Source organism: Rhizobium sp. 01N447_2 (assembly GCF_056399245.1).
The window spans coordinates 1-57,671 of sequence record NZ_JBFTQY010000035.1 but is presented as its reverse complement, the minus strand read 5'-3'; the positions used below and the strand labels follow the sequence as shown (position 1 = coordinate 57,671).

Annotated in this window: 48 protein-coding genes and 2 pseudogenes (1 of these 50 running past the window's edge); 25 read left to right on the top strand and 25 right to left on the bottom strand. The window is 62.1% G+C overall.

Annotation, left to right across the window (positions count from 1 at the left end; translation table 11 throughout):
* On the bottom strand, window positions 1-299 hold the 5' end (the start) of the coding sequence (locus AC1ECN_RS22395; protein WP_130661686.1) for a D-alanyl-D-alanine carboxypeptidase family protein. The gene continues 577 nt to the left of window position 1, outside the view; the window shows 299 of its 876 coding nt (coding positions 1-299); the start codon lies at window positions 297-299; its stop codon lies off the left edge, out of view.
* A 386-nt stretch (window positions 300-685) separates the two neighbouring features.
* Between AC1ECN_RS22395 and AC1ECN_RS22390 the strand changes: the two genes are divergently transcribed.
* Complete coding sequence (locus tag AC1ECN_RS22390; RefSeq protein WP_024321846.1) at window positions 686-1,435, top strand: aminoacyl--tRNA ligase-related protein; 750 nt, start codon at window positions 686-688, stop codon at window positions 1,433-1,435.
* A gap of 288 nt (window positions 1,436-1,723) precedes the next feature.
* Complete coding sequence (locus tag AC1ECN_RS22385; protein WP_024321845.1) at window positions 1,724-2,254, top strand: hypothetical protein; 531 nt, start codon at window positions 1,724-1,726, stop codon at window positions 2,252-2,254.
* 181 nt (window positions 2,255-2,435) lie between these two features.
* Here the strand turns inward: AC1ECN_RS22385 and AC1ECN_RS22380 are convergent, their stop codons facing one another.
* Window positions 2,436-9,422, bottom strand: a complete 6,987-nt coding sequence (locus AC1ECN_RS22380; protein WP_477954126.1) for an apolipoprotein A-IV repeat region-like domain-containing protein — start codon at window positions 9,420-9,422, stop codon at window positions 2,436-2,438.
* Window positions 9,423-9,884: 462 nt separating this feature from the next.
* Between AC1ECN_RS22380 and AC1ECN_RS22375 the strand changes: the two genes are divergently transcribed.
* Window positions 9,885-10,268 (top strand): Hpt domain-containing protein, encoded by a 384-nt coding sequence (locus AC1ECN_RS22375; protein WP_477954125.1) that lies wholly within the window; start codon window positions 9,885-9,887, stop codon window positions 10,266-10,268.
* Between the two features lie 262 nt (window positions 10,269-10,530).
* Complete coding sequence (locus AC1ECN_RS22370; protein WP_024321843.1) at window positions 10,531-10,851, top strand: 2Fe-2S iron-sulfur cluster-binding protein; 321 nt, start codon at window positions 10,531-10,533, stop codon at window positions 10,849-10,851.
* Window positions 10,852-11,167: 316 nt separating this feature from the next.
* Here the strand turns inward: AC1ECN_RS22370 and AC1ECN_RS22365 are convergent, their stop codons facing one another.
* Window positions 11,168-11,794, bottom strand: coding sequence for a DUF922 domain-containing Zn-dependent protease (locus tag AC1ECN_RS22365; RefSeq protein ID WP_024321842.1), 627 nt, complete (start codon window positions 11,792-11,794; stop codon window positions 11,168-11,170).
* Window positions 11,795-11,895: 101 nt separating this feature from the next.
* Here AC1ECN_RS22365 and folP point away from each other — a divergent pair, with 101 nt between their 5' ends.
* The 3 genes from folP to folK are packed head-to-tail and all read left to right on the top strand — an operon-like array spanning window position 11,896 to window position 13,653.
* A complete protein-coding gene (gene folP, locus AC1ECN_RS22360; RefSeq protein ID WP_477954123.1) occupies window positions 11,896-12,765 on the top strand; it encodes a dihydropteroate synthase in 870 nt (289 codons plus the stop codon).
* Window positions 12,762-13,127: a dihydroneopterin aldolase gene (folB, locus tag AC1ECN_RS22355; RefSeq protein WP_017964523.1), complete on the top strand. Its 366-nt coding sequence runs from the start codon at window positions 12,762-12,764 to the stop codon at window positions 13,125-13,127. Before folP ends, folB begins: the two co-directional genes overlap by 4 nt.
* Window positions 13,120-13,653 (top strand): 2-amino-4-hydroxy-6-hydroxymethyldihydropteridine diphosphokinase, encoded by a 534-nt coding sequence (gene folK, locus AC1ECN_RS22350; RefSeq protein WP_130673529.1) that lies wholly within the window; start codon window positions 13,120-13,122, stop codon window positions 13,651-13,653. The genes folB and folK overlap by 8 nt, the downstream gene beginning before the upstream one ends.
* A 54-nt stretch (window positions 13,654-13,707) precedes the next feature.
* Here folK and AC1ECN_RS22345 read toward each other — a convergent pair whose 3' ends face one another.
* From AC1ECN_RS22345 to AC1ECN_RS22330, 4 genes are all read right to left on the bottom strand, one after another.
* Window positions 13,708-14,259, bottom strand: coding sequence for a hypothetical protein (locus AC1ECN_RS22345; RefSeq protein WP_130672663.1), 552 nt, complete (start codon window positions 14,257-14,259; stop codon window positions 13,708-13,710).
* Between the two features lie 210 nt (window positions 14,260-14,469).
* Window positions 14,470-15,549, bottom strand: coding sequence for a YcjF family protein (locus AC1ECN_RS22340; RefSeq protein ID WP_130661684.1), 1,080 nt, complete (start codon window positions 15,547-15,549; stop codon window positions 14,470-14,472).
* A complete protein-coding gene (locus AC1ECN_RS22335) occupies window positions 15,546-17,021 on the bottom strand; it encodes a YcjX family GTP-binding protein (RefSeq protein WP_130672662.1) in 1,476 nt (491 codons plus the stop codon). The genes AC1ECN_RS22340 and AC1ECN_RS22335 overlap by 4 nt, the downstream gene beginning before the upstream one ends.
* A gap of 76 nt (window positions 17,022-17,097) precedes the next feature.
* Window positions 17,098-17,592 (bottom strand): SixA phosphatase family protein, encoded by a 495-nt coding sequence (locus tag AC1ECN_RS22330; RefSeq protein WP_130655646.1) that lies wholly within the window; start codon window positions 17,590-17,592, stop codon window positions 17,098-17,100.
* Window positions 17,593-17,868: 276 nt separating this feature from the next.
* On the opposite strand from AC1ECN_RS22330, the gene dksA reads away from it, so the two are divergent.
* On the top strand, window positions 17,869-18,288 hold the full coding sequence (gene dksA, locus AC1ECN_RS22325; protein WP_017964517.1) for an RNA polymerase-binding protein DksA: 420 nt from the start codon (window positions 17,869-17,871) through the stop codon (window positions 18,286-18,288).
* Window positions 18,289-18,429: 141 nt separating this feature from the next.
* Here dksA and AC1ECN_RS22320 read toward each other — a convergent pair whose 3' ends face one another.
* Window positions 18,430-19,065 (bottom strand): DUF1062 domain-containing protein, encoded by a 636-nt coding sequence (locus AC1ECN_RS22320; protein ID WP_018072295.1) that lies wholly within the window; start codon window positions 19,063-19,065, stop codon window positions 18,430-18,432.
* 411 nt (window positions 19,066-19,476) lie between these two features.
* A complete protein-coding gene (locus AC1ECN_RS22315) occupies window positions 19,477-20,559 on the bottom strand; it encodes a flagellar biosynthetic protein FliO (protein ID WP_130672661.1) in 1,083 nt (360 codons plus the stop codon).
* Window positions 20,560-20,858: 299 nt separating this feature from the next.
* Here AC1ECN_RS22315 and cckA point away from each other — a divergent pair, with 299 nt between their 5' ends.
* Window positions 20,859-23,462, top strand: a complete 2,604-nt coding sequence (gene cckA / locus AC1ECN_RS22310; RefSeq protein WP_018072293.1) for a cell cycle histidine kinase CckA — start codon at window positions 20,859-20,861, stop codon at window positions 23,460-23,462.
* 236 nt (window positions 23,463-23,698) lie between these two features.
* Here cckA and AC1ECN_RS22305 read toward each other — a convergent pair whose 3' ends face one another.
* Entirely contained in the window at window positions 23,699-24,625 is a 927-nt protein-coding gene (locus AC1ECN_RS22305; RefSeq protein WP_026170914.1) for a pseudouridine-5'-phosphate glycosidase, read from the bottom strand.
* Window positions 24,626-24,713: 88 nt separating this feature from the next.
* Window positions 24,714-25,661, bottom strand: coding sequence for a carbohydrate kinase family protein (locus tag AC1ECN_RS22300; protein WP_018483693.1), 948 nt, complete (start codon window positions 25,659-25,661; stop codon window positions 24,714-24,716).
* A gap of 229 nt (window positions 25,662-25,890) precedes the next feature.
* Between AC1ECN_RS22300 and recA the strand changes: the two genes are divergently transcribed.
* Together recA and alaS are read left to right on the top strand one after the other, a co-directional pair.
* Entirely contained in the window at window positions 25,891-26,985 is a 1,095-nt protein-coding gene (recA, locus tag AC1ECN_RS22295) for a recombinase RecA (protein ID WP_003540131.1), read from the top strand.
* A gap of 154 nt (window positions 26,986-27,139) precedes the next feature.
* A complete protein-coding gene (gene alaS / locus AC1ECN_RS22290) occupies window positions 27,140-29,794 on the top strand; it encodes an alanine--tRNA ligase (RefSeq protein ID WP_018072289.1) in 2,655 nt (884 codons plus the stop codon).
* 83 nt (window positions 29,795-29,877) lie between these two features.
* Here alaS and AC1ECN_RS22285 read toward each other — a convergent pair whose 3' ends face one another.
* On the bottom strand, window positions 29,878-30,519 hold the full coding sequence (locus AC1ECN_RS22285; RefSeq protein ID WP_130661681.1) for a LysE family translocator: 642 nt from the start codon (window positions 30,517-30,519) through the stop codon (window positions 29,878-29,880).
* Between the two features lie 127 nt (window positions 30,520-30,646).
* On the opposite strand from AC1ECN_RS22285, the gene AC1ECN_RS22280 reads away from it, so the two are divergent.
* Complete coding sequence (locus tag AC1ECN_RS22280) at window positions 30,647-31,498, top strand: AraC family transcriptional regulator (RefSeq protein WP_477954118.1); 852 nt, start codon at window positions 30,647-30,649, stop codon at window positions 31,496-31,498.
* Between the two features lie 70 nt (window positions 31,499-31,568).
* On the opposite strand, the gene AC1ECN_RS22275 is transcribed toward AC1ECN_RS22280, so the two are convergent.
* The 3 genes from AC1ECN_RS22275 to AC1ECN_RS22265 all read right to left on the bottom strand — a co-directional run bounded on the left by AC1ECN_RS22275 (window position 31,569) and on the right by AC1ECN_RS22265 (window position 34,013).
* Complete coding sequence (locus AC1ECN_RS22275) at window positions 31,569-32,195, bottom strand: glutathione S-transferase family protein (protein WP_130672660.1); 627 nt, start codon at window positions 32,193-32,195, stop codon at window positions 31,569-31,571.
* 88 nt (window positions 32,196-32,283) lie between these two features.
* Complete coding sequence (locus AC1ECN_RS22270; protein WP_130672659.1) at window positions 32,284-32,730, bottom strand: GNAT family N-acetyltransferase; 447 nt, start codon at window positions 32,728-32,730, stop codon at window positions 32,284-32,286.
* A 71-nt stretch (window positions 32,731-32,801) separates the two neighbouring features.
* Window positions 32,802-34,013: an NADP-dependent isocitrate dehydrogenase gene (locus AC1ECN_RS22265; protein ID WP_064246881.1), complete on the bottom strand. Its 1,212-nt coding sequence runs from the start codon at window positions 34,011-34,013 to the stop codon at window positions 32,802-32,804.
* A gap of 187 nt (window positions 34,014-34,200) precedes the next feature.
* Here AC1ECN_RS22265 and AC1ECN_RS22260 point away from each other — a divergent pair, with 187 nt between their 5' ends.
* From AC1ECN_RS22260 to AC1ECN_RS22210, 11 genes are all read left to right on the top strand, one after another.
* A complete protein-coding gene (locus tag AC1ECN_RS22260; protein ID WP_130661678.1) occupies window positions 34,201-34,728 on the top strand; it encodes a hypothetical protein in 528 nt (175 codons plus the stop codon).
* 97 nt (window positions 34,729-34,825) lie between these two features.
* Window positions 34,826-36,865, top strand: a complete 2,040-nt coding sequence (locus tag AC1ECN_RS22255; protein WP_477954115.1) for an FUSC family protein — start codon at window positions 34,826-34,828, stop codon at window positions 36,863-36,865.
* Window positions 36,866-36,869: 4 nt separating this feature from the next.
* Window positions 36,870-37,700, top strand: coding sequence for an RNA methyltransferase (locus AC1ECN_RS22250; RefSeq protein ID WP_477954113.1), 831 nt, complete (start codon window positions 36,870-36,872; stop codon window positions 37,698-37,700).
* Window positions 37,681-38,484 (top strand): glutamate racemase, encoded by an 804-nt coding sequence (murI, locus tag AC1ECN_RS22245; RefSeq protein ID WP_018492939.1) that lies wholly within the window; start codon window positions 37,681-37,683, stop codon window positions 38,482-38,484. The genes AC1ECN_RS22250 and murI overlap by 20 nt, the downstream gene beginning before the upstream one ends.
* A gap of 96 nt (window positions 38,485-38,580) precedes the next feature.
* Complete coding sequence (locus AC1ECN_RS22240) at window positions 38,581-39,756, top strand: MFS transporter (RefSeq protein WP_130661676.1); 1,176 nt, start codon at window positions 38,581-38,583, stop codon at window positions 39,754-39,756.
* 209 nt (window positions 39,757-39,965) lie between these two features.
* The gene (locus AC1ECN_RS22235) at window positions 39,966-41,480 is read left to right on the top strand and encodes a helicase HerA domain-containing protein (RefSeq protein WP_130661675.1); all 1,515 of its coding nucleotides are present in this window, start codon (window positions 39,966-39,968) and stop codon (window positions 41,478-41,480) included.
* Window positions 41,481-41,704: 224 nt separating this feature from the next.
* Window positions 41,705-42,322, top strand: a complete 618-nt coding sequence (gene rpsD, locus AC1ECN_RS22230; RefSeq protein ID WP_018072277.1) for a 30S ribosomal protein S4 — start codon at window positions 41,705-41,707, stop codon at window positions 42,320-42,322.
* A 102-nt stretch (window positions 42,323-42,424) separates the two neighbouring features.
* Window positions 42,425-43,354, top strand: coding sequence for a glutaminase (locus tag AC1ECN_RS22225; protein ID WP_018072276.1), 930 nt, complete (start codon window positions 42,425-42,427; stop codon window positions 43,352-43,354).
* A 60-nt stretch (window positions 43,355-43,414) separates the two neighbouring features.
* The gene (ttcA, locus tag AC1ECN_RS22220; protein WP_075225544.1) at window positions 43,415-44,284 is read left to right on the top strand and encodes a tRNA 2-thiocytidine(32) synthetase TtcA; all 870 of its coding nucleotides are present in this window, start codon (window positions 43,415-43,417) and stop codon (window positions 44,282-44,284) included.
* A gap of 46 nt (window positions 44,285-44,330) precedes the next feature.
* Window positions 44,331-45,158, top strand: a complete 828-nt coding sequence (locus tag AC1ECN_RS22215; RefSeq protein ID WP_024321821.1) for an inositol monophosphatase family protein — start codon at window positions 44,331-44,333, stop codon at window positions 45,156-45,158.
* Window positions 45,159-45,198: 40 nt separating this feature from the next.
* Entirely contained in the window at window positions 45,199-46,023 is an 825-nt protein-coding gene (locus tag AC1ECN_RS22210; RefSeq protein ID WP_477954109.1) for an inositol monophosphatase family protein, read from the top strand.
* 23 nt (window positions 46,024-46,046) lie between these two features.
* On the opposite strand, the gene AC1ECN_RS22205 is transcribed toward AC1ECN_RS22210, so the two are convergent.
* The 6 genes from AC1ECN_RS22205 to AC1ECN_RS22180 all read right to left on the bottom strand — a co-directional run bounded on the left by AC1ECN_RS22205 (window position 46,047) and on the right by AC1ECN_RS22180 (window position 51,013).
* The gene (locus AC1ECN_RS22205) at window positions 46,047-46,520 is read right to left on the bottom strand and encodes a GNAT family N-acetyltransferase (protein ID WP_130672656.1); all 474 of its coding nucleotides are present in this window, start codon (window positions 46,518-46,520) and stop codon (window positions 46,047-46,049) included.
* Window positions 46,521-46,594: 74 nt separating this feature from the next.
* Window positions 46,595-47,461, bottom strand: coding sequence for an acyl-CoA thioester hydrolase/BAAT C-terminal domain-containing protein (locus AC1ECN_RS22200; RefSeq protein ID WP_130672655.1), 867 nt, complete (start codon window positions 47,459-47,461; stop codon window positions 46,595-46,597).
* 77 nt (window positions 47,462-47,538) lie between these two features.
* On the bottom strand, window positions 47,539-48,819 hold the full coding sequence (locus AC1ECN_RS22195; protein WP_477954108.1) for a multidrug effflux MFS transporter: 1,281 nt from the start codon (window positions 48,817-48,819) through the stop codon (window positions 47,539-47,541).
* A 36-nt stretch (window positions 48,820-48,855) separates the two neighbouring features.
* A complete protein-coding gene (locus tag AC1ECN_RS22190) occupies window positions 48,856-50,061 on the bottom strand; it encodes a multidrug effflux MFS transporter (RefSeq protein ID WP_130662801.1) in 1,206 nt (401 codons plus the stop codon).
* A 137-nt stretch (window positions 50,062-50,198) separates the two neighbouring features.
* Window positions 50,199-50,534, bottom strand: coding sequence for a Grx4 family monothiol glutaredoxin (gene grxD / locus AC1ECN_RS22185; protein WP_018072268.1), 336 nt, complete (start codon window positions 50,532-50,534; stop codon window positions 50,199-50,201).
* Between the two features lie 248 nt (window positions 50,535-50,782).
* A complete protein-coding gene (locus AC1ECN_RS22180; RefSeq protein WP_018072267.1) occupies window positions 50,783-51,013 on the bottom strand; it encodes a hypothetical protein in 231 nt (76 codons plus the stop codon).
* Window positions 51,014-51,177: 164 nt separating this feature from the next.
* On the opposite strand from AC1ECN_RS22180, the gene AC1ECN_RS22175 reads away from it, so the two are divergent.
* Window positions 51,178-52,359 carry a hypothetical protein gene (locus AC1ECN_RS22175; RefSeq protein WP_130661671.1) on the top strand — a complete coding sequence of 394 codons (1,182 nt, stop codon included), beginning with the start codon at window positions 51,178-51,180 and terminating at the stop codon, window positions 52,357-52,359.
* Window positions 52,360-52,394: 35 nt separating this feature from the next.
* Here AC1ECN_RS22175 and AC1ECN_RS22170 read toward each other — a convergent pair whose 3' ends face one another.
* Complete coding sequence (locus AC1ECN_RS22170; protein WP_003540079.1) at window positions 52,395-52,628, bottom strand: BolA/IbaG family iron-sulfur metabolism protein; 234 nt, start codon at window positions 52,626-52,628, stop codon at window positions 52,395-52,397.
* 19 nt (window positions 52,629-52,647) lie between these two features.
* Complete coding sequence (purL, locus tag AC1ECN_RS22165) at window positions 52,648-54,882, bottom strand: phosphoribosylformylglycinamidine synthase subunit PurL (protein ID WP_477954105.1); 2,235 nt, start codon at window positions 54,880-54,882, stop codon at window positions 52,648-52,650.
* Between the two features lie 263 nt (window positions 54,883-55,145).
* Between purL and lhpI the strand changes: the two are divergent.
* Window positions 55,146-56,888: pseudogene (gene lhpI, locus AC1ECN_RS22160) on the top strand (cis-3-hydroxy-L-proline dehydratase).
* Window positions 56,889-56,979: 91 nt separating this feature from the next.
* Here lhpI and AC1ECN_RS22155 read toward each other — a convergent pair.
* Window positions 56,980-57,078, bottom strand: a pseudogene (locus tag AC1ECN_RS22155) (acyloxyacyl hydrolase); the annotation flags it as partial.
* 4 nt (window positions 57,079-57,082) lie between these two features.
* Window positions 57,083-57,671: aminotransferase class I/II-fold pyridoxal phosphate-dependent enzyme (locus AC1ECN_RS22150; RefSeq protein ID WP_477954103.1), on the bottom strand; the 589-nt coding region annotated here is incomplete at its 5' end.

The following is a 57,671-nucleotide window of genomic DNA, read 5'->3' as shown; positions in this document are numbered from 1 at the left end:
CGGCCTGCGCCGATAGCAAGCTTGAAGGGCTCCTTGCTCTCGGCATTTTCCGACATGGTGAGCTTCTGATCCCAGGCGAGGCGCCCGTCATGCAGGGCCTCGAAGGCGAGATAGAGCGTCATCATCTTGGTCAGCGACGCCGGATAGTTCAGCTCGTCCTGATTGGAGGCTTCGAGGACCTGACCGGACTGTGCATCCACGACAAAACTTGCCTGGCCAGCCTCAGCCAGTGTGAAAGCGCCCATCAGGAAAGCGGAAGAGAGCGCGGTGGCAAGGAGCCTGGAGGTCGTCTTGGTCATCAATGTTGCTGTCTCTATCGTTTGGACGGTCGAGTGAGCCGTTCACTAAATGCTGCGGATCGGAAATGTTTGTGACGGAATGAAGGACAGGGGGCAACAAAAAAGGGCTATCCACAGATGATCCCTTTTGTCTCACCGTCTCGGTTTTGACCTCGCCGCGCCCGTTTGACAATGCGCAGCACGGCACGTAGAGAATTCGCCATGAGCACGAAGAGCGCGCCCATCTCCCGTCATATCAGCACCTGCCCGCAGGTTTCGATCTTGCGCGCTTTTGACGGACGAGGTCTTCGCGTCCTGCTGTGACGTCAGGGCGCTAGGCGTCCGGCGCGCTGCTGGACGTAAAGCCCCTCACCACGTCAATCAAGGTTGCCAGGGAGACAGGCACCGTGCTCAATATTTATCATGTCAATTCGCTCGTCCATTGGGAGGAGCGCGAGATCCATCTGCGCGATCATATGATTGGCTTCTTCTCGCAAGAGGTCCGCAGTTTTCTCAGATCCGTCAATCCGGCCTGGGATGTCAGGAGGGTCGAGGCGCCGGCGCTGATGCCGCGGTCGCTGGTTTCGAGCGCCTATTCGAACGCCGATATCTGGGTCCAGGAACAGCTTTCCGCGAGCGATACCGCGCTGGTGCTGCGACCGGAAACGACGCCGTCGACCTATATCTACATGCAGCATATTCTCGGAAATCACTCGAAGACGCGGCTGCCGCTCTGCGTCTGGCAGGCCGGCCGATCCTATCGCCGCGAGCAGGAGCAGCCGACGAAACACATGCGGTTGAAGGAGTTCTGGCAGCTCGAATTCCAGTGCGCCTTCACGGCCGACAGCGGCAACGACTATCACGCCGCCTGCCTCGAACCGGTCCGCCGGATGATCGCATCGCTGATTCATCTGCCGACCCGGATCGTGCCCTCCGACCGGCTGCCGGCTTATTCGGAGGTGACGATGGATATCGAGGTCGACAACGGCGATAAATGGATGGAGGTCTGCTCGATCTCCCGACGCACGGATTTTCCGCAGCGCTACCAGTCGCAGCCGAGGAAGGGAGCGGCCGTCGATCATGACGTGCTGGTGCTTGAGATCGCCATCGGCCTCGATCGGTGCGTCTACAACTGGAACATAGCGGCCGATCGGTGAAAGACGGAAAACCGGGATCGCATAGCGATCCCGGTTTTCGCCGTTGCAGTTATCCTTGAATTTTCCGCAGCACTTTGAATTGCTGCGTAATTCCGATTTAAGAAATTATACAGTAGGAGACAGCGTTATGCTGCGAGGGGTGGGATTTTTATGATGCGCTCGGCAATGGTTTTGGTCGTTGGCATATGTGTGCTCGTTTTTTCAGCTTTGTCCGCCTTTGCGTCATCCGGACGCTCCGTCCCGCGTTCGTTAGTTCCTCAAATGTTTCTGTATGAGGAAAAGCCGGAGATGGCACAGCCGACGACGGTTCCCGGTTCTGTCACGTGGTCAATCGATATGCGCACCGACGCCAGCGGACACTCCGATCCTGTTATCCAAGCGCACATTGCTGTGCCGAAGCGTCACTTCACTGCAGTGTTGACACTGGAACGGAATGCAGATCCCTCCGTTTCCGCAAGCCACCTCATTGAATTGTCGTTTCAGATCGCGCCAGGATTTAAGGGAGGTGGAATTTACAGTCTCCGGCACATGTCAATGAAGGCGACGGAAAGCGATCGCGGTGACACATTGATAGCCGTGCCCGCCAAGGTCACGGACAATCTTTACATGCTGGCGCTCAATGATCTGCCTGAGGCTCGTGCCAAGAACCTTGAACTGCTTGAACGCCAATGGATCGACTTGCCGATTTCCTATCAGGACGGCAAACGAGCACTGCTGACGCTTGAAAAGGGCGCCGATGGTGAGCGTGTGTTCAACCAGGCAATTCAGACTTGGGCGTCAAATGATCTGGTCCGGACTGATGCCGGCAATGCTCAATAAAAAGATGGTAGCATCAAACCTGGCCTACGAATTGCTGCCTGGGTTTCCCGGCTCAAAGCGCAGCCCATGGTCAAAAGCGAAAGCCGCCTGACATCAGGTCAAGCGACTTTCTCCCATTCGACGATGAAATTGGCCTCCGTTCGCTCGGGCGGTTTTCGCCAGAGGTATCAGTCAGTCAGGCTCAGCCGAGCCTGCCTGCGGCATGAGCGAGCATGGTGTAGACCTTGCCCGTATCCGAGGTGAGGTAGGACTGCGTCACCGTCCGGTTGGGGTCGGTGCGGGCGACATCGGCGAGCAGCTTTTCGAAATCACCGATGTAGCGGTCGACGGCGGTGCGGAACTCCGGTTCGCGGTCATATTTGCGCTTGATCTCGTCGAAGGTCTGCTGGCCCTTCAGCGTGTAGAGGCGGCGGGTGAAGACGTCGCGCTCGCCGCGCTGGTAACGGCGCCAGAGATCGACCGAGGCGTCGTGATCGATAGCGCGGGCGATATCGACCGAGAGCGAGTTCAGCGATTCGACTACGTGGCGCGGATTGCGGCTATCGTTGCTGCGCGCGACCGGTGCGGCAGTTTCCGCCGGGCGGGCCGGAACGCGGGCAGCCGCCTCGTCGGCGGCCTCCTCACGCGATGCGCCGCGCAGGAGATCGCTGATCCAGCCGCCACTTTCCGGACGAGCCGGCTCTTGGCGACCTGTTTCCGGGCGGCCTGTTTCCTGGCGAGCGGGGGCAGGCTGCGGTGCGGCACGCGGGGGGGCGGCAGCCGGCGCAGACGGTGCGATCGTTCCGCGCAGACCTGTCGCTTCGATCGGCGGCGGTGCTGCTGGCTGCGGCGGCTGGGCTGCGACCGGCTGAGCGGGACGCGGGGCCGGCTGCACCTGAGCGAGCGTGCGGGCGACAGGCTCGGAGATCTCGAGCTGCTGGCTGGAGCGGCCCACGAGCTGGGAGATATCCTGCAGCGCCTTGATCTGCTCGGCGACKGCCCGGCGCATGGCCGAGGCGCTTTCCTTGGCTTCCTCGGGAAGATCGAAGGCGCCGCGCTTCAGTTCGGCGCGGGTGGCGTCAAGCTCGCTGCGGATGTCGGCCGCAGAGCGGCGGATATCTTCGGTGGCGCCAGAGAAGCGGCCGACTGCATCGTCGATCGCCTCGCGCAGCGCTTCCCGCATGTGCTGGGCGGCACCGTCGGAGGCGCGGCCGGCTTCGCCGAGCATGCGCTCGACTTCCGACAGCGAGGCGGTGAGACCGCCGCGAATGCGATTGGAGAGATCGCCGGAACGGCGCTCGACATTGGCGAAGGTGCCGTCGATCGTCGTATTGGCCTCGTCGCCGGCGCGGGTAATCGCCTCGCGCATCGTCTCTGCCGCTTCCTGGGCACGCTTCTCGGTTTCGGTGAGAATGCGGCCGATATCAGCGAAGGAGGATTGCACGCCTTGGCGCAAATTGCCGGTGACCTGGCTGGAGCGTTGTTCTGCCCGCTCGAACACGGTCTCGATCATGCCGCCAAGGCCTTGCATGGTCTTTTCGATCTCGGCGGAGCGTTGGACGAGACCAACGGAAAGCGTCTGCAAAGCGCTCTCGCGCTCCTCGAGCGTCGAAGCGAGATTGGACTGAGCGGCGCCGAGAAGCTGCGAGGCCTGGGTCAGGACCTTGGAGTGTTCGTCGAAGCGGCCGATGATGCCGCCGACCTGCGACAGCGTCTGGCCCGAGATGTCGGAGAGACGGTCGACCTTGCCTTCGAGAAGCCTGGTCGAGGCGGAAACCATCTCGGCGGCCTTGGTGGCGGAGTCGGCAAAGCGCGTGGTGGTGTCGCCGAGACGGCCGTCGACGCTGGTCAGTTGCTCGGCAGCGCGGTTCATCATCATCGCCATCGCCGCGCTGCTTTCCGACATGCGCTGGACGAGGCCGTTGACGTTGCCGACAAGGCTGTTCTCGATGGCGCTGACGGCATTGGCGACATTCTCGGTGCGGGCGGCAACGGCGCTGGCGAGCGCTTCGTTTTCGGCGCGCAGACGGTCGGCGCTGAGGTTGGCCGCGGCGGTGATGCGGGCGGCGGCCTGCTCGCCGGCATCGGTGTAGCGGTCGATGATCGGGCGGGCCGTTTCGTCGAGGATGCGTGTCAATTCGACCGAACGGCCTGATAGCATCGAGTTGAGGTCGCGGGTGCGCTCTTCGAGCGTCGAGCGGATCGAGTTGCCGCGCGCTTCGAGCGCCCGGTCGATTTCGGAGAACGTCGTATCGATCTCGCGGGCACGCTCTTCGAGGTTGGTGCGAATGGCGCTGCTGCGGGCTTCGAGCGCCCGGTCGACATCCGCCATGGTGGCGGAAATCTCGGTGCCGGCGCCCGACAGGGTCGAGCGGATGGCATTGCCGCGTGTCTCCAGGGACTGGCCGGCATCCGACAGTACCTTGGAGATGGCATTGACCTGCGTGCCGACGATGGTCTCGGCCTCTGCGACCTTGTTGACGATGGCGTTGCCGGCTTCCGAGAAGGTCTGGGCAACGGCAGCGGCCTGGCTTGCCAGCCGGTTCTGAGCTTCGGCGACGCGGGTGACGATCTGTGACGAGCGCTCATCCATGGTGCGGGTGAATTCGTCGCTTTTCGCATTGAGATCCTGGGCGAATTGCTGGCCGGTCTTGCCAAGCAGTTCGGTGGTTCTCGTCGCTTCGCCTTCCATTCCCTGAGCCGCGTCGGCAACCGCACTGCGCAGCGTCGAGGCGAGACCGGCGGCCTTGCCTTCGATGGTGCGGTTGACGGCATCGAGGCCGACGGTCAACGCACGGTCCATTGTGGAGAGGCGTTCCTCTATGCGTTCGTTGCCGCGGTCGAGGGTTTCGCCGAGGCTCGCGGTGCGACCCTCGATGGCGCCCGTCAGGCTGGTGGTGCGGCTGTCCAGCGTCTCGGCCAGATTGGCGGTGCGGCTGTCGATCGCCTGAGTGAGGTTTGCAGCACTGCCTTCGAGCGTCGCCGAGATGCGTTGCGTGGCATGGTCGCTGAGCGCGCCGATACGGGAGACGCCGTCGGCAAGCACGCCGGACAGCTGGCCGCTGGCTGCTTCGACCTTTTCGGCAACGCCGCCGACGCCATCGCGGATGCGGGTCTCGATCGCTGCAAGACCAGATTCCACACGCGATCCGGTTTCTTCAAAACGGCCCGTCAGGCTTTCGACCGACCGATCGAGATGGGCGGAGAAATTCTGGGTGGAGCTTGAAATCGCATTTGCCGCCTCCTGGAAGCGGCCGGCGATCTGGCCAGCGCCGGCATGCATGCGATCTTCCAATGTCTGGGCGCCGGCATCGATCGCCTGGCGGATCGCCGCTTCACGGTGCTCCAGCGACAATTCGAGCATGCCGACGCTTGTCGCCACCGAGGTGCCGATGCTGGTCGCCTGTTCGGCCAGCGTATCGCTGATCAGCGCATGGGCCTGGTTCAGCGATAGATCGATGGCGTTGGCGCGGTCTTCGAGCGTCGTGCGGATGCGCTCATGGGCAGAGGCGAGCCCGCCCTCGATGCGCGCTGCGGCCTCGTCGGCGAGGCCTCCGAGCCGTGTATGTGCATCGGTCAGACGGCCTTCGATGCGGCCGGTCAAGCCGCCGACGAGATCCTCGAAGCGGGCGCCGCCGGTATCGAGAACGCCTGAGAGGGCGGCGCTATGTTCGGAAAGCGCATTTTCGAGCCGCTGCTGATTGTCAGTATAAGCGGTGCGGATTGCATCGGTCTTGTCGGAGAAGGCGCCGGCGACTCGGGCTTCGGCACCRGAGACGGCCTCCATGATGGCGTTGCTGCGGGCTTCGAGCACACTGTCGAAGCGGCTCTGGTTATCGTCGAGCGAAATGGCGAGCGCCATGGTCTTTTCATCGAGCGTATCGGTGAGCCGATCGTGGGTTGCCGTTACCGCGCCGATGATCGCGGCGGTGCGGTGGCCCAAGGCCTCCTCGAGGCGAGCCTGGCCTTCGGTTAGCGAGGCGGCGAGGGCGGCGGCCTTCTGGTCGAGCACTCCGTTCAGGCCGACATGCGTGCCGGAAACCGCATTGGTGATCGCCTCGGCGCCTGTTGTCAGCGTCTCCTCGAGACGGCTCTGGCTCTCATTCAGCGAGATGGCAAGCGCCATCGCCCGATCGTCGAGTGTCTCGGACAGGCGGTCGTGGGTGGCAGAGACCGCATTGAGTAAGGATTCCGAGCGGCTCTCCAGGGTGTCCTGCAGGCGGCTCTGGCCCTCGTTCAGGGAGGCGGCGATCGCCGTCGCCTTTTCGTCGAGCGTTTCCGAGAGTCGGTCGTGCGTGCCGGACACGGCCTTGAGGAAGGCTTCAGAGCGTGCTTCCAGCGTGTCTTCGATCCGCGACTGGCTCTCATTGAGCGAGATGGCGAGCGTCATCGCCTTCTCGTCCAGCGTCTCGGACAGGCGGTCATGGGTGCCGGAGACCGCATTCAGCAGGGCTGCCGAGCGGGTTTCCAGCGTGTCTTCGATACGCGTCTGGGTTTCGTTGAGGGAGATGGCGAGGGCCATCGCCTTTTCGTCCAGCATCTCGGAGAGGCGATCATGGGTGCCGGAAACGGCGTTCAGCAGCGCTGCGGAGCGGGTTTCGAGCGTATTCTCGATACGGGCATGGCCTTCGCTCAGCGAGGTGGCAAAAGCTGCCGCCTTGCCGTCCAGAGTCTCCGAGAGACGATCATGGGTGCCGGAGACGGCGTTCAGCAGCGCCGCGGAGCGGGTTTCCAGCGTATCCTCGATGCGGGCCTGGCCCTCGTTCAAGGAAATGGCGAGCGCCATCGCCTTTTCGTCGAGTGTTTCGGCAAGACGGTCGCGCGTGCCGGATACAGTGTTCAGCAGTGCCTCGGCGCGCGTTCCAAGCGCATCCTCGATGCGGGCATGGCGCTCGTCGAGCGAGGTCGTAAGGGCCGCCGCCTTGCTGTCCAGCGTTTCCGACAGGCGATCATGCGTGCCAGACACGGCGTTGAGGAAGGCCTCGGAGCGGGTCTCGAGCGTGTCCTCGATGCGAGCCTGGCTCTCGTTCAAGGAAATGGCGAGCGCCATCGCCTTTTCGTCGAGCGTCTCGGCAAGACGGTCATGGGTGCCGGAGACGGCATTGATGATGGCGTCGGAGCGGGTTGCCAGCGCTTCCTCGAAGCGCCCATGATGCGTGGTCAGCGCCTCGACCAGCGCGCCGCCGCGCTCTGCCATGACGCTGTCGATGCGGCCGTGGGCGGTGCCGAGCGCCTCGCTGATTTCGGCCGTACGCGCAGCAAGCACGCCGCTCAGCTCCTCGGCGCGACCGCCGAAGGCAGCGGTCACCTGCTCTGTGCCAGCGGCAACGGMAGTCGTCAGATCGGTGGTGGTGGTGCGTAGCGTGTCGCGGAGTTCGGCCGAGCGTGTCTGAAGGTTGTCCTGCAGTTCGGAGGTGCCTGATGCAAGCGTCAGCGCGATTTCAGAAGTCGCGCTCTGCAGCGCAGAGGTCAGTTCACCGGTGCGGCTGGTGAGTGCTGTGGTAATTTCGTCTGCGCGGTTGCCAAGCGTGCTTTCCAGCACTTCGTGGCTGGTGGCGAGCGCGGTGGCGAGCGCCAGCGACTGGTCGGTCATCGACGAACCAAGCCGGTCGATGCCGGAATTCAGGATGCCGTCGATCGAATCCGAGCCGCCGGTCAGCGTCTCGTTGATACGAGCGAGGCTCTCGATCAGCTTGGTATCGAGCGAGCCGGTTCGCTTGTCGAAGGCGCTGGTGAATTCGGCGACGCGTTCGTCGAAGGCGGTCGACAGTTGGGCGACGGTCGTCTGCAGCCGCTCTTCGAAGAAGCCGGAGCGCACGTCGAGATCCATGACGGCGTCGTCGGCCGTGGTCTGCAGGCTCTGGCGGAAACTTGCGCCCTTTTCGTCGAGCGCGCTGTTCAGCTTCGACAGCACGTCGTCAAGCGTGCCGCCGATCGTGCGTTCGCCTGACGTCAGGCTCTCGTTGATCTCGCGGGTGCGGGCGATCAGGATCTCGTTGAGCTGGTGCGTGCGCTCGTTCAGCGCCGCATTCAGCTTCTCGGTGCTGCTGTCCATGGTCGAGGCGCGCGTTTCGAACTGGCTGAGCAGCCTTTCGCCATGGTCGTTGAGATTGACGGAGAGCGCTTCGAGGCGGTTGTCGAATTCTGTGGCGAGCGCAAAACCCGATGCGTTGAGTGTCTGCAACAGGGTATCGGTCTTGGCTGCGAGCAGGCTGCCCATCGACTGCAGAGCGTTGTCCGACTTTTCCAGGATCGTCGCGGCGCGCGTATCGATCAGCGAGGCGAAGGCTTCGCCCGATGTGGCAAGCCGCACCGCGATCTCTTCGGTCGCAAGCGACAGCTCTTCCTTCAGCTGGTCGTGGACGCTGCCGATCGAGGTGCGGATACGGTCGGCATGGTTGACGATCGCCTCACGCTCGGAGCCGAGTTCGTGGACGAGGCCGCGAACGCGCAACTCGTTGTCGGCATAGGAACGTTCAAGCGCATTGACTTCGGAATGGACGAGCGTTTCCAGCTCGGAGGCACGCGCGATGGTGCGCTCGATGCCCTCGTTCATGGCCGAGACCTCACGGCGCACGGCCTGGCCGACGGTCATGATGCGCTCGGAGGCGATGGTTTCCGGCTCTGCCAGGCGCAATGCCACCTCTGCCATGGAGCGGGCGGCGTTGCGCATGTCCTGAGCGCGAGAGATCATGATGGCGAAGGCATAGAACATCATCACGGGAACGATGATGCCGACGAGGCCGGCGATGACGCCGGGCAGGGCGACGAGATCGGCGAGCGAACGGATCTGCCAGATCTGCGGAGCATAAAGCAGCGACATCAGGCCGAGGCCGGCCATGACCCAAAGCACGGAAAACAGCGTGGCGGTGCGCACCGCCGAGCGGCTGGAGGCGCCGTCAAAGGATTTCAGGATCGAAGCGGGCGTATTGCGGCTGGCGTCGTTGGCGGGCGTGAAGGCCGGACCCCTGGAAGCCTGCTCGCCGGCGGCACCGCGGCGGCTGCGGCGCTGCGCTTCTTCCTGCTGATTACGCGCATTCGATGGATCAGACACATTAGCCTCCGGGGCCTGGGGCGCGTCGCCGCGGCGAGACGGTACGTTATCCTTGCTAAAGTCGATCTGGAGCGCCTCGTCCAATGCCTTGAACGCCTTGTCCTCAATTGACTCATTGTATTTGTTGTTCGCCATTCGGGTATGCCTCGTTACTGTCAGCCGGCCCAACCGCGCATCCCTGGCTTCCGCCTCACCCGGGAACAACTTTGCCGTTCCAGCCTTCCATCCCAACGAAGGACGGATAAGCATGTCATTTCAGAGTAGATAGCCGCTTTTTCAAACGGAAGGTATCAAAACACTACCATTATCCACTCGCTCGGCAAAGGCGCGTACCATAAACCCGCTCCACCAGTATCGTAGTGACACATCTGGGCTCTTCACACAATTAATGAAGGCTTGAGATTCACGGCTCGTTAACCCGTTGTTAACATCTTTGAATCCGAGGCATCGCTTAAAAACCAATAATTTAGGGATATTTAACGGACGTTAACCATATGGCGAGATTTCCGCCATGAATGTGCCGGAATTTAACGTGATGGCCACCCTCCTGACGCAGAACTGTTGCAACTGCGGACGATAGAGACGGGAGAATTGGCAATGGCAGCCCAGATGGCAGCATTGAACATCGTATTCGAGGCGCCGGATAATGCAAAGGGACCGTGTCCTTCGAAGGTCCGGCCGATCGATCTGGTCCATCTCGCAAAGCAGACGATGGGCGACAAGACGCTGGAAATCGAAGTCCTTCAGATGTTTGCGCGCCAGGCGCGTGCCTGCCTCCAGGATATCGCGAGTGGCGAAACCATCCGTATTGGCGCAGCCGCGCACCGGCTGAAGGGTGCGGCAAGCTCGGTCGGCGCGTTCCGCGTGTCGCAGACGGCGGAAGCCGTCGAGGAAACCGGCGGTGATGYCGGCGCGACAGCAGCGCTCGGTGCTGCCGTTATCGATGCCGAGAATTTCATCCTGAAGCTCTGCCGCGGCTGATCTCCAAGTCTTTGTCTGACGCATGTCGTTGTCCCAAAACCGCTGCACAATTTTGGGCGAGATGCATTGAGGTACCGTTCGAACGAGGCCCGTTGTTCCATTGCGGAACCGCGGGTCTTTTTGCGACGTCCGGTATGACGCTTTGAAGACGGCGGGCGAAGGCCCGATCTGCGAGGTTGTCGCGGATTTCCCAATGTTGACTGATGCGTCGAATTGTCGGAAGAAAATCCGCCCATCCACCTGAAGACCGGAAATAGTTCTGATGCCCAAACTTACCATCGTCGCGTTCGACGGCACGCGCTTCGACCTCGACGTCGACCAAGGCTCCACCGTGATGGAGAATGCCGTGCGCAATTCGGTGCCCGGCATCGAGGCCGAATGCGGCGGCGCCTGCGCCTGCGCGACCTGTCATATCTATGTCGACGAGGAGTGGACGGAGAAGGTCGGCCAGCCGGAAGCGATGGAAGAGGACATGCTCGACTTCGCCTTCGATGTACGCCCGACCTCGCGGCTGTCCTGTCAGATCCGGATGAAGGCTGTCTATGACGGGCTCGTGGTGCACGTGCCGGAACGCCAGGCCTGAAGCGCGCTGCGCTTCAAACGTCGCCGAAAAATCCGATATCAAAAAAGACGCCTCGCGCGCTAGAGCGAGCGAGGCGAGGCGGGCGCATTACCTACGGATGAGGGAGGAACATCCGCGGCTTCGGAACGCGCCAGGAGAACCCAGCGATGAAAGTGCAGATGCCGTACCTGAACTTTCGAATGTGTTCATATTAACGCGTTCCGGTTGAGTCTGCCAGGATGAAAAATGACCATTCAATCGCTGGGGAGGGTGCAAGTTTCGCACAAGTTTCGTTGTGCAGCTAAGGTTTTCCGCTCGCAACCAAACTGAAAAAGCCTTATTTTGCGCCGGCTCGACCATTGATTCGATTGTTCAGCAACCGCAACATGCGCTTCTGAAAATTGACCGCCTCGACCCGGTCGAATCGCGCCTGCTGCCGGTCGTGCTCCTCTATACCGCGAGCTGATTCGTCGGAGACGAGTTCCTGCATGGCTTCGCAGCCGCGCTGCTGCGGCAGCGCCCGGATGGCGCGCTCCATGGCGCGGGCCTGATCGCGGGCGATCTCGGCGTGGCGCTCCTCGTGGCGCTTGATATCGCTCGACAGAGCGTCCCAGATCATCGACAGCTCCTTGCTGGCGCCCCTGCGGCTGCTCCAGCGCGGCAGGATGATCTGGGTGTGGACCGTGACCTTGACGTTGCCGACGCGGCAGCGCCCGTTATCCTGAATATAGGTTGCTTCGCCGCCGAAGCGGATCTTCGTGGCGCCGGGATGACGCGCCGAAGAGCCGCTCGCCGTCGGCCCGCGTCGGCTGAGTTCGCGGTCGAGCTCATCCGCGGTTGTGCCGCGAATGTCGAAATAAGAATAGCTTTTCGATGCGATCACTTCGGCTGCCACGGGGCTGCAGAGGGAAAGAGCAATGGAAAAGGCGATAGGAAGGACCATATAACGCACTGCAAGCGGCATTCTGAACGCAACCCGTGTTGAAATCGACGGGAGCTTGGGGCATAGCCACCACAAGCGCAATATCGGATGGTGCTTTTTTCGTCTCCAATGGGATAAGTCTGGTGACAGGGCTCGAAGGCAGATTGTGGCGTGTCGGCCATGGCCGGGAGATCGAACTCGGCCGTCGTTCGACGATCATGGCGATCATCAACGTGACGCCGGACTCCTTCTCCGACGGCGGACGCTTTGAAACCGTCGATGCGGCGGTCGAGCAGGCGCTGCGGGCGGTGAGCGAGGGTGCCGGAATTGTCGATATCGGCGGTGAATCGACCCGGCCGAACGCAGCAACCGTCAGCCCTTCCGAGGAGCAGGCGCGCGTGCTGCCCGTCATCGAGGCGCTACGCGGCCGCACCCAGGCGCTGATTTCCATCGACACCTATCGCGCCGAAACGGCGCGGCTTGCAATCAGTGCCGGCGCCCATATCGTCAATGACGTCTTCGGGCTGCAGAAGGAGCCCGATATCGCTGATATCGCCGCAGTGACAGGAGCCGGACTCTGTATCATGCATACCGGTCGCGACAGGGTAAAACTTGTCGATGTGATTGCCGACCAGGTGCATTTCCTCGAGCGATCGCTTGCGATCGCCGCTGCGTCAGGCGTCAACAGCGATCGCATCGTGCTCGATCCGGGCTTCGGCTTCGCCAAGGAGACGGCGGAAGAAAACCTGGAGCTGATGACGCGGTTTTCCGAACTTTCCCGCTTCGGTCTGCCGCTGCTCGCCGGTACGTCGCGCAAACGCTTCCTCGGCGCGGTAACGGGGCGTGAGGCGCAGGACAGGGATGCGGCGACGGCTGCGACCAGCGCGCTGCTCAGACTTCAAGGGGCTGCGGTTTTCCGCGTGCACAATGTCGCAATCAACAGGGATGCGCTCGATATCGCCGATGCTATGCTCAATGCGCGCCAGGAATTCGAGAGGAAGCGGCCGACATGACCACCTACACGATTACGCTGCAGAACTGCGCCTTCTTCGCGCGCCACGGCGTGCATGACGAGGAGGAATTCCTCGGTCAGCGTTTCTTCGTCGATGCCGAGCTCGATGTCGTCGCCGGCGAGGCGCTGGAAAGCGATTCGATCAACGATACCGTCAACTACGGTGTCGCCTTCACCGTGATCGAGCAGATCGTTACGGGCAAACGGCGCTACCTGATCGAGGCACTGGCGCTCGATATCGCCAAGGGGCTCTGCGAGACATTCCCGCAAGTGCGGCGGGCGAAGATCACGGTGCGCAAGCCGAACGCGCCGGTGCCTGGCGTGCTCGATTTCGTGCAGGTGAGCGTTGAACATTTTGCCTGAGGCCGCATGGCAATCCGCCACACTCGGTCTCGGCGGCAATATCGGCGATCCCGTAAAGGCGATGGCGGCCGCGCTGCAGAGGCTGGACGGACGGGACGACTGTCGGGTTACGGCGGTCTCGCGGCTCTATCGCACGCCGCCCTGGGGCAAGACGGACCAATCCTTCTTCTTCAACGCCTGCGCTGCCGTCGAGACCAGGCTGGAGCCTGAGGCTTTGCTCGATGTCTGCCTGTCGATCGAACGGGAAATGAAACGTGAGCGCATCGAGCGCTGGGGGCCGCGCACGCTCGATATCGACGTGCTGACCTATGGCGATGTGATCCAGGACGCGCCGCGGCTGGAACTGCCGCATCCGCGCATGACCGATCGCGGTTTCGTGCTGATGCCGCTTGCCGATATCGCGCCGGGTCTGCTCGTCAGGGGCAGGGCGGTGAGTGAGTGGCTGTCGGATGCCGAGGTGACCGGAATCGAGGTCGCCGACGGTAGTCGCGACTGGTGGCTGAGCGCCCGAAGCAAGGGGACCTGAAACGCAAAACGGCGGGAAACCCGCCGCTTCAGGAAAATCCACTGTAGGGTTTGTCTACTCGATGGAACCGACGGCCATCTCGTCGACCTGGCGGGTCAGCGTCAGGCCGATGACCGGCACCATCTGGCTTTCGACCTTGACCGAAACGGTGACGTTCATCGTCTTGTCGTCGCGCACGCGGGCGATCATCGCGCCATTCAGCTTGGCGCGGTTGATGCCGACAACGACAGTATCCTCGGAGACGGCGCCGGAGACGACGTCAAGGCCCTTGCCGGCGGCGCCGTCGAGGAACTTGCCCTTGTAGGTCGAGCCCGACTGCGAGATGACGGCGGTCATCGGCTGCTTGAAGACGCCGACGCGGCAGGTGCCGTCGAGCTTGATGCCGGCGCTGCTGTCGCCGGTGGGCTCACCGATCAGGTTGCAGGTGAATTTCGTGCCCTTGTACTTGCCGGCGACGATTTCGCCAGGCCCCTTCCATGATCCGGCGACGGAATCGAAGAACGCCTTGTCACGGGTTGCAGCAGTGGCTGCCGGAGCGACATCGGCGACGGGAGACAATGCCGCGGCGGTCAACCCGCATACGATGAGAAACTTGCGCGAATACATGGATTTTCCTTGGCAAACACCACTCACGAACTGGCTGCAAGTTTTGCCGAAGAATGGTTAATCCTTCCTTTCAATTGTGCCGAAATGCGAGGCGGCGCACGGCTTTCGTGCGACGGCGATTTTAAACTCCCGTCACTAGATCCTTGAATCTGCTGAAATTTCTCTGGCATTACGCAAGGGGAGGCGAAAGCTGCGGAATCGCTGTTTCGTTCAAGGATTGTTGCCGCGCGGCGACATGGACGGGGTGAGATCGCCGATGAAATCACCGATTCCCGGTCGCTTCAGGGCGCGGAAGGCGAGCGGACGGCAGAGATCCATCGCGGCGATTCCAATGCGGGCGGTCATCAGGCCGTTGATGACGCCTTCGCCCAGTCGGGCTGAGAGCTTGGAGGCCAGTCCATGGCCGAGCACCTGCTGCACCAGGCTGTCGCCGACGGCGATCGAGCCGGTGACGGCCAGATGCGCCAGCACGTCGCGCAGCAGGCGGAACATGCCGAGCGTGCCGGGACGGCCGCCGTAAAGCTCGGCCATGGCGCGAATGAGGCGCACGGCTTCATAGAGCACGTAGAGCAGGTCGACCACGGCGCGCGGGCTGACGGCCGTGACGATCGAGACGCGCTTGGAGGCATTGACGATCAGGGCGCGGGCCTTGCGGTCGAGCGGAGCAAGCAGTTCGCGCTCGGCCAGCGCGATCAGATGCGGGGGATCGATGACCTCGCCCTCGGTCGCCTTCAGCGTCGCACGGCCCTTCGATGTCTCGGGATTTGCCGAGAGCAGCGCAGTCAGCTGGGCGACGACGGCGCGCGCCTTGGCCGGCCGAGTCTCGAGGATCGCCGCCTCGGCTTCGGCCTTGATCTTCTGGACGGCGGCAAGACGCATCATGCCGATGGTTTCGCGGATGACGAGGGCGAGTATGGCGAGAATGCCGACCGCCAGCACGGCAAGGGCCGCATAACCCAGCCAGTCGGCACGGGTGAATAGATCGCGGATCAGGCTATCGGTCCAGAGTCCGATGGCGAGCGACAGCAGGATGCCGAAGGCGCCGGCGGCGATCTTGCCGAAGGAGGTCCGACGTCTCGCCGGCGTTGCAACGGGGACCGCGCTCAGATCATTGTCGGGATTGAGGAAGGGATCGTCCTCGTCAGATGTCACGACGATATTTTCGGAGAAGCTTTCTGGCTTGCGCCGCTGCTCTCCCTGCCGGCCGTTGTCGCGCAGCTCAGCAGCCTCGTCCTCATAGCTGAAGGCGGCGGGTGCGCGGCGCGGCGGATCGGACGGTGGCTTGCTCATGCGAGACGGTCTCCGAACAGGAACTGCATGGCGCGGTCGAGGCGGATATGCGGCACCGACAGCTTGATACCGCCGCCGGTTTCCTCAAGGTGCGGCGGGCGGAACCTGACGACATTGACATCGGGCAGTTGCACACCGGTCTCGCCCGAGGCGATGCGGTCGAACAGGCTTTCCGGATCCTCCGGCAGGTCGCCGGGGAAGATGGCGGTCTTTCTCTGGCCGTCAAAGCGCTCGCCGGCAATGGTTTCGCCTTCCATCGGCGTGCCGACAATGACCGGCAGTTCATGGCCGTCACGCTTGACGGTCGCCTCGCGGGTGGCCCGCACGGAGGCAAGCGCCATGACGTCGATGCCGGCACCGGCCATGCCGATGCGGTCGATGGCGCGGTCCACCAGGCGGCGGGTCAGCGCGTCGAGCCGGTCGTGGCTTTCATGATGGAGATGATCGGCCTTGGTGGCGGCAACCAGTACGCGGTCGATGCGCCGCCCGAGCAGGGAGGAGAGCAGCGAATTGGTGCCGGGGCGGAAGCAGGCAAGCACATCGGTCAGCGCGCGCTCCAAATCCTGCACGGCTTCGGGGCCGCGGTTCATCGCCTGCAGCGCATCGACCAGGACGATCTGGCGGTCGAGACGGGCGAAATGCTCGCGGAAGAAGGGTTTGACGACGACGGATTTATAGGCCTCGTAGCGCCGCTCCATCATCGTCCAGAGCGCGCCGCGGCCGGGACGCCCGTCCGGCGGTAGAGCCAGCGGCGCAAAGGTCAATGCTGGCGAGCCGTCGAGATCGCCGGGCAGGAGCAGGCGGCCAGGCGGCAGGGTGGAAAGCGAGCGTTCGTCGGCTTTGCAGGCTTTGAGATAATCGGCAAAAGCCGTGGCGAGGTCGCGGGCGATCATCTCGTCGGCGCCGGCATGGATGTCAGTGGCGCGCGTCAGCGCCAGCCATGGGTGCGACAGCTCGGAGCGGACGCCGGTTTCGGCCAGCGCGATCGTTTCCTCGCTGAACGTGCGGTAATCCTTGCCGAGCAGCGGCAGGTCGAGCAGCCATTCGCCGGGATAATCGACGATATCGATCGACAGCCGGCCGGGCGAAAACAACCGGTTCCAGCCGCTGGCGCTCTGATAGTCCAGCGTGATGCGCAGCTCGGAGATGGCGCGGGTCGAATCTGGCCAGATACGGTCCTTCACCAGCGCACGGATATGGTCCTCGTACTGGAAGCGCGGCACGGCATCGTCGGGCTGCGGCTCCAGCCGTACCGCCGAGACGCGGCCTGATTGGACCGGTTCGAACAGCGGCAGGCGGCCGCCATGCAGGAGATTGTGGACGAGTGAGGAGATGAAGACCGTCTTGCCGGAGCGGGAAAGGCCGGTGACACCGAGCCGCACGGTCGGATTGACGAGGCCGCTCGCCCGGTCGGCGAGATTATCGAACGCGATGCGGGCGTCATCGGCAAAAGATGTCAGGCGTGGCGGCAAGGCGCGATTCCGGTTGGTGACTGCCCCGCAATATAGGGAGGGCGCGCCGCCCGCAAAAGAAGCGGCGCGAAAGTCTTCAGACGACCACGAAATCGGTGAGGCGCCAGGCGGTGGCCGAAGCATCGAAATCGAGCACGGCAAGGCCTGCCGTCGGAAAGCCGCCGGGAAGGGCGCTGACCATCGCATCGTGGCCGATCAGCGTCTCCAGCGCCTGCTCCATGGTCGGATTGTGGCCGACCAGCATGACGGCGGCCTCTTCCTGCGCATCGATGATCTCGAGATAGTTATCAACCGTGGCGTTATAGAGCGCATCGACATAACGAACCTCGAGCGTAAGGCCCATCGCCCGGTACACCGCATCGGCGGTACCGCGGCAGCGCAGCGCGGTCGAACTGATCAGAAGATCGGGACGGTAGCCTTTGTCGGCGGCCTTGTCGGCGATGATTTCGGCATCGCCGAAGCCATTTTCATTGAGCGGCCGGTCGAAATCGCGCTGTCCGGGTTCGGCCTGGGCGGCCTTGGCGTGGCGCAGGAGATAGATGCGGTTGGGCGGAGGCAGGGGTACGGTCATGGGCAAATCCAGGATCCAGCGGGCCTTTTCAGTAGCGGTTGCAATCGGCCGGCGTCAACCGTCAGCGCTGCTCCAGCTGCCCAAAACGCGGCTGATAACATGGCGTTTTGAAGGCGAAGCAAAAAACGCAGGCCGGAATAATGATGAGAAAATAGTCTGTTAGCCGAAAACTGTGACAGATTTAAAAATCTGTTTACCTGTCGTATTTGGCTTGAATCGCGGCTAGCGCTTGGGATATACACCCCGCCAGATGAGATGTTCTTCAGGAGAATCGCGTTGAGTGAGAAGATCGATCTTAGCAATTACGTTCCCTCGGAAGAGGAAGAGTTCATGAACGTAAACCAGCGTGCCTATTTCAGGGCCAAGCTGGTTGCATGGAGAAATGATATCCTTAGAGAAGCGCGTGAGACGCTCGACCATCTGGCCGAGGAAAGCGCAAACCATCCCGACCTCGCCGACCGGGCGTCGTCGGAAACAGACCGGGCGATCGAACTTCGCGCCCGTGACAGACAGCGAAAGCTGATTTCGAAGATCGACGCGGCACTGCAGCGCATCGAAGACGGCACCTACGGCTATTGCGAGGAAACCGGCGAACCGATCGGCCTCAAGCGCCTCGACGCCCGCCCGATCGCGACGCTGTCGATCGAGGCGCAGGAGCGTCACGAACGCCGCGAAAAAGTCTATCGCGACGAATGAGAGTTTTCATGCAGGCATGAGAGCAGAATAGGCGCCGCGATCTGATCGCGGCGCTTTTTTGTTTATCCATTGTCCCGCGTGTTGGAGAACAAGCCGCAAAGGCCCCGAGATTCGAGTCTTTGTGGCGGCGGGTTTTGACGACTACAGCGGATCTCCCGACGCCAGAGGCTTCCACGATTGCTCTCGGTCAGCTTCCATGGCGAGGTCAATCAACACCAAGGTGCCATTCCTGATCCGCCGCCGCATGACGTCTGCTCGATCAGGATCTGTCCGAACCATGCCTTCATCGTAAAGAGCCTGCAGCCGCGAGCGTGAAACCTTCAGCTCGGACGCCAGCAGGCGGTCAAGGCGTATGCTCGTTGGAAACGGGACCAACAGTTCGATTGTCAATCTCGTCCAATGTGCAGTTTCGCGCTGCATCTCCTTTGCGATTTCAAATTCGACAAATTCGTCCACACGCTGCGATCTGCGTCGGAGAGCATCGAGGTTGAAGGTTTCTGCCCTAATCCAATCCGGATCGTTGGACTGCAGCGCAGCAAGGACGGCAGGATCGATGTCGCGAACATTCCGGCGCTCGAGGATTGGCCGATTCCATGTCCTTTCACAGGTCAGGCATTTGTAGATAAGCCAAGCGTCAAGCTTGCGACCGTTGGCGTTAAGCCGGATCTTGCCGCTGGATTGGAAAGCTCTCAGGCCTCCGCATCCGCCGCATGCAATCCAAGGCTGGGGAGCTGTCTTGGGAATAATGGTCCATCGGACCCGAAGCGTATTGCACATACCGTCTTGGTCTTCCGTTCGGAAGTCCACCAAGATGGTGCTTGAGAAAACCCCTGCGGGCGCGGTGTGGCGATGTTGTGGGCGGCTGAAGAGCTGAGACAGCGGAGCTGCACATGGCACATTGTAACAATGCCAAACCGGTCTCTCGCCACCACCCGATGAACATGTTCATACGCCGTCAGCGTGTAGCTGCCCGGCAGTACGGGTGAAACTGGAGTGAGACCGGTATTTACTTAGGCAAAGTATGACCTCGATGCGCCAACGCTCTTCAACCGGAGCGATAACAAATTATCAGCACAAGATGGAGTCCCCTGATGCATCGGGAACTGAAAGTCGCCGCATTGCGGCTTTTATGCAACTTGGTGATGAAGGAAGGTCGGACGTACGTTTCCGCTCACCTGTCGCGCCCGATCACTTGTCGCGGTTGACGCTCATCTCGCCGAAGATACGGGCGACTTCTTTTTGCAGATCGGTATCGGCGCCGGTGATCGGGGCCATTTCCGGATCGCGGCGCGGCAGGTTTCCGGGTTGCGGCGCTCTGGGCCGGGGGTCCTGGTTTGCCGGCGCCGGCACGATGCGTTCGGCAGTCAGATTGTTCGACATTTCCTGTTCCAGCACCCGCTGGAAATCAAGACGGCTCGCTGCTGCAGACTGCGCAGCCGAAGCGTCTTCGGCGCTACCTGGTGCGGCGCGTGCGGCCGCCGGCATCTCCTGGACAGGCGGGGCGGAGACCTCGGGTTCGATGCGGTGCTGCGGCAGCACGCGCTGACGGGCGGCATCGAGGGTCTCGGCGGCACTTGAGGTATCGTGGAACGGTGCGGGCTGCGCCGCTGGAGGAGCGGCGGGACGCTCCGGCGGGCGTGGCTGGGGCTGGGCAGCACGCAGAGGATTGTCGAGTTCGGCCGACAGCGGAGCAGTCACCGGCTCTGCCGGAAGAGGGCTCGTGACCACCGGCGGTGCCACGGCCGGCTGGACAGGCGGTTGGGTCGACGGTTGGGTCAACGATTCTGGGCGCGGGCGCGGCTCTGGCAAACCCGGCGCAGCGAAAGAGGGTTCGGCGGCGGGCTCGACACGGGCTGCGACCGGTGGGCGCGGTGGCGAAACCGGTGGCGTTTCCCGTGGCATTTCCGGCCGCGCGACGGATATCGGCCGCTGTTCGACGGGTTGCGGGCGGCTGGCGCCGTCCGGCTGTTCGGCCGCTGCCGGCAGGATACGGCTTTCGATGACGATATCACTCGGGCCGCCGATCATGATCAGGTGCTCGACATCGTCGCGGCGCACCAGCACCAGCCGGCGACGGGCATCGACGGCTGCGGCATCCAGCACCTGCAGGCGGGGCTGGCGGTTGCGGCCGCCGCGCACGAAGGGTGAGGGCGCCCGGCTGCGGATCACCCAGAGCACGATGATGAGCAGGAGAAGCGCCAGACCGACGCCACCGGCGGCAAGCAGGAAACGGCTGCCATAAGCTCCGACAACATCATCCAACATAGTCACTCACTCCATTTCGCATTCGGCACATATTGACGACTTTTCCGTTCCTTAGGCAAGGGCAGCCAGTGCTGTCCAGTCACGGGAGAACGCGATTTCGTGTTCCGCTGCTAGGCACCCGGCGACCTTGCGCGCGGGTGGCAGCATTGGGCTTCTGGGGCAGATGGCGCTGTTGCCTGTGAATTCAAGCAGTCTTGCCGGCTAGCGGTGTTTTTGCCGACGCGGCAAATTGCTAAGAAGGAAAGAGTGCCTGATTCCTGCTTCGTGTTCGTGCTACGAAGCGGGAGGGCTTATGTGAGGAATATATGACGAAACCGCGTCAGGCCGACGACTATAACGCACCGCTTGTGGATCGTGGGGGGCGTTCTGGCACGGTCTTGCGCATTCTTCTGCTGGCGCTCGTGCTGATCGCGGCGGCGGGCGCCTTCGTCTTCTTCAAAAAGTCGCTCGACAACGAGGTCGTGCTTGGCGGTCTCGGCGTGCTTGCCATGGTCGGCATTTTCTTCCTGGTATCCTCGGTTATTGGCTTCATCGAGGTGATGCCGCAGCGCCAGTCCGACAGCCTGGCGCGCGCCTTCCTCAACAGCCATCCAGACGGTACGCTGATCACCGATGAAAAAGGCCGGATCATCTATGCCAATGCCGCCTATGGCGCGCTGACCGGCGCGCGCAAGGCGACCGAGGTGCAGACGCTGGAAACGCTGCTGTCGCGCCACCGCGAATCCAACGAGGCGCTCTACAGGCTGGTCAACGGCCTGCGCGAGGGCAAGGAAGGCCGGGAGGAATTTCGCCTGCTGCGCGCCGTCGGGCCTGGCAGCAACAGCTCCGGCGCGCATTGGTACCGGCTGAAGGCGCGGCTGCTGCAGCCGGAGGAGAACGGCGGCAAGCCACTGCAGATCTGGCAGATCACCGACATCACCACCGAGCGCGACGACCAGGAGCGCTTCTTCAAGGAATTGCAGAACGCAATCGATTATCTCGACCACGCGCCGGCCGGCTTCTTTTCCGCCGGCAGGAAGGGTGAGATCTTCTACCTGAATGCGACGCTTGCCGAATGGCTTGGCCTCGACCTCACCAAGTTCGTGCCGGGCTCGATGACGATCGGCGACGTTGTGGCGGGCGAGGGCCTGGCGCTGATCCAGTCGGTGCAGGCCGAACCGGGTCTGAAGAAGACCGTGACGCTCGATCTCGACCTGCGCAAGAGCAACGGCCAGAGCCTGCCGGTGCAGATCATCCATAGCGTCACCTCGATGCGCGACGGCGCACCCGGCGAAAGCCGGACGATCGTATTGGCGCGTGAAAAGAGCGATGCCGGCGGCCAGTCCGCTTCGGCCGCCGCCATGCGCTTCACGCGCTTCTTCAACAATACGCCGATGGCGATCGCCTCGGTCGACGGCAACGGGCGAATCTTGCGGACCAATGCGCCGTTCCTGAAGATGTTTTCCGGCGTCGTTTCGCGCGACGATCTCGAAAAGGCGCCGCATCTCGAAACCATCGTGCAGGAGAGCGACCGGCCACAGCTGGCCGCGGCGCTGGCGGCGGCCAAGGACCGGCAGGGCGACATCGCGCCCCTCGACACCCGCACGCCGACCGACGAGGCGCGCTATTTCCGCTTCTATGTCAATGCCGTTATCGACCAGAGCGACGAGGCGCCCGAGGAAGCGGCGATCGTCTATGCCGTCGAGGTGACCGAGCAGAAGGCACTGGAAGCGCAGATGGCGCAGACGCAGAAGATGAATGCTGTGGGCACGCTCGCCGGCGGCATCGCGCATGATTTCAACAACGTGCTGACGGCGATCCTGCTTTCCGCCGACCATCTGCTGCTGCAGGCGCGGCCGGCCGATGCCAGCTTTGCCGACCTGATAGAGATCAAGCGCAACGCCAACCGCGCCGCCGTGCTGGTGCGCCAGCTGCTCGCCTTCTCGCGCAAGCAGACGATGCGGCCCTCGGTGCTGAACCTCACCGATGTCGTCGGCGACCTGCGCATGCTGGTCGACCGGCTGCTTTCCGGCACCAATGTCAAGCTCGACGTGCAATATGGCCGCGACCTCTGGCCTGTCAAAACAGACCTTTCGCAATTCGAGCAGGTGCTGATCAATCTCTGCGTCAATGCGCGCGACGCAATGCCCGAAGGCGGCAAGCTGACATTGCGCACTCGCAATCTGACCGCCGCCGAGGTCTCGGCCTTCAACTATTCCTATATGCCGGCCGAGGACATGGTGCTTGTCGAAGTCGCCGATAATGGCACCGGTATCGCACCAGAGATCATGGACAAGATCTTCGAGCCGTTCTTCACCACCAAGGATGTCGGCAAGGGCACCGGTCTTGGCCTCGCCATGGTCTATGGCATCGTCAAACAGTCGGGCGGATATATCCAGCCGGAATCCGAAGTCGGCAAGGGCACGACCTTCCGCGTCTTCCTGCCGCGCCACATCCCGGAGCCGGCAGTGGCGGCAGAAGCGGGGTCGATCGACGGCGCCATCGCCGGGGCCGAAGTGGTGCCGCTGCCAGTTTCGCCGCAGCAGCCGGAAGACCTGACGGGATCGGCCGTCATCCTTCTCGTCGAAGACGAGGAGGCGGTACGCCGCGGCGGCAAGCGCATGCTGGAAACGCGCGGCTATACCGTGCATGAGGCGGGCTCGGGCGTCGAGGCGCTGAGCATCTTGGAAGAGCTCGACGGCAAGGTCGATATTGTCGTTTCCGACGTCGTCATGCCCGAAATGGACGGCCCGACGCTGCTGCGCGAACTGCGCAAGACCTATCCAGATATGAAATTCATCTTCGTCTCAGGTTATGCCGAAGATGCCTTTGCCCGCAATCTGCCGCCGGAGGCGAAATTCGGCTTCCTGCCGAAGCCTTTTTCGCTGAAGCAGCTCGCGGTCGTCGTCAAGGAGACGTTGGACGGGTGAGGGAGGTTTGACGGAGAGGTCGTGCCGTGTAGGCCCCCCCTCTGCCCTGCCGGGCATCTCCCCCACAGGTGGGGAGATCACAAGGGGCGAACGCTTCCCATCACATCAACGCTTCACCGAGTTGAAAGGGACATTTGTTCAGAAAGCCGGTGCTTCCAGCCGATCTCCCCACCCGTGGGGGAGATGCCCGGCAGGGCAGAGGGGGCTTGCTCGGCATAACCGGCAGCCCGTGGCTTTCATTCACCCAGCGCCACCGCGATTTCAGCGGCGAGCCGCGCGTTGTTTTCGACGAGCGCGATATTGGTCTTGAGGCTTTGGCCATCCGTCAGGTCGAAAATGGTCGACAGAAGATAGGGTGTGACCGCCTTGCCGGTGACTTCGTCGCGCTCGGCGCTGTCGAGCGCCCGCTCGATATAGATTTCCATCTCCTCGCGCGCGATCTCGTCGGCCTCGGGCACGGGGTTGGCGACGAGCATGCCGCCGTCGACGCCGAGCTGCTCGCGCACCGTCTGGAAATTGGCGATGGCGGCCGGACTGTTCAGCGACAGCGGGCTGCGAATGCCCGAGGAGCGCGACCAGAAGGCGGGGAATTCCTCGCTCTCATAGGTGACGACAGGCACGCCGCGGGTTTCCAGCACTTCCAGCGTCTTCGGAATGTCGAGGATCGCCTTGGCGCCGGCGCAGACGACGATGACGCCGGTGCGAGCGAGTTCCTCGAGATCGGCTGATATATCGAAGCTTTCCTCGGCGCCGCGATGCACGCCGCCGATGCCGCCTGTGGCAAAGACGCGGATGCCGGCGCGCGCCGCCGCAATCATCGTCGCCGCAACCGTGGTGGCGCCGGTGCGGCGCTCGGCGATGGCGAAGGCGAGATCGGCGCGCGACACCTTCATCACTTCGGTCGCCTTGGCGAGTTGCTCCAGCTCCGCGGCTTCAAGGCCGATATGCAGCGTGCCGTGAATGACGGCGATCGTTGCCGGCACCGCACCCTGTTCGCGAATGATCGCCTCGACGCTGCGGGCCATCTCGATATTGCCGGGATAGGGCATGCCGTGGGTGATGATCGTCGATTCCAGTGCCACCACCGGCGCGCCGCGCTGCTTGGCGCTGGCGACTTCCTTCGAATAGGCGATCGGCAGAAGAGGGGAGATGGGCTTGGTCATGGTCTTGTCCTGTGATCGACAGAGCATGATGCCGAAAAGTGCGAGCGGTTTTCGAACGACATCATGCTCAACTATTTAATTAGCCGCTTCAATGCAGAATTCTGACCTTGGGAACAAGGGCAAGCGCTTCATTCAGCAGATCGGGTGTCAGATTTTCGTTGACGGCATGCCGCGACTGCACCGTCAGCGTGGCAGCCGCGGTGCCGTGGCGAACGGCTTCTTCGAGCGGCAGGCCTGATATCAAGGCGGCGAGCGTGCCGGCCGCAAGTGAATCGCCGGCACCGGTGACATCGGCGACGGTCTCGGCGATCGGCGGCTGCAGCGTCACGGCGCGGCGACCCTCGCACAGTGCGACGAGCTCGCGCCGGCCGCGGGTGATGACGGCGTTCCTGATACCGATCTCGTTCAGCAAAGGCGGCCAGCCGGCGGCGTCTTCCGGCCGCTCACCGGCAAGGGCGGCCGCTTCAGCCTCATTCAGGAACAGGTAGTCGATATCGCCGATGCACGGTTTCAGCCTGACGACCTTGGCAGGCGAGATGGCGATTGCCGCAACGGGCTTGCCTAGAGAATGCGCCTTTGCGACGATCGCCGCGATCGTCTCTTCCGGCAGGTTGGCGTCGAAGAGGATGAAATCATGGGCGGCGAAGGCCTCCCGCACCCAGCGGATGGAGAGACGTCGCGGCACGAAGAAGCGGTAAAGATCCATGTCTGCAAGGGCGATCACCAGATTGCCGTCCTTTTCGATGATCGCCGTGTAGCTCGGCGTCTTGCGGTCGAGGAAGACGAAGGGCCGGTCGTCGATGCCGGCGAAATCGGCAGCTTCTCCGACCGTCTCGCCCATCGGATCGCCGCCGCGCGGTGAGATCATCGTCACCTGAAAACCGAGTCTTGCCAGGTTGCGCGCCGCATTGAAGCCACCACCGCCCGGCTCCTCGAACCAGGTGCCGGGATTGCTGGCGCCGGGCGCCGTCTCGCCGGAGATGCGGCCGCGCCGGTCGATATGGGCGCCGCCGAGAACAAGAATCTTTTTCTTCATCCGATCCGCTCTCCCGATGCCCGAAGGACGAATCGATACGGTGCGCCTAGCGGCGGTTGAGTCGGCACTTTTGGCTTAAGCCGTTGCTTTTCATCGATAAAACAAATACAGAACACGTGCCGTTTTACCTTTTTCTTTCAACTGTTTGGTCGCCTATTGCGAGAATGGAACAAATAGGGTACAAACTCGACATTGCTTGAGCGGCTTCAATAACCTAAAGGTGGATCGGATGTCTCAGAATTCATTGCGGCTGGTAGAGGACAAATCGGTGGACAAAAGCAAGGCGCTTGAAGCGGCACTCTCACAGATAGAGCGGTCGTTCGGCAAGGGCTCGATCATGAAACTCGGCTCCAACGAGAATGTTGTCGAGATCGAGACGATCTCGACCGGCTCGCTTGGCCTCGATATTGCACTCGGCGTCGGTGGCCTGCCGAGGGGCCGCATCATCGAAATCTACGGGCCGGAAAGCTCCGGTAAGACGACGCTTGCACTGCAGACGATTGCCGAAGCGCAGAAGAAGGGTGGCATCTGCGCCTTCGTCGATGCCGAACATGCGCTCGATCCCGTCTATGCCCGCAAGCTTGGCGTCGACCTGCAGAACCTTCTGATCTCGCAGCCCGATACCGGCGAGCAGGCGCTCGAAATCACCGATACGCTGGTGCGCTCCGGCGCCGTCGACGTTCTTGTCGTCGACTCGGTCGCTGCACTGACGCCGCGCGCCGAAATCGAAGGCGAGATGGGCGACAGCCTTCCCGGCCTGCAGGCGCGACTGATGAGCCAGGCGCTTCGCAAGCTCACCGCTTCGATCTCGAAGTCGAACACCATGGTGATCTTCATCAACCAGATCCGCATGAAGATCGGCGTSATGTTCGGCTCGCCGGAAACGACGACGGGCGGCAATGCGCTGAAATTCTACGCCTCCGTGCGCCTCGACATCCGCCGCATCGGCGCGGTCAAGGAGCGCGAAGAGGTGATCGGCAACCAGACCCGCGTCAAGGTCGTCAAGAACAAGATGGCGCCGCCCTTCAAGCAAGTCGAGTTCGACATCATGTATGGCGAGGGTGTTTCCAAGACCGGCGAACTGGTCGATCTCGGCGTCAAGGCCGGCATCGTCGAAAAGTCGGGCGCCTGGTTCTCCTATAACAGCCAGCGCCTCGGCCAGGGCCGCGAAAACGCCAAGACCTTCCTGCGCGACAATCCGGATCTCGCCCGCGAGATCGAACTGTCGCTGCGCCAGAATGCCGGCCTGATCGCCGACCGCTTCCTGCAGAACGGCGGACCGGACCCCGATGACGGCGATGGCGATGCCACTGCGGAAATGTAATTTTCGCGCCTAAACTCATCGGACAGTTCCAACCGGCCGCATTCCTGATGAGAATGCGGCCGGTTTTGTTTGTCTGCTGGACAGTGGCGGGGGTGAACGTTAAAAGCCGATGAATTTAAATTTACCTGCCTCCGGCAGCATTGAAGGGCATAGCATGAGCGGTGTGAACGATATCCGGTCGACCTTCCTCGACTATTTCAAGAAGAACGGCCACGAGATCGTTCCGTCGAGCCCGCTCGTGCCGCGCAACGACCCGACGCTGATGTTCACCAATGCCGGCATGGTGCAGTTCAAGAACGTCTTTACCGGCCTCGAAAAGCGCCCCTATTCGACGGCGACGTCTTCGCAGAAATGCGTGCGAGCCGGCGGCAAGCACAACGACCTCGACAATGTCGGCTATACTGCACGCCACCTGACCTTCTTCGAGATGCTCGGCAACTTCTCCTTCGGCGACTATTTCAAGGAGAATGCGATCGAGCTTGCATGGAAGCTCGTCACCGAAGGCTTCGACCTTCCGAAAAACCGCCTGCTGGTGACCGTCTATTCCGAGGACGAGGAAGCTGCGACGCTGTGGAAGAAGATCGCCGGCTTTTCCGACGACAAGATCATCCGCATCCCGACCTCCGACAATTTCTGGCAGATGGGCGATACCGGCCCCTGCGGCCCGTGCTCGGAAATCTTCATCGACCAGGGTGAGAATGTTTGGGGCGGCCCTCCGGGCTCCCCGGAGGAGGATGGCGACCGGTTCCTGGAATTCTGGAACCTTGTCTTCATGCAGTTCGAGCAGACCGAACCTGGCGTCCGCAACCCGCTGCCCCGCCCGTCGATCGATACCGGCATGGGGCTGGAGCGCATGGCCTGCATTCTGCAGGGCGTTCAGAGCGTGTTCGACACCGATCTCTTCCGCACACTGATCGGCACCATCGAGGAGACGATGGGCGTCAAGGCGGAAGGCAGCGCCAGCCACCGCGTCATCGCCGACCATCTGCGCTCCTCGGCCTTCCTGATCGCCGACGGCGTGCTTCCGTCGAATGAGGGCCGGGGTTATGTGCTGCGCCGCATCATGCGCCGCGCCATGCGCCATGCACAGCTGCTCGGCGCCAAGGAGCCGCTGATCTACAAGCTGCTGCCGACGCTGGTGCAGCAGATGGGCCGCGCCTATCCGGAACTGGTGCGCGCCGAGGCGCTGATCTCGGAAACGCTGAAGCTGGAGGAAAACCGCTTCCGCAAGACGCTGGAGCGCGGCCTGTCGCTTCTGTCGGACGCGACGACGGATCTTTCCAAGGGCGATATGCTGGATGGTGAGACCGCCTTCAAGCTCTACGACACCTACGGCTTCCCGCTCGATCTGACGCAGGATGCACTGCGTGCCCGTGAGATCGGTGTCGACATTTCCGGCTTCACCGATGCGATGCAGCGCCAGAAGGCCGAAGCCCGCTCGCACTGGGCCGGTTCCGGCGAGAAGGCGACGGAAACCGTCTGGTTCGAGCTTAGGGAAAAACACGGTGCAACCGAATTCCTGGGTTACGACACCGAAACGGCTGAAGGCGTCGTGCAGGCGATCGTCAAAGAGGGCGCGGTTTCGACCGAGGCCAAGGCCGGCGACAAGGTGCAGCTCGTCGTCAGCCAGACGCCGTTCTACGGCGAATCCGGCGGCCAGATGGGCGATACCGGCGTGATCTCGTCCGACCACGGCAAGATCGAGATTTCAGATACGCAGAAGAGGGGCGAAGGCCTGTTCGTGCATCAGGGTACTGTCGTCGACGGCGTRTTCAAGGACGGCGATGCGGTCGTGCTGACGGTCGATCACGCCCGCCGTTCGCGGCTGCGCGCCAACCATTCTGCGACCCACCTGCTGCACGAGGCGCTGCGCGAAGTGCTCGGCACCCATGTTGCCCAGAAGGGTTCGCTGGTCGCGCCCGAGCGCCTGCGCTTCGACGTTTCGCATCCGAAGCCGATGTCGGCCGAGGAACTGAAGATCGTCGAGGATATGGCAAACGAGATCGTGCTGCAGAATTCGCCGGTTACAACGCGGCTGATGAGCGTCGACGATGCGATCGCCGAAGGCGCGATGGCGCTGTTCGGTGAGAAATATGGCGATGAAGTCCGGGTCGTGGCTATGGGAGAGGGTGTGCGTGGTGCCAAGGCCGGCAAGCCCTATTCGATCGAACTCTGCGGCGGCACGCATGTCGGGGCCACCGGCCAGATCGGGCTGATCCGCGTTCTCGGCGAAAGCGCCGTCGGCGCCGGCGTTCGCCGTATCGAGGCCGTCACCGGTGAATCGGCGCGCGAATATCTGGCCGAACAGGATGAACGCGTGAAGACGCTTGCCGCCTCGCTGAAGGTGCAGCCGGGCGAAGTGCTGTCGCGTGTTGAAGCGCTGATGGATGAGCGCCGCAAGCTTGAAAAGGAACTGGCTGACGCCAAGCGCAAGCTCGCCATGGGCGGCGGGCAGGGCGGCTCGGCCGATGCCGTGCGCGAAGTTGCCGGCGTCAAGTTCCTCGGCAAGGCGATTTCGGGCGTCGATCCCAAGGATTTGAAGGGACTTGCCGATGACGGCAAGACCAGCATCGGGTCGGGCGTCGTTGCGCTGGTTGGCGTTTCCGACGACGGCAAGGCAAGTGCTGTCGTGGCGGTGACGCCGGACCTCGTGCAGCGCTACAGCGCCGTCGATCTCGTCCGCATCGCATCCGCCGCCCTCGGCGGCAAGGGCGGCGGCGGCCGCCCCGACATGGCGCAGGCCGGCGGCCCCGACGGCTCGAAGGCCGATGAAGCGATCGAGGCGGTTGCAGTGGCACTTGCCGGCTGAACTGCCGCCTGACAACAGTTTGAAATTCAAACCGGCTGCGAGATCATGGATTTCGCAGCCGGTTTTGTTTTCAGCGACCGTGGTCACTCGATGTTCAGCTTCGGCTGCAACGCCAGGCGGCAGGCGAGCCCGGTGAAGACCGTTGCCAGGACATATTGCGGCAACTTCGGGAAACGGCTCGCCGATTGGAGTCTCGAACGGATCGTGCTTCCGAGGAAAATCACGGCGCCGTTCACGACGAGGCCGATGCCGTTCAGGACGCTTGCAAGTATCAGCATCTGCATCGTCAGCGATCCGGCTGACGCATTCACGAATTGCAGAAAGAGCGCCATGACGAAGAGCGCCATCTTCGGATTGAGCAGATTGGTGGCAAGGCCCGCAAAGAAGATACGCCGGCCCGACAGCCGCTTCAGCGTCGATGCCGGCTGAAAGGCGGCGCCTTCCGAGCGGACCGTCTTGTAGGCGAGATAGAGAAGATAGCAACAGCCGGCCCAGCGCACCGTCTCATAGGCGGCCGGCACGGTCATGAAGAGCTGCGACAGCCCAAAGGCTGCGGCAATGGCGTGGCAATAGGTGCCGAGCGCGATGCCGGCATAGGTCAGGAAACCGGCAGCGCGTCCCTGGCTGATGCTGCGAGAGGCGATCAGCAGCATGTCGGGACCGGGCGTGGCGGTCAGCACCAGCGCTGCGGCGGCAAAGAGCATTAATGTTGAAAAATCCGGCATCTATCATTCCTTTTGAGTTCGAGCCGGAATTCCGGTCTACGCAGGATTCGCCGAAGGTTCAAGTCCGCAGGATTTGTCAAATCGGGTTATGGTTCTCTCAAGCCGATCGATTTGCACGAGGTTCGACATGAATGGCGAAACGGCATGGGCACTTTATGAAAACCGTCTGAGACGGGTTTCGGCCTATATTCACGACCACTTGGATGAGGAGCTGGATATGGAGCGCCTTGCCGAAATCGCCTGCATGTCGAGCTATCATTGGCACAGGATCTACCGGGCGATTTACGGCGAGACGCTGGCGGCCACCGTCAAGCGGCTCAGGCTGCATCACGCGGCGGGCGAGATCGTCGGCACGGAACTTGCCGTCAGTGAAATTGCGAAGCGATCAGGTTATCCCAATCTCCAATCCTTCAATCGTATCTTCAAGTCGGTCTACGGCATRCCGCCGGCCCGCTATCGGAGAGAGGGAAGCCACACAGCCTATGAGCCCTCACCCAACGGAAAGACCAAAGTCATGTTAGACGTTACCATACGTGAGATCGCGCCGATCGAGCTGATCGGCGTTGCCCATACCGGTTCCTACATGCAGATCGACAAGGCCTTCGAGACGCTGTTCGGCACGCTTTACGCCCGCGGCCTCGCCAAGCCCGACATGCGGATGATCGGCGTCTATCTCGACGATCCCGATATCGTGCCGGAGGAAAAGCTGCGCTCGATCGCCTGCGTCACCGGCGCTGCCGACGTGCCGGCCGATGCGCCGTTCGAGCGGCGCAAGATCGAGGGCGGCGATTATGCGGTGCTGCGCCACAAGGGGCCCTATGCCAATATGCCGAAGTCTTATCAGTGGCTCTTTGCCGAATGGCTGCCGAAATCCGGCCGGCAGCTGAAGGACAGGGTCATGTTCGAGGAATATCTCAACAATCCGCGCGAGGTTCCGCCGACCGAGCTTCTGACTGATATTCACATGCCGCTTGTCTAAAAGTCGTCGATTGAGGGCGCGGCGGATCTGCCGCGTCCCCGGACGGTCAAGCGACCGCGTCCTGGAATTTTCAAGCGGCCTGCATGGTCTTGATGGCTTCGTCATCAAGGGCGTTCGCCCGTTTGTAGGCCTCACGCTGGCTGATGCGGCCGACATAATCGAGGAAGGCCTGGCGTCTTTCGATGCCGCCGAATCCGATGCCCCAGCCGATATGGGAGCCGACATAGACGTCGGCGGCAGTGAAGCGCTCGCCGGCGACGTAGGTCGAAGCGGAGACGGCTTTCTCAAGCGTGTCCATGACGTCGCCGAAACCGCCGCAGCCGGCCATGCGCAGGCGGTCTTTCGGAATTTCGAAGCCGAGACCCTTCATCGTTACCGCCGATTCGAGCGGGCCGGCGGCAAAGAACATCCAGCGGTAATAGCGGGCGCGCTCCTCCGGCCTCGGCGCCAGGGCCTTTTCGGGGAAGGTCTCAGCGAGATAGGCGCAGATCGCCGCGCATTCGGTGACGATGGTATCGCCGTGGCGGATTGCCGGCACCTTGCCCATCGGATTGACCGCGAGATATTCCGGCGCCTTCATGGTTTCGCCGAAGGTAAGGAGTTCGGTGCGATAGGGCTGGCCGATCTCCTCCAGCATCCAGCGCGCGATGCGGCCGCGCGACATCGGGTTCGTATAGAATACCAGTTCTTCAGCCATGAGATCCTCCTCGTGTTCCCGTTATTTTGCGGCCTTGCCGTTCCCCGGAATCAATAGTGCGGCGGGGCCTTTGTGCAACCCCAGGCCTTTAAAGCGCCTTGCGGTACTGGATGAAACCCGAGCGCTCGGCGATCCTGTCGTAGAGCCGCCGCGCCGTTGCATTGGTTTCGTGCGTCATCCAATAGAGCCTGCCTGCGCCGTTGGCGCGGGCGAGGTCGGCGACGGCCTCGATCAATGCGGCACCGGTGCCGAGCCCGCGCTGGCTGTTGTCGACATAGAGATCCTGCAGGTAGCAGGTCCATTGCGGCAGCCAGCAGGAGCGGTGAAAGATGGCATGCACGATGCCGACAAGATGGCCGTCTTCATCGAACGCGCCGAGCGCATGCATCGGTTCGTCAGGATCGTGGAAGCGAGCCCAGGTGAGATCGGTGGTGTCCGGCGGGATGACCACTTCGTAGAAGCGCTGATAGGCCTCCCACAAGGGTTCCCAAGCGGCACGGTCCGAGGATTCGAGCGGTCGCAGGATGGCCGTCATCGGTTCATTCTCCCAAAATGAAAACGGCGGGGAAATCCCCGCCGCTTCGATGTTATCTCGGAAAGGCCGGCTTACGCCATGGCCTTCTGCAGGTTCTGGTCGATCTTGTCGAGGAAGGCAGTGGTCGAGAGCCACGGCTGGTCGGGGCCGATCAGCAGCGCCAGGTCCTTGGTCATGAAACCGGATTCGACGGTGTCGACGCAGACCTTTTCGAGCGTCGCGGCGAAGCGGGCAAGCTCGGCATTGTCGTCGAGCTTGGCGCGGTGCGCCAGGCCGCGGGTCCAGGCGAAGATCGAGGCGATCGAGTTCGTCGAGGTTTCCTGGCCCTTCTGGTGCTGGCGGTAGTGGCGGGTGACCGTGCCGTGAGCGGCTTCGGCTTCGACCGTCTTGCCGTCGGGCGTCAGCAGAACCGAGGTCATCAGGCCGAGCGAGCCGAAGCCTTGAGCGACGGTGTCGGACTGGACGTCGCCGTCATAGTTCTTGCAGGCCCAGACGTAGCCGCCCGACCACTTGAGCGCCGAGGCGACCATGTCGTCGATCAGGCGGTGTTCGTAAGTGATGCCGGCTTCCTTGAACTGATCCTTGAATTCGCTCTCGTAGACCTCCTCGAAGATGTCCTTGAAGCGGCCGTCATAGGCCTTGAGGATGGTGTTCTTGGTCGACAGATAGACCGGCCACTTGCGCATCAGGCCATACATCATCGAGGCGCGGGCGAATTCGCGGATCGATTCGTCGAGATTGTACATGGCCATGGCAACGCCGGCGCCCGGTGCGTTGAAGACTTCCTTCTCGATGACGGTGCCGTCTTCGCCGACAAACTTGATCGTCAGCTTGCCCTTGCCGGGGAACTTGAAATCGGTGGCGCGGTACTGGTCGCCGAAGGCGTGGCGGCCAACGACGATCGGCTTGGTCCAGCCGGGAACGAGGCGCGGCACATTCTTGCAGATGATCGGCTCRCGGAAGATSACGCCGCCSAGGATGTTGCGGATCGTGCCGTTCGGGCTCTTCCACATTTCCTTGAGGTTGAATTCCTTGACGCGGGCCTCATCCGGCGTAATCGTCGCGCATTTGATGCCGACGCCGTATTTCTTGATGGCGTTGGCGGCGTCGACGGTGACCTGGTCGTTGGTGGCGTCGCGGTTTTCGACGGAGAGGTCGAAATAGTCGATATCGAGGTCAAGATACGGATGGATCAGCTTATCCTTGATGAGCTGCCAGATGATGCGCGTCATTTCATCGCCGTCGAGATCGGCGACGGGATTGGCGACCTTGATCTTGTTCATGTATCTGCCTCGTTCGAGCTTCAATGGGGACCGGCGTCCCGGGTGGGTGATGTGATGAGGAGCGCTATAGCATTGTGATCAGGGAACGCAAAGCTGCAAGGGGCTCGACAATGCGTTTTTGCCGCCATTGCCAAGCGCCGGAAATTAGCTAGTGTCCGCCTCAACTGCCGCCCCCGGACATTCGACCATGAAGACAATCGCCGTTGTTATCGCAAGCCTTATCGCCTTTTCTGGTATCGGTCACGCCGCCGACTTCATTGCTCCGGTGAAGGAGATCATGGAGGCGACCAAGAGCAACTGGGCCGACAACAACAGCGACTGGACCGACATCTTCGATGCGAGCCGGCTCGACCGTCTTTACAGCCGCGATTTCGTCGCGAAATACCAGGCGGCGGCGCAGTTTCCCGCCGTCGACGACGACGGCATTTCGCCCTTCGACTACGACGTCATCGTCAACGGCCAGGATGCCTGCCCGCTGGAGGATCTGAGGATGGCGGCAGCGCCTGTGGTCGACGGCGTAGCCGAGGTGACCGTGCGCTTCAAAAAATCCGCCTGCTCGGACGCTCCTGACGGCAAGGACTATACGACCGTTCATTTCCTCGTGGTCGAAGAAGGCGGCAAACCCGTCATCGACGATATCGTCACCGAGAATATCGAGACGCAGGCCCGCGATTCCCTGAAGGCGACGATGGCGCTGATTGCCAAGGGCCAATAGGCGCGTAACATTCAAGAGCATCGGGATTCGAACTCGGGCGGTTTGATTTCCGCTCGTGCGGCGGTATCTGTTGATCCCTGGGCGGCATGAGGGGCTCTTGCATTTGTTTTCCGGTTTTCAGTTCCGCGACTGGCTGCTTGCCAACGATCCGGCGCTTTCGCGCSTGCGCATGGCTTCGCGGGTGACGCTGACGATCGTTTTCTCCTTTTTGGTCCTCCTCGCCATCCAGATGTTCATCGTGCCGTTGCCGACGGCGGCTTTCGGTCTTGGCATCGTCCTGTCGATCGAGGGTGGGGTGGCGGTTCGCGACAAGGGCAATACGCGACAACTGGTGACGCGGCTTTTCGGTTGCGTCGCAAGCCTCGGCGTCGTCGCCATCGCGGCGGGCCTCGAGGATCGCCGTTTTCTCTCCGATCTCGTCTTCCTGGTGGTGATCGCGCTCGCATCGGCGGGCCGCGTATTCGGGCCGCGCGGTTTTGCGATCGGCATGTTCGCCTTCACCTCCTATTTCATGGGGTCTTATTTCCGGCCTTCTCTTGCCGAGCTGCCTGATGTGGCGATCGGCCCCGTTGTTTCGGTGCTCTTCGGGCATCTGGTGAGAGCTGTGCTCCTGCCGGATGATTGGCGGCGCGACCTGCTGCGCTCGCTCGAAAGCGTGCGCGGCCGGATCAACCAGATCCTCTTCAAGCTCGCCGCCCTTGCCGGTGGCGCCGAGATCGGCGAAGCCGACAGGCAGGAGCTGCGTCAGCTGGAAGACCGGCTGAAGGAAGTGGTGCTGATGGCCGAAACCTTCATTCCACGCCCGGCCGGCGGGGTTTTCGATGCCACCGCCGATCCCGCCGCAGAACTGGCGATCCGGCTCTTCGATGCGCATCTCGCTGCTGAGAGCGCGATCGTGCTGAGCTTCCAGAGCCAGCCGCCCTTCGCACTCGTCCATGCGGTGATCGAGGCGGATGCAGCCGAACTTGCACCCTATAGCGCCATGGCGGAAGCCATCAGGGACGAGCCGCAAGGCGAAACCGTGCGGGCGCTTCTCTGGCTCGGCGAGGCGCGGCAGCAGCTAACGCAGGCGATCGGCGAGGGGCAGGCCTCCGGCTTTGCCGGCATCGATGCCGTCAAGGACACTGCGCAGTCTGAAAAGATCGACTTTTCCTTTGCCAATCCGCTGCTGCGGTCGGCGCTGCAGATCACGCTCGCCTCGGCGCTTGCCATGGGCTTCGGTCTGCTTCTGTCGCGCGAACGCTGGTTCTGGGCGGTGCTTGCCGCCTTCCTCGTCTTCACCAATACCAATTCGCGCGGCGACACGGCGATGAAGGCGCTGTCGCGCTCGCTCGGCACGGTGTTCGGGATCGCCATCGGCCTCCTGCTGGCGACGCTGATTTCGGGGCAGCTGGCGATCGCCATTCCGGTTGCGGCCGTATGCATTTTCCTCGCCTTCTATTTCCTGCAGGTTTCCTATGCGACGATGACCTTCTTCATCTCGATCGTGCTCTGCCTGGTCTACGGCATGACCGGGGTGCTGACGCTCGACCTGCTGCAGCTGCGCATCGGCGAGACCGTGATCGGCGCGGTGGCCGGAACGGCGGTCGCCTTCCTGGTCTTCCCGGCCCGCACGCGCGGCGCGCTCGATGCGGCACTTGCCCGCTGGTTCCAGGCGCTGGACGAGTTATTGAGCGCGATCGGCGAAGGCAAGAGCGGTTTTGCGCTGATTGCGCTGTCGCAGAAGATCGATGCCTGCTACCGCGACGTGACGGTGGCCGCCAAGCCGCTCGGCTCGTCCTGGTCGGTGGTGACGCGTCCGGGCCAGATCCGCCAGACGCTGGCGATCTTCCTCTCCTGCACCTACTGGGCGCGCACCTTGGCGAAGAGTTCCACAGCGCCGGTCGAAGCCGACGAGCTGAAGAGGCTGATCGCGGCGGATCTGGCGCTGATGAAGGATGCGGCCGCGCAAGGCTCGACCTGTTTCTTCATCGAGCGCAAGGCGTCGCGGACGACAGGACGGCATCTGCCGCTGTCGCGCGAGGGCGCCAGACTGGGGCTCGAAATGATCGGTTCAGCGCTGGAAAGGCTCTATCCGCAGGCTGATGTCTTGCCGTTTGCACCGGGCGAGGTTATTGCGCGCTCGAAACAGGGATAAGGTCATGGCAGGCACGAACAGCGAGCGTCAACTTCTGGCCGAAGGGCCGGCCATCATTCTGGTCGAGCCGCAGATGGGTGAGAATATCGGCATGGTGGCGCGTGCCATGGCGAATTTCGGCCTTGCTGAACTGCGCCTCGTCAATCCGCGCGATGGCTGGCCGAACGAGAAAGCCCTGGCGACCGCCTCCAAGGCCGATCACGTCATCGAGGCGACCAAGGTCTACGATACGCTGGAACAGGCGGTCGCCGATCTTAATTTCGTCTACGCGACGACGGCGCGCGAGCGCGACGGTTATAAGCCGGTGCGTTCGCCCGTCATTGCCGCCGAAACGCTTCGGGCGAGGTTTCGCGCCGGCGAGGGCACCGGCATCCTCTTCGGGCGCGAGCGCTGGGGGCTGACCAACGAGGAGGTGGCGCTTGCCGACGAGATCGTCACCTTTCCCGTCAATCCGGCCTTTGCTTCGCTGAACATCGCCCAGGCCGTGCTGCTGATGTCCTATGAGTGGATGAAATCAGGCATGGAGGATCTCGGCGCCGTGCCCTTCCAGGCGATGGGGCAGACGCCCTCGACCAAGGAACAGCTGTTCGGCCTGTTCGACCAGTTGGAGGAGGCGCTCGATGCGCGCGGTTATTTCCACCCTGCCGGGAAAAAGCCAAAAATGGTCGACAATCTGCGCRCTGTCTTATCCCGCCGAGCCTTCACGGAGCAGGAAATCAGCGTGCTGCGCGGCGTCATCTCCTCCCTCGACCGCTTCTCGCGCAAGAGCCCGCGCGGCGGCCGGTTCCCGACAGCGGCCAAGGAAACACCGCCAGATGACAGCGCCGACGCATGAGCTGAAACCCGTCCTCGTCTTCGATTCCGGCATTGGCGGGCTGACCGTCTTGCGCGAGGCGCGCGTGTTAATGCCGGAACGCGGCTTCATCTATGTCGCTGACGATGCCGGCTTTCCCTATGGCGGCTGGGAGGAACAGGCGCTGAAGGAGCGGGTGATCGGCCTCTTCGGCCGGCTGCTCGAAGAGCACGACCCGGAAGTCTGCGTCATCGCCTGCAACACGGCCTTCACGCTCGTCGGTGCGGATCTGCGCGCCGCCTTCCCGCAGATGACCTTCGTCGGCACGGTGCCGGCCATCAAGCCTGCCGCCGAGCGTACGCGCTCCGGCCTCGTTTCGGTGCTTGCCACCCCCGGTACGGTCAAGCGCGCCTATACGCGCGATCTCATCCAGTCCTTTGCGCAGCAATGTCATGTGCGGCTCGTCGGCTCGGAAAACCTGGCGCGCATGGCGGAGGCCTATATCCGGGGTGACGTGGTTTCCGATGAGGCGGTGCTGACCGAGATCGATCAATGTTTCGTCGAGAAGGACGGACAAAAGACCGATATCGTCGTGCTCGCCTGTACGCATTATCCCTTCATGGCCAATCTATTTCGCAGACTGGCGCCTTGGCCGGTGGACTGGCTGGATCCGGCAGAAGCCATTGCCCGGCGGGCGCGCACACTCGTTCCGCAGATCGCTGATGCCGTTCACCCCGATAATTTCGACTTTGCCGTCTTTACATCCGGCAATCCCGATTTTGCGACGCGCCGACTGATGCAGGGTTTCGGTCTCAGCACGCGATAAGGCACTGCGCGCTTTATTTCACCGGCGTCATCGCGCAACATCTCTGTGGGGAATCGCGGGCGGGTGTTTGCCGCTCAAGACATAAAGGGATGCGCCGTGCCGCTGCAAAGACTTGTCATGCTGATCTTCTTTCTACAGCCGATAGCCTTTGGCGCCTGGTTGCCGCGCATTCCTGATATCCAGGCGAAGCTTGAACTCGGCACCGCCGATCTCGCCGTCGCACTTCTGGGATTGCCGATCGGCACGCTGATCACCCTGCCGTTTGCCGGCCGCCTCGTCTCGCGCATCGGCGGGCGCATGGCGATCATCTATGGTTTCATCTTCTTTCTTGCCGTGGTTTCGCTTCCAGCCTTCGCGCCCAGCGTCATGCTGCTATTCTTCGCCTTGATTGTCGTTGGGGTCGCGCTTTCGACGGTGGAACTCGGCATGAATGTCGAGGCCGATGTGACGGAGAAGGCGACGGGGCTGATCATCATGAGCCGCTGCCACGGTTTCTGGAGCTTCGGCATCATGGCCGGCAGCCTGATCGGCGTTGGTGCCATAGCCATCGGGCTTTCGCCGCACTGGTCGATCCTGATCACGGCGATCGTCATCCTGCCGGCTGCGCTGATTGCCAGCCTGCGCCTGCCGAAATTGCCGGAAAGTCACCATGCGGAGAATTCGCAGGCAATGACCGGCTTCAAGCTGCCCAGTCTTGCTCTACTCGGGATCTGCGCCTTCGTCTTCGGCGTGACGATGACCGAAGGTGCGATCGCCGATTGGTCGGCGGTCTATCTCCGCGATGTCATGAATGCAGAAGGCGCGCAAACCGGCCTCGGTTATTCAGTTTTCGCTTTCATGGTTGCGGCGGGGCGCTTCAGCGGTGATTACACGAAAGGCCGTTTCGGCGCGGTTGCCATTGCCCGTGGCTGCGGCATCGCCTCGCTTGCCGGCATGCTCGTCGTTCTCCTTGCACCGGCGACGCCGCTTGCGCTACTCGGCTTTGCCGCAGTCGGTGTCGGCGTCTCGGTCGGGTTTCCGCTTGCGGTGACGGCCGTCGCTTCGCTGACTGACCGCCCGCCCGCTTCAAGCGTTGCGACGCTCTCCTTCGCAGCCCTGACCGGCTTTCTCATCGGGCCGCCGATCATCGGCTTTCTCGGCGAACTCCTGGGCTTGCGCGCGGGGCTTGCGGTCTTGCTGGTACCGCTTTTCGTCAGCCTGCTCTGCACACGTTTGCTGATTCCGACGCAGAAGGACATGGCGGGCGACCTCGTCGAGCGCGAGGCAGTGTGAAGCCTTATTTCCCTGGAGCGCCGTGCATCCATTTGGACGCACGGCGCTCTATCTTTTTGAATGTAGGCATTAGGCTTTCCGAAAATTGATTCCGATATTCAGGCCGATGCTGTAGGGCTGGCTTTCCCTGTGGGTTCTTGAAGGTTTGACGACAACAGTGCCTGCGAATCTGCTAGAGACGGGCCGGGAATTTGTAAGGGGAATGGGACGTGCAGGTTGGCATCGATATGGGATTGGCGTCCGGCAGCCCGGCGACGCTCGATATCGAGGAGCTGCTGGCGACCCGTCTGCTCGTGCAGGGCAATTCCGGATCGGGCAAGTCGCATCTGCTGCGCCGGCTGCTCGAGCAATCGGCGCAATGGGTGCAACAGGTCATCATCGATCCAGAGGGTGATTTCGTCACGCTCAGCGACAGGTTCGGCCATGTCGTGGTCGACGGTGAGCGGACCGAGGCGGAGCTTGCCGGCATCGCCAACCGCATTCGTCAGCATCGCGTTTCCTGCGTGCTGACGCTCGAAGGCCTCGATCTCGAAGACCAGATGCGCGCCGCCGCCGCCTTCCTCAACGGCATGTTCGATGCCGATCGCGAATACTGGTATCCGGTTCTCGTCGTGGTCGACGAGGCGCAGATGTTTGCGCCGTCGGTCGGCGGCGACGTCTCGGAAGATGCGCGCAAGATGTCGCTCGGCGCGATGACCAACCTGATGTGCCGCGGGCGCAAGCGCGGGCTTGCCGGCGTGATCGCGACGCAGCGGCTTGCCAAGCTCGCCAAGAACGTCGCCGCCGAGGCCTCGAACTTCCTGATGGGCCGCACCTTTCTCGATATCGACATGGCGCGCGCTGCCGACCTGCTCGGCATGGACCGGCGCCAGGCCGAGATGTTCCGCGACCTGAAGCGCGGCAATTTCGTCGCTCTCGGACCGGCGCTTTCGCGCCGGCCGCTGCCGATCCAGATCGGCGCGGTGGAGACCTCGGCGCGTTCTTCCAGCCCGAAGCTGATGCCGCTGCCGGATGCGCCTCAGGATGTCGAGGATCTGATCTTCACGCCCGATCCGGAGGAATTCCAGCGGCCGCTGGTGCGCCGCGCCCCTCCGGCGCCGCGGCCGACGACCGATATTCTGGCCGAACTCTCGCGCTCGACGCCGGCGGCATCGGCGGTACCTGCTGAGGCGAGGGCGAGCCAGGTGGAAGTCTCCGCCGAGGAGCGGGAGGAGCGCCTTGCCGGCGTGCTTGCCGAAATCCTCGACGATCCCACTTCCGCCTTCCGTACCGATTCGGTGCTCTACCAGGATTTTCTGGTAAGACTGCGCATGCGCCGGGTGCCGGGACCGCCGATCGCGCTGCCGGATTTCCGCCGGCGCGTGGCGATCTCGCGCTCCGGCGTCGATGCGGCAACGGCCGCGACCGATGCCTGGGCGACAGCGCTGTCGCTGTCTTCAACTGTCACCGACGACCTGCAGGGCGTTTTCCTGATGCTCGCCAAGGCTGCCGTCTGCGGCGAGCCGTGCCCGTCGGACGCCCGCATAGCCCGCGCCTACGGCACCCATTCCGCCCGCCGCGCGCGGCGTCTGCTCGGCTATTTCGAGGAGCAGGGCATCGTCGTCGTGCACGCCGATTTTTCCGGCAAGCGGATCGTCGCTTTCCCGGACATGGACTGCCAGACGGTGCCGGGCGACGCCAACGCACCTGATGCTGGCGGGGACCAAGCGCTGGCGGCGGAATAGTGGCGCTTTCGGGGTTTGCCGCTGTTGACATTTTCATGACGGCCCTCTAAAGACCGCCGCAAGCACCGGGCAGCAATGTCCGGTGTTTCATTTGACATGTCCCGTGGATCGTTCCTGTTCGCTAACCGGAACATCCTGTCAGATCTCGGCAGAGATCAGAGGAGGGCGTGTTTCCTTCGTGCGGTTTGGTAACAAACCGTCTTAAACCTTTGAAAGGAAATACGATGAGCAAGCGCGAATCGTCCAAGTACAAAATTGACCGCCGTATGGGCGAAAACATCTGGGGCCGTCCGAAGTCCCCGGTGAACCGCCGCGAATACGGCCCGGGCCAGCACGGCCAGCGCCGCAAGGGCAAGCTTTCGGACTTCGGTGTTCAGCTGCGCGCCAAGCAGAAGCTCAAGGGCTACTATGGTGATCTGCGCGAAAAGCAGTTCCGCGCGATCTTCGCCGAAGCCGACCGCCGCAAGGGCGACACCTCTGAAAACCTGATCGGCCTGCTGGAATCGCGCCTCGACGCGATCGTCTATCGCGCCAAGTTTGTTCCGACGGTCTTTGCTGCCCGTCAGTTCGTCAACCATGGCCACGTCACTGTCAACGGTGTGCGCGTCAACATCGGTTCTTACCGTTGCAAGGCTGGCGACGTCATCGAGGTTCGCGAAAAGTCGAAGCAGCTGGTGATCGTTCTGGAAGCCGTCAGCCTCGCCGAGCGCGACGTTCCCGACTACATCGAAGTCGATCACCACAAGATGGTTGCAACTTTCGGCCGCGTTCCGACCCTCAGCGACGTTCCGTTCCCGGTCGTCATGGAACCGCATCTGGTCGTCGAATTCTACTCGCGTTAATGCATTCGTCTCGCAGTCGAAACCGATTGCGAGACAACAGCATGCGCCGGTATACGGAAAGCCGCTCTTTCGAGCGGCTTTTTTGCGATCTGGAGAGAAGCAATGGCAGATTTGCAGGCGACCCTCGATAGCATCTACGCCGATATCCAGCCGCGGATCGGCGAGGGCAAGGTCGCGGATTATATTCCCGAGCTCGCCAAGGTCGACCCGAAGCAGTTCGGCATGGCGATCGTCACCGTCGATGGGAAAGTCTATCGTGTCGGTGATGCAGATACCGCCTTCTCGATTCAGAGCATATCGAAGGTCTTCATGCTGACGCTGGCGCTCGGCAAGGTCGGCGAGGGGCTGTGGAAGCGCGTCGGGCGCGAACCCTCGGGATCGGCTTTCAACTCAATCGTCCAGCTCGAGCACGAAAGCGGCATCCCCCGCAATCCCTTCATCAATGCCGGCGCGATCGCCGTCAGCGACGTCGTCATGGCCGGCCATGCGCCGCGCGAGGCAATCGGCGAGCTGCTGCGCTTCGTGCGCTATCTGGCCGATGACGAGTCGATCACCATCGACGACAAGGTGGCGCGCTCGGAAACGCAGACGGGATATCGCAATTTCGCGCTTGCCAACTTCATGCGCGCCTACCGCAATCTCGACCATCCCGTCGACCACGTGCTCGGCGTTTATTTCCATCAATGCGCCTTGTCGATGAGCTGCGAGCAGCTGGCCCGCGCCGGGCTGTTCCTGGCGGCGCGCGGCAGCAATCCGACGACCGGCCATTCGGTGGTCTCGCCGAAGCGGGCGCGGCGCATCAATGCGCTGATGCTGACCTGCGGCCATTACGACGGCTCGGGCGACTTTGCCTATCATGTCGGCCTGCCCGGCAAGAGCGGCGTCGGCGGCGGCATCTTCGCCGTGGCGCCGGGCATTGCCTCGATCGCGGTGTGGTCGCCGGGGCTGAACAAGGTCGGCAATTCACAACTCGGCGCTGCGGCATTGGAGATGCTTGCAGCGCGTACCGGCTGGTCAGTTTTCGGCGATTGACGCTGTGTTGCCAGGCGGGTTTCTGCTAGAGCAAATGTGGAATTTCTGTAGGACGAAGCAATGAATATCGCAGCCAACATCGCCGATGATTTGGAAACCGGCGAAGCCGACACCAGCGGCCATGCGCTGTTTGCCGATGCGCCGCGTTCCGTCTCCTTCAACAAGCTGCGCAAACGCCTGCTCCGGCAGGTGCGCCAGGCCTTCGACGATTTCGACATGCTGAAGGGCCAGAAGCGCTGGCTGGTCGGCCTTTCCGGTGGCAAGGATTCTTACGGGCTGCTGGCGCTGCTGCTCGATCTCAAATGGCGCGGCCTGCTGCCGGTCGAACTCATCGCCTGCAATCTCGATCAGGGACAGCCGAATTTTCCGAAGCACGTGCTGCCGGATTATCTCACCAAGATCGGCGTCCGCCACCGGATCGAATATCGCGACACCTATTCGATCGTGAAGGAGAAAGTGCCCGAAGGCGCCACCTATTGTTCGCTCTGTTCGCGGCTCCGGCGCGGCAATCTCTACCGCGTCGCGCGGGAAGAGGGTTGCGATGCGCTGGTGCTCGGTCATCACCGCGAGGACATTCTCGAAACCTTCTTCATGAATTTCTTCCACGGCGGCCGGCTCGCCTCGATGCCGGCGAAGCTTCTGAATGACGAGGGCGATCTGATGGTGCTTCGGCCGCTCGCCTATGCTGCTGAGGACGACCTCGCGAAGTTTGCTGTCGCCATGCAGTTTCCGATCATCCCATGCGATCTCTGCGGCTCGCAGGACGGGCTGCAGCGCAATGCGATGAAGGACATGCTCGCCGATATCGAGCGGCGGATGCCGGGCCGCAAGGATACAATGCTGCGGGCGCTTTCGCATGTGAACCCGTCGCATCTGCTCGACCCGAAACTCTTCGACTTTTCCACCCTTGGTGTCACCGATCCTTCATGAAAGGCCGGCTATGCAGRCTGGCTATTGAATGAAGGCAGGATTTCGCATGATTATTTCAGACCAGGATATTCTCTTTCTCGGCGATTGCGTCCGGGAGACGGCGCGCGCCGAAATCATGCCGCGTTTCCGCAATCTCGGCGCTGCCGATGTTTCGGAGAAGACTTCGGCAATCGATCTGGTGACGCAGGCTGACCTGCTTGCCGAACACCGGATCACCGCGGCGCTGAGAGAGCGCTTTCCCGCAGCACTCGTCGTCGGCGAGGAGGCTTATGACGCCGACCGGTCCGTCGTGCCGGCACTTGCCGATGCCGAGCTCGCCTTCGTCATCGACCCTGTCGACGGGACGTTCAATTTCGCCGCCGGGCTTCCTGTCTTCGGGACCATGTTGGCGGTGACCGTCAGGGGCGAAACGGTCGCCGGCATCATTCACGATCCCGTTCTCGGCGACACAGTGACCGCGATCAGGGGGGCCGGCGCCTTTCTGACGCGTCGGGACGGGCAGTCGACAAAGCTGAAGGTCGCCGAGCCTGCTAGCCTGAACCAGATGGTCGGTGGCCTGTCATGGAGCCACATGGACGAACCGGATCGCGCGCGTATCTGCGCCAACATGGCGAAGATCCGGATGACCTTCGCCTTCAACTGCTCAGCCTACGAATATTGGATGGTCGCTTCCGGCAAGATGCATTTCATCGGCCATGCGAAGCTGATGCCCTGGGATCACCTAGCCGGCGTACTCGCGCATCAGGAGGCCGGCGGTCATACGGCGAAATTCGACGGCACGCCCTATCGTCCCGGCGAGACGACGGGTGGCATCATCTCTGCGCCCGACCGGGAGAGCTGGCAGCTCATCCGGCGCGAGATCGTCGGCATCTGATTCAAGCTTCTCCTGAGAGACCTAAGCGTGAGGATTTGATATGACTTCGACTGTCGACGTGACCGTTCTTGCCGATCTGCTGCGCCGCGCGGCGAAGGCGGAGATCCTGCCGCGCTTCCGCCGGCTTGGTCAGGACGACGTGCGCRCCAAGAGCGAGGCCACCGATCTCGTCACCGAGGCCGATGAGCAGGCCGAGCGGATGATCAAGGTGGAAGCTGCGCAACTCTGGCCGAGCGCACTGTTCCTCGGCGAAGAATCGGTCGCGGCCGATCCTGATTTGCTCGGCAGGCTCGAACATGCCGATCTCGCGATCGTCGTCGATCCGGTCGACGGCACCTTCAATTTCGCCGCCGGCATTCCGGCCTTCGGCGTCATGGCGTCCGTTATCTCCGGCGGCGAGACGATTGCCGGTATCATCTACGATCCGATGGGCGACGACTGGGTGATGGCGGAAAAGGGCGGTGGTGCCTGGCTGCGGCGGCCGGAGGGTGGCGCAGAGCGGCTCTCGGTCGCAGCGCCCGTGGGCCTGGAGCATATGGTCGGCATGGCCTCGACCGGCTACCTGCCGAAGGAGAAGCGCGCCGAAGTGCTCGGCAATCTCGCAAAGGTGCGCTTCCTCACCAATTACCGCTGTGCAGCCCACGAATACCGCACCTTTGCCGGCGGCCATGTGCATTATCTCATGTACAACAAGCTGATGCCCTGGGATCACCTTGCCGGCACCCTGATTTCGCAGGAGGCAGGCGCCTATGCGGCGCGCTTCGACGGCTCGGCCTACCTGCCGCATCATCTCGATGGCGGGCTGCTGATTACCCCCGACAAGGCCTCCTGGGAGGTGCTGCGGCGTGAGGTGTTCACAGTCTGAACAACCGCTCGACCTGCCGCATATTACTGGTAGAGCTTTTCCATGAGAAAGTTTTCCAGGCCTTGCCCACGTTTCTCGACGATTTGCTTCGTTATGACGCGGAACCCTTTGCGCTCAAAAAACGGTCGGGCCGTTCGGCTGGCTTCGGTATAAATTCGGCTAAACCCCAGTTTCAGAGCTTCGCCTTCGACCCTGCTTAACAGGTGGCTTGTTATTCCAAGCCCCTGAAATTCGGGGTGCACAAACATCATGTCCAGGCACCCGCCGCCGGTCAGGTCGGAAAACCCGACAGGCTGCCCGTCAAATTCTGCGATCCAGGCAGGCCTGCTTATCCTTCGCTCTGCCCATAGTCCGCGATCTTCCACCTTTGCCCAAGCCTGGATCTGAGCGGGTGAGTAGTCTTTCGACGCGACCTCTCGTATGGCGCGCAGAAAAATTTCAATCGTCGCGTTCACGTCGCCTGGCGCGTAAGGCCTGATCAGAATTCGGTCGTCCATCGAGGGTGCCTTTCGCGCACTGCCGCACCAATTCGATGGATTGAACCATCGATCAAATCACTGCAGCGCTCACGCTATAGCATCTCAAGAATATGTTCCCATGCGAGTCGTCCCAATTGGGCGTCGGCCTCGTCACTTCCACCATGAGCGCGCAGCGATGATCGGGGAGTGGTTTCGCCGGGCAGCAGAATGCGATGGCCCGCATCTTCTCCCAACACAAGCTGTGTGGACAAACCAAAACCTGCGCGTCTCCGAACAAGTGATGCGGCAAATTTGTCTGATGGCCAGAGCGCGTCATCGCATCCTGCTACAAGCAGAATTTCGGCATTCGTTCTCTCCAAAGGGATAGCCGCTGCGTCGATCTCAGACTCGTGTACCTGAAGGCATCGTTCGAACAGGCCCCGATAGGCGACCAGCTCGTCTCTGTATTCTCGCACCCATTCTGGGTCCGACGAAACAAAGGGAAGCGGTGTGCCTCGCAATGTCCACGACGAGCGTTCCGGCCAGCTAATGCCATCAAGCCCTGGACCAATATTTCCCCAGACGACTGACGAAGGGCTCAGCGCGACGACCGCGCTGATGCGCGGATCGTATACGGCCGTGAGCAGCGCAGCTTCGGCGCCTTTCGATGTCCCCACCAGGACGATGCGTTTACAACCGAGTTTGATCAAGTAATCAGTGGCAGCGAAGAAGGTTTCCAGCGGCACCTCGCAAATGCCTGGCACCTGACCGTCGCCGCTGAACCAGCGAAGAGCGATTGCAGTTGTGCATTGGCTCGCAAACAACCTGGCGCGGGCCACATCGACCCGGCCACTGGAGCCGCCGAGTACCACAACGCCAGTGCCGGTATCTGGTTTGACTTGAAATATCTCACCCTGCAATGGCAGGGGGAGACGTTGATATTCTGGATCCAAAACCAGGCTCCTTCTTCCAGGGGGCATCCAGATTTAGGAACGTGCCGAGTTTGTCATCTAATGCAATGCCGCCGGGGACCAATCGCTCCGGCAGATTTCCCATTTCAGAAGTGAGCAGCACCCGGATCGAGCTGCGGGTTGTCGCCGGGGTGGGTGAAGAGCTTGCCGTTTTCGGCCCAAAGGGTGGCTGCGATGGTCACCGCGCCGAAGAGCGCGAAGCCGCCGAAGAGCGGCTGCACCGTGCCGTTGAACATCTGGCCGACCAGGCCGCCGAGGATGGCGCCGGCCGTCGTCGAGACGAAGYCGGTGATGGCGGTGGCCGTGCCGGCGAGATTGCCCATCGGCTCGAGGCTGATGGCGGTGAAATTGGTGGCGATCAGGGCAAACATCATCAGCACGACGGTGAAGATGCCGTAGGCGATGGCGAAATCCGGCTTGCCGGCCAGCGAATGGAAAAAGCCGATAGCCGACAGCGCCGTGAAGATCAGCAGGGCGGCGTGCGAGATGCGGCGCATACCGAATTTGCGCACGAAGAAGCCGTTGGCGAAATTGGCGACGGCGATGCCGCCGGCGGTTGCCGCAAAGGCGATCGGCAGCCAGTCGCCAAGGCCATAGACCTCGCCGAACACCTGCTGCACCGAGATCACATAAGCGCTGATGACGCCGGTGAACATGGTGAGGCCGATCATATAGCCGCAGGTGATGCGGTTTGTGAGCACGGTCCTGAAGCCATCGACGACAGAGCCGACCGACAGCGGCAGCCGCTCTTCCGGCGGCAACGATTCCTTCAGCCGCAGGAGAGCCCAGACGAACAGGATGGTGGCGATGATGCCGAGCAGGATGAAGATCCAGTGCCAGTTGGCATAAAGGATGATGAGTTGGCCGACGGAGGGGGCAACGATCGGCACGATCATGAAGACGATCATCACATAGGACATGACACGGGCCATTTCGCGGCCACCGAAGCAGTCGCGTACCATGGCCATGGTCGTTATGCGCACAGCAGCACCGCCCACACCCTGAACGAAGCGCATGACGAGCAGCATTTCGAAGCTGCCGGTTGCTGCGGCGGCAAACATTCCGACAACGTAGCAGGCGAGGCCGCCGAGCAGGATGTTGCGGCGGCCGAACGTATCCGAAAGGCTGCCGAAGAAGATCTGCGAGACGCCGAATCCCAAGAAGAACACGCCGATGATCAGCTGCGCGTCGTTGGTATTGGTGACGCCGAGAGAATGGCCGATATTGGGCAAAGCCGGCAGCATGCTGTCGATTGCCATGGCGACGCTGGCGGTCATGATGGCGATGGTGACGACGAATTCGCCAAAGCCCATGCCGATGCGGCGGGAGCCCTGGTTTTCCTGGTGCGGTTTATGCGGCGGCGTCATGTTATTGAGATCCCGGATGCGAGGGAGGCCGGCCGTTCAGACGGCCGGGTTCTGCTGTTGGAAGAGGCGGCCCTTCTCGGCGATCAGCACAAAGACAAGGCCAATGATCGACACAAAGAAATAACCCGCGACCATCGGCAGCGCGGTGCCGTCGAAGGCCTGGCCGATGCCGGCGCCGATGAGGGCGCCGCCGACCGTGCTCATGAAGCCGAGGACCGAGGAGGCGGTGCCGGCGACGTGGCCGAGCGGCTCCATGGCGAGCGAATTGAAGTTTGAGCCGATCCAGCCGAACTGGAACATGGCAAGGCCGAAGAAGGAGATGAACAAAGCGAAGGGCATCGGCTCAGTGCTCGCCATCTGGACGATCAGCCAGATGGCGTTGATGGCGATGAAGCCGAGCAGCGAGCCATGCGACAGGCGGCGCATGCCGAGCTTGCCGACAAAGCGTGAATTGAAGAAGGACGACAGCGACATGAAGATCGCCACGCCGGCGAAGGCGAAGGGGAAATAGACGCCGAGATCGTAAATGCCGACATAGACCTGCTGGGCCGAATTGATGAAGCCGAACAGCGCGCCAAAGATGAAGGTGCTGGCGATGGTGTAGCAGAGCGCGACGCGATTGGTCAGCACCAGCTTGAAGGCGCCGAAGATCGAGCGGGCGGTGAAGGGACGGACATTGGCGGGATGCAATGTTTCAGGCAGGCGGAGATAGGCCCAGACGGCGATACCAGTCGCCATGGTGGCGATGAAGAGGAAGATCAGGTGCCAGTTGCCGAAGAACATGACGATCTGGCCGGTGCCGGGCGCAATGACCGGTACGATCATGAAGACCATCATGATCAGCGACATGACTTCGGCCATCTGCCGGCCGCCATAGATGTCGCGAACGATGGAGACGGTGATGACGCGGGTTGCGGCCGAACCGACGCCCTGCACGAAGCGCAGGGCGAGCAACGCTGCAAAGGTCGGCACGAAGACGATACTGATGGCGGACAGGATATAGATGACGAGACCGATCAAAAGCGGCGTGCGGCGACCGAAACGGTCTGAGAGCGGCCCGTAGAACAGCTGGGCACAGCCGAAGCCGAGCAGATAGGTGGAGACGACGAATTGCCGGTGATTTTCGCTCTCGACGCCGAGGCTCGCGCCGATCTGCTGCAAGGCCGGCAGCATGATGTCGATCGCCAGAGAATTGACGGCCATCAGGAAGGCGGCGAGCGCGATAAATTCTCGCTTGCCCATGGGCAGGCGGCCCGCGGACACGGCTTGTGATGAATCTGTCACAATGAAATTCCCATAAACAGGCTAAGGCGCTGCTTGCCGCAGCGCCTCGGACTCAAGATACAGATTTGGAAACCGGGCGGACGCCCGGTGACCGGTCAGGAGGCGGCGCGCACCGCGATGCCGTTTTCCTGGAGATGCTGCTGCAGTTCACCAGCCTGGAACATTTCCCGGACGATGTCACAGCCGCCGACGAACTCGCCCTTTACGTAGAGCTGCGGGATTGTCGGCCAGTTGGAATATTCCTTGATGCCCTGGCGGATTTCCGAATCGGCGAGCACGTTGACGCCTTTGTAGTCGACGCCGATGTAATCGAGAATCTGCACGACCTGGCCGGAGAAGCCGCACTGCGGAAACTGCGGCGTGCCCTTCATGAAGAGGACGACGTCGTTGCTCTTGATTTCGTTGTCGATGAATTCGTGAATKCCGCTCATGGGACCTAATCCTTTCAACAGGTGGGTTAAAGGCCCACCGTTTCAATCGTTGCCTTTRGATAGCATGCGACAGCAGGAATTCCAGCCGCCCGAACCAAAAAAATACCAATTCCGGCGGGCCGTTGCCGGGGCTGTTGCCGTCGCGCTACTGCACATCAAAGCGCTACAGCTTCCTTTGCGCGCCTCAAAAGACGCAGCGGCGCTGCAGCGGAGCAGAATTCGTCCGAACGCTCACATTTCATCGTACCTTAGCTACGTCGCTGACGGCTGCGGCCGGCGGCGGTGCGGCGCTTGCTGACTTGTTTCCGGGGAGGCTTGGGTTTGGCCGAGGTCGCCTTGCGCGCAGCTGTCGTCGTCGCGGCGGGGTGTGTCTTACGCCTCTTGCGCTTCGTCGTGGCGCGGCCGGTGGTTTTCTTCAGGATCTCCTTCAGCACGCTGTCGACGACGCCTGATATCAATTCTTTGACTAGGTCGGCCATAAAACCCCTCCGTTCGTGATGGAAACGACATGGATACTATTGAATTCCGGAAGAGTTCGGTTAGCAAGACGGCTTCGAGACCATAGCTGCTTTTTTGCCCTATCAGTGGCGCAGCAGCCGGATCGCACCAACATGCCGGCCATTCGTCCGGCCGGAAGAGTGGAATGAAACTGATCGAGAAGCGGGTCGTCCTGCATTTCACGGGCTTCGAGCCGCTCGACGGCGTTGCCCACAGGGCACGCTACGAGCGTTCGGCCAGGCAGAGTGCCGCCGTCTGGGGCTATTCGGTTGAGACAGGGGCAGCGGACGAGGGGAGTGATCCGGTCAGTTTCGTGGTCACGACGGGTGAGAAGGCCACAGCGCCGGAGGCAGGGGCCGGTTCCCCCGGCTGGCAGACGAAGAGCCGGATCCACATGGTCGATCACGATACCTTGGTGCGTAGACTGCGCAGCGGCAACACGCTGAGCCAGATCATTGCAGGCTTCCGAAGCTGCGCCGAGATCATGCTCGAAGGAGGCATGCGGGGATATTTCCGCCACGCCTGGCGCTTCGGCCTGTTCTTCCTCTTCCCGTTCCTGCTGACGGCGCTGGCGATCGCGCTGACGGCGCAGATCGCCATCATGCCCTATGGTCTCGGCTTTTCGCCGTGGCACATGCTCTGGAGCGCGCCGCTGGCGCTCTGTTTCTTCATCTTCGCCTTCCTGCCGTTTTCCGAACGCTTCCATACGCTGCATCTCTTCGCCGATTGGGCAATGGCCGTGGCGCTAGGCCGTATGGACCGGAAAGATTTCAACGACTGGCTGGAAGAGCGGGCCACTGCCGTGCGCAAGGCGCTTGACGAAGAGGCGGACGAATATGTGATCTCCTCGCACAGCATGGGATCGAGCGTCGCCGCCCATGTCATCGGCATATTGCTGGAGAGGGAGCCGGAGATCTTCAAGGGCAAGCGCGTGGTGTTTGCCACACTCGGCAGTGCCATTCTGCAATGTGCGTTGATGTCATCGGCGACACTGCTTCGCGCCCGCGTCGGGCTGATCGCCCGCTGCCGAGAGATTTCCTGGCTCGACGTGCAGTGCCTGACGGATTCGATCAATTTCTACAAAGTGCCTGTCGTCGCCGTCTCTTGCCATCGGGATGCGCCTGAGGCGAAGATGATTCTGATCCGCGTCAAGCAGATGCTGACGCGCGAACACTACCGCAAGATCCGCAAGGACCAGCTACGCGTCCACCGGCAATATGTGCTTGGCCCGGACCTAAAGGCGTCRTTTGATTTCACGCTGATGACCGCGGGGCCGATGCCGGCCTCGGTCTTTGCCAGTCCCGATGAAAAGAGAATGCCCGGCTGAGGGCCGGGCATCGTCCATCCAGATTGCGTCGGGCTTTATTCCGGCGCCGAGGTCTGCAGGGCCAGAGCGTGCAGTACGCCGCCCATATTGCCCTTCAGCGCTTCGTAGACCATCTGGTGCTGTTGCACGCGGCTCTTGCCGCGGAAGGCTTCGGCAACGACTTCGGCGGCGTAGTGATCGCCGTCGCCCGCCAGATCGCGGATCGTCACCTTGGCACCGGGAATCCCAGCCTTGATCATGTCTTCGATATCGCCGGGTTTCATGGCCATGGTCGTTACTCCTTGCGCATCATTCCGCAGCGGCAAGTTCGCCGCGGCCTTCCATGAAATCAGGGAACCACGATTCATGGGCTTCGCGCAATTGCTGAATCGGCAGCGAGATGAGATCGCCGACGACGAGCGCCGTTCCTCCGACCGTGCCGAGACGGCGGAAGGGAACGCCGCCGCCTTCTGCATTGACGCAGACGAAATCGGCGACATCGGCAGGCAAGGTCAGGACGTAGCGCGCCTGATCCTCGCCGAAGAGCAGCGCATGCGGCGCGTCCCTGCCTTCGCTCAGATCAATCGTCAGGCCTTTGCCCGAGGCCATCGCCATTTCAGCGAGCGCCACGGCAAGGCCACCCGAGGAGATGTCGTGGCAGGCGGTTGCCTGGCCGTTGCGGATGACGGAGCGGACGAAATCGCCATTGCGGCGCTCGGCAAACAGATCGACCTCCGGCGCGGGACCTTCGCGGCTGGAAAGCACGTCGCGCAGATAGACCGACTGGCCGAGATGGCTGCCGTCGACGCCGATCATGATCACCTTATCGCCATCGTTGGCAGCGCCGATACGGGCCATCTTGCTCCAATCCGGCAGCAGGCCGACGCCTGCGATCGTCGGGGTCGGCAGGATGGCGACGCCGTTGGTCTCGTTGTAGAGCGAGACGTTGCCGGAAACGATCGGGAAGTCGAGCGCGCGGCAAGCTTCGCCGATGCCTTTCACCGCCTCGACGAACTGGCCCATGATCTCGGGCTTTTCGGGATTGCCGAAGTTCAGATTGTCGGTGGCGGCGAGCGGCTCCGCGCCTGTTGCGGTGATGTTGCGCCAGCATTCGGCGACCGCCTGCTTGCCGCCTTCGAAGGGGTCTGCCTCGACATAACGCGGGGTGACGTCGGAGGAGAAGGCGAGCGCCTTGGAGGGATGGCCGTCGACGCGCACCACGCCGGCATCGCCGCCCGGCAACTGCAACGAATTGCCTTGGATCAGCGTGTCATATTGCTCATAGACCCAGCGGCGGCTCGACTGGTTGGCGGAGCCGACGAGTTGCAACAGCGCCTGGCCGTAATCTTCGGGTGCGGCAACGAGATTGGCGGGCAGGGGGGCATGCTTGCCGGATTCGCGCCAGGGGCGATCATATTCCGGCGCCTGGTCACCGAGATCCTTGATTGGAAGGTTGGCGACTTCCTCGCCCTGGTGCACGACGCGGAAGCGCAGGTCGTCGGTCGTCTTGCCGACAATAGCGAAATCGAGGCCCCACTTGACGAAGATCGCCTTGGCTTCCTCTTCCTTCTCCGGCTGCAGCACCATGAGCATGCGCTCCTGGCTTTCCGACAGCATCATCTCGTAGGCGGTCATCCGCTCTTCGCGGACCGGCACCTTGTCGAGCTCGAGCAGGATGCCGAGATCGCCCTTGGCGCCCATTTCGACGGCGGAGCAGGTGAGGCCGGCCGCACCCATGTCCTGGATGGCGATGACGGCGCCGGTTTTCATCAGCTCAAGGCAGGCTTCCAGCAGGCACTTTTCGGTGAAGGGGTCGCCGACCTGAACGGTCGGACGTTTCTCCTCGATCGATTCGTCGAATTCGGCCGACGCCATCGTCGCGCCGCCGACGCCGTCGCGGCCGGTCTTGGCGCCGAGATAGACGACCGGAAGGCCGACGCCCTTGGCTTCCGAGAGGAAGATGGCATTGGATTTCGCAATGCCAGCGGCAAAGGCGTTGACGAGGATGTTGCCGTTGTAGCGGGCGTCGAATTCGACCTCGCCGCCGACCGTCGGCACGCCGAAGGAATTGCCATAGCCGCCGACGCCGGAGACGACGCCGGAGACGAGGTGGCGGGTCTTCGGATGATCCGGCTCGCCGAAGCGCAGCGCGTTCATCGCGGCGATCGGGCGCGCACCCATGGTGAAGACGTCGCGCAGGATGCCGCCGACGCCGGTCGCAGCCCCCTGATAGGGCTCGATATAGGAGGGGTGGTTGTGGCTCTCCATCTTGAAGACGACGCAATCGCCGTCATCGATGTCGACCACGCCGGCATTTTCGCCCGGGCCCTGGATGACGCGTGGCCCCTTGGTCGGCAGCGTGCGCAGCCACTTCTTCGAGGATTTGTAGGAGCAGTGCTCGTTCCACATGGCCGAGAAGATACCGAGCTCCGTGAAAGTCGGTTCGCGGCCGATCAGATCCAGAATGCGCTGGTATTCGTCCGGCTTCAGGCCATGGCTCGCAATGAGTTCCGGCATGATCGGGATGGTGTTTGGAATGGTCATGAGCTCTCGAAAGTCCCTGCCGTTGCGCGTTTTCCGCTCTTTAACCTATGTAGGGACGGCGCGCGACAGGAAAATGCCCGCCGTCAACAGAGGGCGGGCGACTTCTTCGGCCCGGTACGGGCGGCCGCTTCTCAGAGTCTATTTGACAACTTGCTTTTGATTCTCGATCGATAGCACGGGGCAAGGTTCCGGCCTCAGCTTTTGCGTGCCGCTGATGTTTCCTATAGGGAACTTTTCTCCTTGGTTGATGGTATCGAGATACAATGCCGGATATACAACAACAGGCAGACGAAAAGGTGTTTGCCGGGCGCGCGCTTGTGGCTGGCTTCGCTACGGGGTCGATCGTATTCAGCGACACAGCGCTCAGCTTCTGGGGCGGCGTCGACTCCCGAACCGGAGAAGTCATCGACCGCCACCATCCCCTGTCGACACAGGTCCTGACAGGAAAGATTCTCGCCATCCCCGGCGGACGCGGCTCGTGTACGGGCAGCAGCGTGCTCATGGAGCTGATCATGAACGGGCACGCTCCCGCCGGCATCGTGGTCTCGCGCCAGGAGGAAATACTGTCGCTCGGAGTGATCGTCGCTGAGGAAGTGTTCGGCCGATCGATCCCCGTTGTCCAGCTCTCCGAAGACGACTTCGCCGAGCTGCACTCTATCCCTGAAGTCACCCTCATCGGCGACAAGGTCATCGCGAGCCGGATCGAAACCGCCCCCGGTTTCGATGCCGCCGATCGCACCTATGGAAATTCGATAGCGCTGACATCGAGGGATCGGTCGGCTTTGAACGGGGAAATGGGCAAGGCCGTGCAGGTGGCAATGAGGGCCACGACGCGCATGGCTGAAATTCAGGGAGCGACGGAACTCATCGATATCTCCCAGGTCCATATCGATGGCTGCATCTACACCGGGCCGACCAGCCTGGAATTCGCGAAACGCATGCGGGACTGGGAGGGTAGGGTTGCCGTTCCAACGACCCTGAACTCGATATCGGTGGACCAGATGCGTTGGCGGGAGCAGGGCGTGTCTCCCGACGTCGCCGGACCCGCATCCGAATTGGGTGAGGCCTACGCCTCCATGGGAGCACGAAAGACGTTCACCTGCGCGCCCTATCAGCTGTCGTCCGCACCCAGGCAGGGTGAGCAGGTGGCCTGGGCGGAGTCGAACGCCGTCGTATTCGCGAACAGCGTTTTGGGTGCTCGCACTGCCAAGTATCCTGACTACCTGGATCTGTGCATCGCTCTCACCGGGCGCGCGCCGCTGACCGGGCCGCATATCGCCGACAACAGGCGCGCCAGCCTCGTGGTCAATGTGTCGGGCTTCGTGTCGAGGGATGACATGGTCTACCCCCTTCTCGGCTACCACATCGGCAAGCTTGTCGGAGATGAAATTCCGGTCGTGATCGGCCTCGAGACGTGGAAGCCGAATCTGGACGACCTAAAGGCGTTCGGGGCGGGTTTTGCGACGACATCAGGCTCTCCCATGTTCCATATCGTCGGTGTCACGCCGGAGGCCGACAGCCTTGAGAGCATTGTCGGAAGCAAGATCAAGGCGAGCTACGAAATCTGTCCCAAGGACGTCGTTGCGGACTGGAGGAAACTCAACGGCGGGTCTGTGGATTCCATCGAGTTCGTCGCGCTGGGCAATCCCCATTTCTCTTTCGACGAATGCGAGCGGCTGGCCGCGCTCTGCGAAGGCCTGGCGAAACATCCTGACGTCAAGGTTCTGGTTACCTGCAACCGTGCGACGTTCGAAAGGGCTTCCGCTGCGAATCTCGTCGGCAAATTGTCGGACTTCGGCGTTGAGTTCGTGACCGATGCGTGCTGGTGAACACTTGCGGAGCCTGTGATCCCGAAATCGGTCGATACAATTATCACCAATTCCGCGAAGTTCGCTCACTACGGTCCTGGATTGACGGGTAAGGCGCTCCGGTTTGGCAGCCTGGCGGACTGCGTCGCGGCGGCTTGTCAGGGCGAGTTGAAGCCTGTTCGTACCACATGGGACTGAACGGTTCCCGCCTGCCGATGGTTGATCAGACGGCCGTAATGAGCAGTTCARTCATCCGTCGGCCAACCCGCTGAAATTGTCGAACGGACTCTCAGAACTTGTAGCCGACCTGCGAGCCGGCGCGCGTCATGCCGTCGTTCGGCCCGTCGCAGAGATTGGCGTTCGAGGAATGGGCGATCTCGGCCATCAACGGATCATATTTCACCGTCATAGGCGGAGCCGCCGTTTTCCAGCAGCCGGCGCAGGATCATCAGGCCGGAGACCAGTTCCTGCCCCGTCTTGGGCGAGGAAAAACCGATGCGAACGCGATGATAGGTTTTCTCGCCGCGCGCCGCCTTGAACTCGTCCTCGTCGTCGACGAGCACGCCGTCGCGGAAGGCGGCATTCTTGAAGGTGCCCGACATCCAGGGCTCCGGCAGTTTCAGCCAGAGGAAGGGCGCATGCGGGTGCGATTGGAAATCGAAGCCCTGCAATTGTTCACGGGCGAGCCGGACGCGCCTGGAAAGTTCTTCGACGCTTTCCTTTCGGATCTCGTGTGCCGTGCCGCTTTCGACGAGGCGGGCGCAGGTCTCGGCCAGGATGAAGGGCAGGCCGCCGGTGATCATCCTGTGCGTCACCTTGATGCGCTGAGCAAAATGCGGCGGGCAGGCGACCCAGCCACCGCGCACGCCGGCGGCGACCGATTTCGACAGGCCGTTGACGAGGAAAGTGCGGTCGGGCGCCAGCGAGGCGAGCAGCGGCGTATCGTCGCCTGACATGCCGCCATAAAGGTCGTCCTCGATC

Coding starts and splice junctions, on each gene's coding strand:
- AC1ECN_RS22225 (WP_018072276.1), top strand. CDS start 42,425: ATGGCAGATTTGCAGGCGACCCTCGATAGCATCTACGCCGATATCCAG.
- AC1ECN_RS22345 (WP_130672663.1), bottom strand. CDS start 14,259: ATGTATTCGCGCAAGTTTCTCATCGTATGCGGGTTGACCGCCGCGGCA.
- AC1ECN_RS22180 (WP_018072267.1), bottom strand. CDS start 51,013: ATGGCCGACCTAGTCAAAGAATTGATATCAGGCGTCGTCGACAGCGTG.
- AC1ECN_RS22200 (WP_130672655.1), bottom strand. CDS start 47,461: ATGCCCCCTGGAAGAAGGAGCCTGGTTTTGGATCCAGAATATCAACGT.
- AC1ECN_RS22330 (WP_130655646.1), bottom strand. CDS start 17,592: ATGACCGTACCCCTGCCTCCGCCCAACCGCATCTATCTCCTGCGCCAC.
- AC1ECN_RS22300 (WP_018483693.1), bottom strand. CDS start 25,661: ATGAAGAAAAAGATTCTTGTTCTCGGCGGCGCCCATATCGACCGGCGC.
- AC1ECN_RS22215 (WP_024321821.1), top strand. CDS start 44,331: ATGATTATTTCAGACCAGGATATTCTCTTTCTCGGCGATTGCGTCCGG.
- AC1ECN_RS22260 (WP_130661678.1), top strand. CDS start 34,201: ATGAAGACAATCGCCGTTGTTATCGCAAGCCTTATCGCCTTTTCTGGT.
- AC1ECN_RS22385 (WP_024321845.1), top strand. CDS start 1,724: ATGGCACAGCCGACGACGGTTCCCGGTTCTGTCACGTGGTCAATCGAT.
- AC1ECN_RS22320 (WP_018072295.1), bottom strand. CDS start 19,065: ATGTGCAATACGCTTCGGGTCCGATGGACCATTATTCCCAAGACAGCT.
- AC1ECN_RS22205 (WP_130672656.1), bottom strand. CDS start 46,520: ATGGACGACCGAATTCTGATCAGGCCTTACGCGCCAGGCGACGTGAAC.
- purL (WP_477954105.1), bottom strand. CDS start 54,882: ATGACCATTCCAAACACCATCCCGATCATGCCGGAACTCATTGCGAGC.
- AC1ECN_RS22270 (WP_130672659.1), bottom strand. CDS start 32,730: ATGACGGCCATCCTGCGACCGCTCGAATCCTCGGACCGTGCCGCTTGG.
- AC1ECN_RS22190 (WP_130662801.1), bottom strand. CDS start 50,061: ATGGGCAAGCGAGAATTTATCGCGCTCGCCGCCTTCCTGATGGCCGTC.
- AC1ECN_RS22285 (WP_130661681.1), bottom strand. CDS start 30,519: ATGCCGGATTTTTCAACATTAATGCTCTTTGCCGCCGCAGCGCTGGTG.
- AC1ECN_RS22305 (WP_026170914.1), bottom strand. CDS start 24,625: ATGACCAAGCCCATCTCCCCTCTTCTGCCGATCGCCTATTCGAAGGAA.
- ttcA (WP_075225544.1), top strand. CDS start 43,415: ATGAATATCGCAGCCAACATCGCCGATGATTTGGAAACCGGCGAAGCC.
- AC1ECN_RS22365 (WP_024321842.1), bottom strand. CDS start 11,794: ATGCCGCTTGCAGTGCGTTATATGGTCCTTCCTATCGCCTTTTCCATT.
- cckA (WP_018072293.1), top strand. CDS start 20,859: ATGACGAAACCGCGTCAGGCCGACGACTATAACGCACCGCTTGTGGAT.
- AC1ECN_RS22170 (WP_003540079.1), bottom strand. CDS start 52,628: ATGGCCATGAAACCCGGCGATATCGAAGACATGATCAAGGCTGGGATT.
- folB (WP_017964523.1), top strand. CDS start 12,762: ATGACCACCTACACGATTACGCTGCAGAACTGCGCCTTCTTCGCGCGC.
- rpsD (WP_018072277.1), top strand. CDS start 41,705: ATGAGCAAGCGCGAATCGTCCAAGTACAAAATTGACCGCCGTATGGGC.
- AC1ECN_RS22340 (WP_130661684.1), bottom strand. CDS start 15,549: ATGAGCAAGCCACCGTCCGATCCGCCGCGCCGCGCACCCGCCGCCTTC.
- AC1ECN_RS22275 (WP_130672660.1), bottom strand. CDS start 32,195: ATGGCTGAAGAACTGGTATTCTATACGAACCCGATGTCGCGCGGCCGC.
- murI (WP_018492939.1), top strand. CDS start 37,681: ATGACAGCGCCGACGCATGAGCTGAAACCCGTCCTCGTCTTCGATTCC.
- AC1ECN_RS22370 (WP_024321843.1), top strand. CDS start 10,531: ATGCCCAAACTTACCATCGTCGCGTTCGACGGCACGCGCTTCGACCTC.